65 protein-coding genes, 5 tRNA genes, 1 other RNA gene and 1 pseudogene are annotated in these 50,002 nt (G+C 41.2%); 12 read left to right on the top strand and 60 right to left on the bottom strand.

Going from position 1 to position 50,002, the window contains the following annotated elements; genetic code table 11:
- A partial coding sequence (locus F8M47_RS04475) for a type VI secretion system Vgr family protein (RefSeq protein WP_150538985.1) occupies positions 1-1,424 on the top strand: 1,424 nt, incomplete at its 5' end.
- 52 nt (positions 1,425-1,476) lie between these two features.
- Here the strand turns inward: F8M47_RS04475 and F8M47_RS04470 are convergent.
- From F8M47_RS04470 to F8M47_RS04360, 23 genes are all read right to left on the bottom strand, one after another.
- Complete coding sequence (locus F8M47_RS04470) at positions 1,477-2,238, bottom strand: DNA methyltransferase (protein WP_244298062.1); 762 nt, start codon at positions 2,236-2,238, stop codon at positions 1,477-1,479.
- Positions 2,239-2,301: 63 nt separating this feature from the next.
- Complete coding sequence (locus F8M47_RS12440) at positions 2,302-2,415, bottom strand: Com family DNA-binding transcriptional regulator (protein ID WP_150538984.1); 114 nt, start codon at positions 2,413-2,415, stop codon at positions 2,302-2,304.
- Positions 2,416-2,557: 142 nt separating this feature from the next.
- The gene (locus F8M47_RS04460) at positions 2,558-2,803 is read right to left on the bottom strand and encodes a DNA helicase UvrD (RefSeq protein WP_150538983.1); all 246 of its coding nucleotides are present in this window, start codon (positions 2,801-2,803) and stop codon (positions 2,558-2,560) included.
- A 1-nt stretch (position 2,804) separates the two neighbouring features.
- Positions 2,805-3,365, bottom strand: coding sequence for a DUF4376 domain-containing protein (locus F8M47_RS04455; protein WP_150538982.1), 561 nt, complete (start codon positions 3,363-3,365; stop codon positions 2,805-2,807).
- Positions 3,366-5,861, bottom strand: a complete 2,496-nt coding sequence (locus F8M47_RS04450; protein WP_150538981.1) for a hypothetical protein — start codon at positions 5,859-5,861, stop codon at positions 3,366-3,368.
- Entirely contained in the window at positions 5,861-6,427 is a 567-nt protein-coding gene (locus tag F8M47_RS04445) for a putative phage tail protein (protein WP_150538980.1), read from the bottom strand. Before F8M47_RS04445 ends, F8M47_RS04450 begins: the two co-directional genes overlap by 1 nt.
- Complete coding sequence (locus F8M47_RS04440; protein ID WP_150538979.1) at positions 6,418-7,485, bottom strand: baseplate J/gp47 family protein; 1,068 nt, start codon at positions 7,483-7,485, stop codon at positions 6,418-6,420. Before F8M47_RS04440 ends, F8M47_RS04445 begins: the two co-directional genes overlap by 10 nt.
- Entirely contained in the window at positions 7,485-7,895 is a 411-nt protein-coding gene (locus F8M47_RS04435; RefSeq protein ID WP_150538978.1) for a phage GP46 family protein, read from the bottom strand. Before F8M47_RS04435 ends, F8M47_RS04440 begins: the two co-directional genes overlap by 1 nt.
- A gap of 10 nt (positions 7,896-7,905) precedes the next feature.
- Positions 7,906-8,454 carry a phage baseplate assembly protein V gene (locus tag F8M47_RS04430; protein ID WP_150538977.1) on the bottom strand — a complete coding sequence of 183 codons (549 nt, stop codon included), beginning with the start codon at positions 8,452-8,454 and terminating at the stop codon, positions 7,906-7,908.
- Positions 8,455-8,481: 27 nt separating this feature from the next.
- The gene (locus F8M47_RS04425) at positions 8,482-8,967 is read right to left on the bottom strand and encodes a phage baseplate assembly protein (RefSeq protein ID WP_150538976.1); all 486 of its coding nucleotides are present in this window, start codon (positions 8,965-8,967) and stop codon (positions 8,482-8,484) included.
- The gene (locus F8M47_RS04420) at positions 8,968-9,732 is read right to left on the bottom strand and encodes a phage baseplate assembly protein (RefSeq protein ID WP_150538975.1); all 765 of its coding nucleotides are present in this window, start codon (positions 9,730-9,732) and stop codon (positions 8,968-8,970) included. It lies immediately after the preceding gene.
- Positions 9,729-11,093, bottom strand: coding sequence for a DNA circularization protein (locus tag F8M47_RS04415; protein ID WP_150538974.1), 1,365 nt, complete (start codon positions 11,091-11,093; stop codon positions 9,729-9,731). Before F8M47_RS04415 ends, F8M47_RS04420 begins: the two co-directional genes overlap by 4 nt.
- Positions 11,094-12,998, bottom strand: a complete 1,905-nt coding sequence (locus tag F8M47_RS04410) for a tape measure protein (protein WP_150538973.1) — start codon at positions 12,996-12,998, stop codon at positions 11,094-11,096.
- A gap of 89 nt (positions 12,999-13,087) precedes the next feature.
- The gene (locus F8M47_RS04405) at positions 13,088-13,471 is read right to left on the bottom strand and encodes a phage tail assembly protein (RefSeq protein WP_150538972.1); all 384 of its coding nucleotides are present in this window, start codon (positions 13,469-13,471) and stop codon (positions 13,088-13,090) included.
- A 2-nt stretch (positions 13,472-13,473) separates the two neighbouring features.
- A complete protein-coding gene (locus F8M47_RS04400) occupies positions 13,474-13,827 on the bottom strand; it encodes a phage tail tube protein (protein WP_150538971.1) in 354 nt (117 codons plus the stop codon).
- Between the two features lie 9 nt (positions 13,828-13,836).
- Positions 13,837-15,300: a phage tail sheath subtilisin-like domain-containing protein gene (locus tag F8M47_RS04395; RefSeq protein ID WP_150538970.1), complete on the bottom strand. Its 1,464-nt coding sequence runs from the start codon at positions 15,298-15,300 to the stop codon at positions 13,837-13,839.
- Positions 15,300-15,488 (bottom strand): DUF2635 domain-containing protein, encoded by a 189-nt coding sequence (locus F8M47_RS04390; protein WP_125134695.1) that lies wholly within the window; start codon positions 15,486-15,488, stop codon positions 15,300-15,302. Before F8M47_RS04390 ends, F8M47_RS04395 begins: the two co-directional genes overlap by 1 nt.
- A 2-nt stretch (positions 15,489-15,490) precedes the next feature.
- Positions 15,491-16,054 carry a DUF1834 family protein gene (locus F8M47_RS04385; RefSeq protein WP_150538969.1) on the bottom strand — a complete coding sequence of 188 codons (564 nt, stop codon included), beginning with the start codon at positions 16,052-16,054 and terminating at the stop codon, positions 15,491-15,493.
- Positions 16,054-16,473: a gp436 family protein gene (locus F8M47_RS04380; protein WP_167509597.1), complete on the bottom strand. Its 420-nt coding sequence runs from the start codon at positions 16,471-16,473 to the stop codon at positions 16,054-16,056. Before F8M47_RS04380 ends, F8M47_RS04385 begins: the two co-directional genes overlap by 1 nt.
- Positions 16,473-16,877: an HI1506-related protein gene (locus F8M47_RS04375; RefSeq protein WP_150538967.1), complete on the bottom strand. Its 405-nt coding sequence runs from the start codon at positions 16,875-16,877 to the stop codon at positions 16,473-16,475. Before F8M47_RS04375 ends, F8M47_RS04380 begins: the two co-directional genes overlap by 1 nt.
- An 88-nt stretch (positions 16,878-16,965) precedes the next feature.
- Positions 16,966-17,889 carry a Mu-like prophage major head subunit gpT family protein gene (locus F8M47_RS04370; protein ID WP_150538966.1) on the bottom strand — a complete coding sequence of 308 codons (924 nt, stop codon included), beginning with the start codon at positions 17,887-17,889 and terminating at the stop codon, positions 16,966-16,968.
- The gene (locus F8M47_RS04365) at positions 17,889-18,953 is read right to left on the bottom strand and encodes a phage protease (RefSeq protein WP_150538965.1); all 1,065 of its coding nucleotides are present in this window, start codon (positions 18,951-18,953) and stop codon (positions 17,889-17,891) included. Before F8M47_RS04365 ends, F8M47_RS04370 begins: the two co-directional genes overlap by 1 nt.
- Positions 18,954-19,181: 228 nt before the next feature.
- Positions 19,182-19,616 carry a phage virion morphogenesis protein gene (locus F8M47_RS04360; RefSeq protein WP_005752491.1) on the bottom strand — a complete coding sequence of 145 codons (435 nt, stop codon included), beginning with the start codon at positions 19,614-19,616 and terminating at the stop codon, positions 19,182-19,184.
- A gap of 63 nt (positions 19,617-19,679) precedes the next feature.
- On the opposite strand from F8M47_RS04360, the gene F8M47_RS04355 reads away from it, so the two are divergent.
- Positions 19,680-19,760 (top strand) — tRNA-OTHER (locus F8M47_RS04355).
- Here F8M47_RS04355 and F8M47_RS04350 read toward each other — a convergent pair.
- From F8M47_RS04350 to F8M47_RS04225, 26 genes and pseudogenes are all read right to left on the bottom strand, one after another.
- Positions 19,761-21,092: pseudogene (locus F8M47_RS04350) on the bottom strand (phage head morphogenesis protein).
- Positions 21,079-22,638, bottom strand: a complete 1,560-nt coding sequence (locus F8M47_RS04345; protein WP_150538964.1) for a DUF935 domain-containing protein — start codon at positions 22,636-22,638, stop codon at positions 21,079-21,081. Before F8M47_RS04345 ends, F8M47_RS04350 begins: the two are co-directional and overlap by 14 nt.
- A 3-nt stretch (positions 22,639-22,641) precedes the next feature.
- Complete coding sequence (locus tag F8M47_RS04340; RefSeq protein WP_150538963.1) at positions 22,642-24,219, bottom strand: terminase large subunit domain-containing protein; 1,578 nt, start codon at positions 24,217-24,219, stop codon at positions 22,642-22,644.
- Positions 24,216-24,788, bottom strand: a complete 573-nt coding sequence (locus F8M47_RS04335) for a DUF3486 family protein (RefSeq protein ID WP_150538962.1) — start codon at positions 24,786-24,788, stop codon at positions 24,216-24,218. The genes F8M47_RS04340 and F8M47_RS04335 overlap by 4 nt, the downstream gene beginning before the upstream one ends.
- A gap of 33 nt (positions 24,789-24,821) precedes the next feature.
- A complete protein-coding gene (locus F8M47_RS04330; protein WP_018652011.1) occupies positions 24,822-25,115 on the bottom strand; it encodes a VpaChn25_0724 family phage protein in 294 nt (97 codons plus the stop codon).
- Positions 25,116-25,120: 5 nt separating this feature from the next.
- The gene (locus F8M47_RS04325; protein ID WP_233432353.1) at positions 25,121-25,450 is read right to left on the bottom strand and encodes a DUF2730 domain-containing protein; all 330 of its coding nucleotides are present in this window, start codon (positions 25,448-25,450) and stop codon (positions 25,121-25,123) included.
- The gene (locus F8M47_RS04320; protein WP_117374148.1) at positions 25,447-25,674 is read right to left on the bottom strand and encodes a TraR/DksA family transcriptional regulator; all 228 of its coding nucleotides are present in this window, start codon (positions 25,672-25,674) and stop codon (positions 25,447-25,449) included. Before F8M47_RS04320 ends, F8M47_RS04325 begins: the two co-directional genes overlap by 4 nt.
- Positions 25,674-25,811, bottom strand: a complete 138-nt coding sequence (locus tag F8M47_RS04315; protein ID WP_205470244.1) for a hypothetical protein — start codon at positions 25,809-25,811, stop codon at positions 25,674-25,676. Before F8M47_RS04315 ends, F8M47_RS04320 begins: the two co-directional genes overlap by 1 nt.
- Positions 25,804-26,070 carry a DUF2681 domain-containing protein gene (locus tag F8M47_RS04310; RefSeq protein WP_018652007.1) on the bottom strand — a complete coding sequence of 89 codons (267 nt, stop codon included), beginning with the start codon at positions 26,068-26,070 and terminating at the stop codon, positions 25,804-25,806. Before F8M47_RS04310 ends, F8M47_RS04315 begins: the two co-directional genes overlap by 8 nt.
- Entirely contained in the window at positions 26,070-26,294 is a 225-nt protein-coding gene (locus F8M47_RS04305) for a DUF2644 domain-containing protein (RefSeq protein ID WP_117374146.1), read from the bottom strand. The genes F8M47_RS04310 and F8M47_RS04305 overlap by 1 nt, the downstream gene beginning before the upstream one ends.
- A 6-nt stretch (positions 26,295-26,300) precedes the next feature.
- Complete coding sequence (locus F8M47_RS04300; RefSeq protein ID WP_117374145.1) at positions 26,301-26,846, bottom strand: N-acetylmuramoyl-L-alanine amidase; 546 nt, start codon at positions 26,844-26,846, stop codon at positions 26,301-26,303.
- A gap of 88 nt (positions 26,847-26,934) precedes the next feature.
- Positions 26,935-27,357 (bottom strand): Mor transcription activator family protein, encoded by a 423-nt coding sequence (locus F8M47_RS04295; protein ID WP_117374144.1) that lies wholly within the window; start codon positions 27,355-27,357, stop codon positions 26,935-26,937.
- 144 nt (positions 27,358-27,501) lie between these two features.
- A complete protein-coding gene (locus F8M47_RS04290) occupies positions 27,502-28,056 on the bottom strand; it encodes a hypothetical protein (protein ID WP_117374143.1) in 555 nt (184 codons plus the stop codon).
- Complete coding sequence (locus F8M47_RS04285; protein ID WP_117374142.1) at positions 28,043-28,591, bottom strand: gp16 family protein; 549 nt, start codon at positions 28,589-28,591, stop codon at positions 28,043-28,045. The genes F8M47_RS04290 and F8M47_RS04285 overlap by 14 nt, the downstream gene beginning before the upstream one ends.
- Before the next feature lie 3 nt (positions 28,592-28,594).
- A complete protein-coding gene (locus F8M47_RS04280) occupies positions 28,595-28,903 on the bottom strand; it encodes a hypothetical protein (RefSeq protein ID WP_150538961.1) in 309 nt (102 codons plus the stop codon).
- A 129-nt stretch (positions 28,904-29,032) separates the two neighbouring features.
- Positions 29,033-29,227: a hypothetical protein gene (locus F8M47_RS04275; RefSeq protein ID WP_150538960.1), complete on the bottom strand. Its 195-nt coding sequence runs from the start codon at positions 29,225-29,227 to the stop codon at positions 29,033-29,035.
- A complete protein-coding gene (locus F8M47_RS04270) occupies positions 29,227-29,904 on the bottom strand; it encodes a DUF2786 domain-containing protein (protein WP_150538959.1) in 678 nt (225 codons plus the stop codon). The genes F8M47_RS04275 and F8M47_RS04270 overlap by 1 nt, the downstream gene beginning before the upstream one ends.
- A gap of 8 nt (positions 29,905-29,912) precedes the next feature.
- Positions 29,913-30,116: a hypothetical protein gene (locus tag F8M47_RS04265; protein WP_150538958.1), complete on the bottom strand. Its 204-nt coding sequence runs from the start codon at positions 30,114-30,116 to the stop codon at positions 29,913-29,915.
- A gap of 17 nt (positions 30,117-30,133) precedes the next feature.
- Positions 30,134-30,322 (bottom strand): ANR family transcriptional regulator, encoded by a 189-nt coding sequence (locus F8M47_RS04260; RefSeq protein WP_150538957.1) that lies wholly within the window; start codon positions 30,320-30,322, stop codon positions 30,134-30,136.
- A gap of 150 nt (positions 30,323-30,472) precedes the next feature.
- The gene (locus tag F8M47_RS04255; RefSeq protein ID WP_150538956.1) at positions 30,473-30,769 is read right to left on the bottom strand and encodes a hypothetical protein; all 297 of its coding nucleotides are present in this window, start codon (positions 30,767-30,769) and stop codon (positions 30,473-30,475) included.
- Positions 30,769-31,287, bottom strand: a complete 519-nt coding sequence (locus tag F8M47_RS04250; protein WP_150538955.1) for a host-nuclease inhibitor Gam family protein — start codon at positions 31,285-31,287, stop codon at positions 30,769-30,771. The genes F8M47_RS04255 and F8M47_RS04250 overlap by 1 nt, the downstream gene beginning before the upstream one ends.
- The gene (locus F8M47_RS04245; RefSeq protein WP_150538954.1) at positions 31,280-31,546 is read right to left on the bottom strand and encodes a hypothetical protein; all 267 of its coding nucleotides are present in this window, start codon (positions 31,544-31,546) and stop codon (positions 31,280-31,282) included. Before F8M47_RS04245 ends, F8M47_RS04250 begins: the two co-directional genes overlap by 8 nt.
- 20 nt (positions 31,547-31,566) lie before the next feature.
- The gene (locus tag F8M47_RS04240; protein WP_150538953.1) at positions 31,567-31,878 is read right to left on the bottom strand and encodes a hypothetical protein; all 312 of its coding nucleotides are present in this window, start codon (positions 31,876-31,878) and stop codon (positions 31,567-31,569) included.
- A 2-nt stretch (positions 31,879-31,880) separates the two neighbouring features.
- Positions 31,881-32,798, bottom strand: coding sequence for an AAA family ATPase (locus F8M47_RS04235; RefSeq protein ID WP_150538952.1), 918 nt, complete (start codon positions 32,796-32,798; stop codon positions 31,881-31,883).
- A gap of 59 nt (positions 32,799-32,857) precedes the next feature.
- The gene (locus tag F8M47_RS04230; protein ID WP_150538951.1) at positions 32,858-34,852 is read right to left on the bottom strand and encodes a transposase domain-containing protein; all 1,995 of its coding nucleotides are present in this window, start codon (positions 34,850-34,852) and stop codon (positions 32,858-32,860) included.
- A gap of 8 nt (positions 34,853-34,860) precedes the next feature.
- Complete coding sequence (locus tag F8M47_RS04225; protein WP_150538950.1) at positions 34,861-35,049, bottom strand: helix-turn-helix domain-containing protein; 189 nt, start codon at positions 35,047-35,049, stop codon at positions 34,861-34,863.
- Positions 35,050-35,187: 138 nt separating this feature from the next.
- On the opposite strand from F8M47_RS04225, the gene F8M47_RS04220 reads away from it, so the two are divergent.
- Positions 35,188-35,688: a helix-turn-helix domain-containing protein gene (locus F8M47_RS04220; protein WP_150538949.1), complete on the top strand. Its 501-nt coding sequence runs from the start codon at positions 35,188-35,190 to the stop codon at positions 35,686-35,688.
- A gap of 661 nt (positions 35,689-36,349) precedes the next feature.
- Here F8M47_RS04220 and ssrA read toward each other — a convergent pair.
- Positions 36,350-36,715, bottom strand: a transfer-messenger RNA (tmRNA) gene (gene ssrA / locus F8M47_RS04215).
- Between the two features lie 500 nt (positions 36,716-37,215).
- Between ssrA and rpoH the strand changes: the two genes are divergently transcribed.
- From rpoH to mglC, 4 genes are all read left to right on the top strand, one after another.
- The gene (gene rpoH, locus F8M47_RS04210; RefSeq protein ID WP_150538948.1) at positions 37,216-38,160 is read left to right on the top strand and encodes an RNA polymerase sigma factor RpoH; all 945 of its coding nucleotides are present in this window, start codon (positions 37,216-37,218) and stop codon (positions 38,158-38,160) included.
- 283 nt (positions 38,161-38,443) lie between these two features.
- Positions 38,444-39,436, top strand: a complete 993-nt coding sequence (mglB, locus tag F8M47_RS04205) for a galactose/glucose ABC transporter substrate-binding protein MglB (RefSeq protein ID WP_150538947.1) — start codon at positions 38,444-38,446, stop codon at positions 39,434-39,436.
- A 54-nt stretch (positions 39,437-39,490) separates the two neighbouring features.
- Positions 39,491-40,990: a galactose/methyl galactoside ABC transporter ATP-binding protein MglA gene (mglA, locus tag F8M47_RS04200; RefSeq protein WP_150538946.1), complete on the top strand. Its 1,500-nt coding sequence runs from the start codon at positions 39,491-39,493 to the stop codon at positions 40,988-40,990.
- Positions 40,991-41,006: 16 nt separating this feature from the next.
- A complete protein-coding gene (gene mglC / locus F8M47_RS04195; protein WP_150538945.1) occupies positions 41,007-42,017 on the top strand; it encodes a galactose/methyl galactoside ABC transporter permease MglC in 1,011 nt (336 codons plus the stop codon).
- 174 nt (positions 42,018-42,191) lie between these two features.
- On the opposite strand, the gene F8M47_RS04190 is transcribed toward mglC, so the two are convergent.
- The 10 genes from F8M47_RS04190 to coaA form a co-directional block, all read right to left on the bottom strand.
- A complete protein-coding gene (locus F8M47_RS04190; RefSeq protein ID WP_150538944.1) occupies positions 42,192-42,443 on the bottom strand; it encodes an FAD assembly factor SdhE in 252 nt (83 codons plus the stop codon).
- A complete protein-coding gene (ispH, locus tag F8M47_RS04185; RefSeq protein WP_150538943.1) occupies positions 42,443-43,387 on the bottom strand; it encodes a 4-hydroxy-3-methylbut-2-enyl diphosphate reductase in 945 nt (314 codons plus the stop codon). The genes F8M47_RS04190 and ispH overlap by 1 nt, the downstream gene beginning before the upstream one ends.
- Positions 43,388-43,873, bottom strand: coding sequence for a signal peptidase II (gene lspA, locus F8M47_RS04180; protein WP_150538942.1), 486 nt, complete (start codon positions 43,871-43,873; stop codon positions 43,388-43,390).
- 42 nt (positions 43,874-43,915) lie between these two features.
- Complete coding sequence (glnB, locus tag F8M47_RS04175; protein WP_150538941.1) at positions 43,916-44,254, bottom strand: nitrogen regulatory protein P-II; 339 nt, start codon at positions 44,252-44,254, stop codon at positions 43,916-43,918.
- Positions 44,255-44,339: 85 nt separating this feature from the next.
- Positions 44,340-44,924: a molybdopterin adenylyltransferase gene (gene mog, locus F8M47_RS04170; protein WP_150538940.1), complete on the bottom strand. Its 585-nt coding sequence runs from the start codon at positions 44,922-44,924 to the stop codon at positions 44,340-44,342.
- 62 nt (positions 44,925-44,986) lie between these two features.
- On the bottom strand, positions 44,987-45,901 hold the full coding sequence (gene ccmI, locus F8M47_RS04165; protein WP_150538939.1) for a c-type cytochrome biogenesis protein CcmI: 915 nt from the start codon (positions 45,899-45,901) through the stop codon (positions 44,987-44,989).
- A complete protein-coding gene (locus F8M47_RS04160; protein WP_150538938.1) occupies positions 45,901-46,368 on the bottom strand; it encodes a cytochrome c-type biogenesis protein in 468 nt (155 codons plus the stop codon). The genes ccmI and F8M47_RS04160 overlap by 1 nt, the downstream gene beginning before the upstream one ends.
- Positions 46,365-47,399: a hypothetical protein gene (locus F8M47_RS04155; RefSeq protein ID WP_150538937.1), complete on the bottom strand. Its 1,035-nt coding sequence runs from the start codon at positions 47,397-47,399 to the stop codon at positions 46,365-46,367. Before F8M47_RS04155 ends, F8M47_RS04160 begins: the two co-directional genes overlap by 4 nt.
- Before the next feature lie 12 nt (positions 47,400-47,411).
- Positions 47,412-47,951 (bottom strand): DsbE family thiol:disulfide interchange protein, encoded by a 540-nt coding sequence (locus tag F8M47_RS04150; protein WP_150538936.1) that lies wholly within the window; start codon positions 47,949-47,951, stop codon positions 47,412-47,414.
- Positions 47,952-48,104: 153 nt separating this feature from the next.
- Complete coding sequence (coaA, locus tag F8M47_RS04145) at positions 48,105-49,055, bottom strand: type I pantothenate kinase (protein WP_150538935.1); 951 nt, start codon at positions 49,053-49,055, stop codon at positions 48,105-48,107.
- 246 nt (positions 49,056-49,301) lie between these two features.
- On the opposite strand from coaA, the gene F8M47_RS04140 reads away from it, so the two are divergent.
- From F8M47_RS04140 to F8M47_RS04120, 5 genes are all read left to right on the top strand, one after another.
- Positions 49,302-49,377: transfer RNA gene (locus F8M47_RS04140), tRNA-Thr, on the top strand.
- A gap of 35 nt (positions 49,378-49,412) precedes the next feature.
- Positions 49,413-49,497: transfer RNA gene (locus F8M47_RS04135), tRNA-Tyr, on the top strand.
- 51 nt (positions 49,498-49,548) lie between these two features.
- A tRNA-Gly gene (locus F8M47_RS04130) sits at positions 49,549-49,623 on the top strand.
- A gap of 3 nt (positions 49,624-49,626) precedes the next feature.
- A tRNA-Thr gene (locus F8M47_RS04125) sits at positions 49,627-49,702 on the top strand.
- A gap of 116 nt (positions 49,703-49,818) precedes the next feature.
- The coding region (locus F8M47_RS04120; protein ID WP_244298061.1) for a GTP-binding protein at positions 49,819-50,002 on the top strand (184 nt) is incomplete at its 3' end.

Raw genomic sequence — 50,002 nt, 5'->3', positions numbered from 1 at the left:
CTGCGGGTGACCGTCCAGCGCCGGCATTATGGCATTGGGCTTATGAAATGAAATTGGGTACAACCCAACACACCTTACGCGATTACACCTTTACCCACCCTAATTATCATCAAGAGCACCAACGCAGTAGCCAACAAAGCAATGTATTAGGTGAAAACACGGTCAATCTTTATGAAAAATATGATTACCCAGGTCGTTATAAGCGTGATGCGCAAGGTGAACCATTTAACCAATACCGATTAGAATATGAACGCCGTGAATCGGAAGTGGCACTGGCCACCGGTGATGATTTACGCGTAATCCCGGGTTATCGTTTTAGCCTTACAGGACATCCAAGAGAACACTTTAACCAAAGTTGGTTGGTGGTTGAAGTTGAACACCGTGGTTGGCAGTACGGCGTGCTGGAAGAGGAAGCAGGCAACTCAGGCAATCGCTATGAAAACCATATCAAGCTTATCCCGTACGGCATACAATGGCGCCCGACGCCGAATCCGAAACCGAAACCGAAAGTGGACGGTCCGCAAATGGCTCATGTTGTCGGTCCTGCGGGCGAAGAAATCTATTGTGACGAATGGGGCAGAGTAAAAATTCAATTTCCTTGGGACAGACTTGGGCAAAACAACGAACACAGCTCTTGCTGGGTGCGTGTCAGTCAAGCGTGGGCAGGCGCCCAGTTTGGCAATGTCGCCATTCCGCGTATCGGGCATGAAGTGATAGTGGATTTTCTTGAAGGCGACCCGGACCAACCGATAATCACGGGGCGAACCTACCACAGCACCACCGAGCCGCCTTACAATCTGCCGGAGCATAAAACCCGCATGAGCATTAAATCCAAAACCCACAAGGGAAATGGATTTAACGAACTGCGTTTTGAAGATGAAAACGGACAAGAAGAAATCTTTATCCATGCCGAGCGCGACCAAAATAACGTCGTCAAGCATGATGAAACCACGCAAATCGGCAATGACCGCACGGAGCAGGTGGGGCACGATGAAACTATCAACATCGGCAATAATCGCACGGAAAGTGTGGGTTTAGATGAGTCGATTACCATTGGGCAAGACCAACAAAACAGCATTGGGCGTAATCGCATAACCAAAATCGAAAAAGATGATGTATTAAACATTGGTAATCATTTTAGCTTGGATGTGTATGCGGATAAGAAAGAAAAACAAGGACGAGACAGCACCGTGCAAACGGCGCAAAACACCAAAATAAAGGTGGGGAATAATGTCAATTTGCATAGTAAAAATATCAAAATGACAGGTTCAACCGAAGTCAAAATGCTCGGTAAAGCCGGCACAATGTTGATTAATGGTAGTGGCATTACCTTAAAAGGGCGCGTAACCATAAAAGGACATTTAATGATTATTGGCGGTTCGCCGGTGTTGCGAGCCAAAAAAATTGCGAAAACAAATCACTAAAATCACGAAAAGAAAAAAGCCATTTAATTTCGTAGTTTTAGTGATCTTTTGTTTAAAGGTCGTTTAAATATTCAATTACTTTATGATAAATATCCTCAACTAAATTGAGAGGAATATTAGACCTCTCATTGTATGATTTCAGGGCTTTTCTGAATAACATCCCACAATAATAATCTTCATACTTTAATCCTAAATCAATGTTACTTTTGAACTTTGTCGGCTTTTTGACTATGTAACCATAATTACCATAGTAAGTTGGATTATCAAATAGGATTGTGAATCCTAGAACATCGTTAATATATCGCCAAATTTGGCTATTCAAAGGATTCTCAATCACATAGACTTTAGGCTGATATCGTTTGATAATCTCTATCGTGTTGTATATACAAAGCTCACCATTGATACGATTGAGGAATGATTTATCATAGCGAAAATGTACACGAGAAACTTGTGGCACATCATAGTCTGAGCGGTTTCGGATCATAAATCGCCCACTCTTATCCTGATGGACCCACTTCCAACAAGCATTACCTGCCCACATAGCACTAGCAATACTAAAACTTTCACAGGGAGGGCTTGCTAAAATAACATCAGGTTTAGGTAAAGTATCTAATACTTCAAACAACCGATTTTTACCGAATAACTGGCTATAATCAGCAAGATTTAGCTTAATAAAGTGATGATTACGCTTTTCAATGTCTATCCCAATGGGATAGATGTCAATATTGGGAAAGGTTTGTGCTGCTTTTGTATAACAACCATTTCCGCTATCAAACAAAGCCCACACAATAATTTTTCTATTTGTATTTGCCATAACATTTCCTAAAAGTGTTATGGCGTTCCGGCATTCTTGGCGCTCAGACACTCAAATCAAAAATTAAAATTTATTAATTGTTTTACAGCGCACACACTTGATTTCAAGTGAGATTGCTATGCCAATAGCGAGTAATTTATTACAGCACTGACATCTGATTTCTTTTTTATTTTGCATTGTTACATTTCGCAGTTTTACTGATTTATGTTATTCTGCAATAGCCCTCGAACTAAGGGTATAGCAGCCGTTCAATGCAAGTCCAGATTGCTTTGAGCCGAGGTAAGTTATGTTGCAGCATAGCTTACCTCGCTATATTTTTTTAGATTTTGCCAAATCCCGCAGGATACTGACGGCGTTTGATTTCTGATTCAAATGCGGTTTTGCAATGTTGGGAATCAAAAAACAGCGCATTTACGATTTTTTCCGCAATAACCCACTTTTTCTTACCTTTCATCGCACCACGATAGCAACGACTTGAAATTGTTTCATCAGCAGCACCTGCGAAGATTGCGTTAGCAAGCTGATCTAATGCAATCAATAAGTGATATAAATATTTATTCTTCATACTAATTTCCGTCCTCTAAGTATTCTCTGTATGTTTTCGACCAGCCAATAGACCAGTCATAATCGGTTGGATTTTCGCTATTTTTTAATAGCAGTTTATGCATATAAGCGTTCTCATACATACTTGTTTTTAACTCTCTCACGGTATTCCAAACTGCGAGGAAGTCATCAAAATTGAGCTGATACACCGTATTATCCGCGCAAATTAAGCTAAATTGTTGTTCTTTGCCGTTCAAGTCAAAATCCGCTTTAATCTGCACTAAGTTATCTTGACCTGCTTTGTCAGTATCTACCCACTTATTGATTTGTTTGACATAGACGCCACCATTTACGCACTCGTTGCGTTTTGTATTAATGAGCTCGCTAATTTTTTCAATTAGTGCCACTTTTAATTCTGCCTGTGGAGTATCCACAAGAGAAAACTCTCCATTCACCACAACACCAATTTTGTTGTTTAACTCTGCTTCAGAGTCAATCTCGACTGCATAATAATCGTCAGCGTTGGTTGGTTTAGGAAAAATGACATATTGTTTTAAATCAGTTTTTTTAAAATAAACTAGCATTTAGCCTCCTAACACAACGACTTTTTTAATAAGAATATCATCTCGCTTTTTCTCTGGCGTGAGAGTAATGATGCTACTTGAGGTGGCTCTAGCAATATGTACATAGCTAGAATAATCTTTATCGGCATTTTCGCCACCAAATTCGCTCTGTCCAATGTATGTGTTATATCCTGCACCTATTGGCGCTGAAAACCAGATATCTTTTGCCCGAATGTTTACTAATACATACAAAGAACCTGTAATACCGCCAACATCAACACTAATTGGGTCTGAGCTAGAACCTGACCAAAGCAGGCGTTCTTTTTTAATTTGGGTATTTACCCATTTTGCATTCACCACTTCTTCACCCGTTGCATTACCATCTGGCGTTGCTGTAAATAGAGCACCTGCATTCTGACTAACAAACCACCCACTTGCACCATTTGCACTGGCTTTTCTAATAAAAACTTGATTGCTTGAGGTATCAAAATACTGGCTATTTGCTGGGGCAGTAACGATGCCATTAGGCGAGCCTGAAGCCGTCATAGATACAGCACCTGTATTAGGTGTGCCAGAAATGTGGCAACGCATTCCAGCCAGATAATTATCTTTGACGACGGTATAATGGTCAGCGTAATGTAATGACAAGCCCAAGTATGAATTATCATAAGTTATACCATCTGCACTATCGTCATACGTATTGTTTAAAACATTCATTTTGGTAGAACTACTATCAATAGCAATCATTGGAATATTTTTACTATTATCGCTACTGTTAATCGCTCTACGTTTAATCATATTGTTATCAATCGCAATACCATCAACTGCCTGCGCATGTATTGCACGACGGAAACCAATAAGTACATTGTTAGAAATTTTTAAATTTTCATTTCGTACTTGATATCCACTATCCTTATTATCTTCTGCGTAAATCCAAATACCTGTTTTCCCAGCGACAAGACTCTCAATGATATTGTTTGAAATAATTGCATTCTGAATCTCTATGGCATTAAGAAAGTCTGCACCGTAACAAGTATTACCAAGTATAGTAATATTTTTAACTCCGAATGCTCTAATGGCTGTTTTATTACTTTCGAATGTGTTATTACTAATGATGATATTTTGTGCAAATAAATTATCTTTGCTTTGGTCTGTGTTTTTTAAGTTACGTAAAAAACTTACACACGCATAACCTGTGTGGTTTAATACAACATTGTTACTAAAAATTAATTGTTCCGCTGCGCCACGATAGTCAGCCCAAGCATCTCTATTTGTACAAGCCAACGCTGCACCAGTTAGCCCTTTGAAAGTGCAATTTGTGACCTTCACATCTTTAAATGCACTAAATGTACGCACACCCGCGTATGACATCCCGTCAAATACGCAACTATCTACAATAGTAGTCATCGTGCTCGGCATCTTATCGTACCCTCCGTGGTTTCCCACACCACTAGCCCAAGCTGGCAAGTGTTCAGATGCGCCGAAGTAACAATTTTTTATCACTGCTCTCGAATTGATATAATTGCTACCCTCATCAGTTCCTTGTAACTGGATAGCCTCCGTGAAATGTCGAGAACCTACCGAAGTGTTATTATCAATAATTGCACCATAAAATTTGCAATTTTCAATTAGAACATCTTCATAATTTGAAAGATCCACGGCGTGTACATTTTTAATGTTATACACATTAATATTACGCATAGTCAGCTTTTTAATAGGCCCGATTGAAAATGCGTTACCTGATTGAATTTCCTCACTTGTTAAAGTGTGTCCATTCATTAACACATTGGCATTTTCAATAATAATATTTTTAGCGCTATCGTTATGTACAACATGGATTAGTCCAACTGCGTTAGAAGCTGTATCGGTGTAGAAGTCCTTATTTAACGTTGCACCGCAGAAATCGACATGTGTATTACCATTAATGTAAATAGTATTTTTTAAGTTATAGTAATTCGATTGCGCTTTTACAGTTTTTAAATGACCGTTGTTATGTTGGGCTGTATAAGCTAACGCAGCATTGATTGCAGGACTAGCGTTATCTGCCAATACGCCAAACCACTCAAAATAAACTGCTTCATCTGTCATAATACGAGACCAACGAGCACCATTTGCGGTAATAATTACAATGCTACCATCATCTTTAGCAGTTTTATTATTCAAATCCGCAATAAAATACCCACCACCGACATTACTACCAGCATAGTATCCTTTTACATAAGCAATTTGGCGATCTCGAACTGGCTCAAATTGGCGTAATGCTTCGATAGATTCAACTTGTCCTGATAATACTTTAAGGGCTTTTGCCAACTGTGTTGTATCCGCTTTCTCTGGCTCAATACCAGCTTCTTTCAATACGTTGAGTAATTCGGCTTGTACGATATTGAACCAATGAGCACCAGGATAACTAGGTGCATTGCCATCTCGTCCTTCGGTAAACCAAAGAGGTGTTTTACTAAACACTTCAGGGATTTCAGGCATTTTTTCAATGCCAGATTTATTGTCCAATGCGTACATTATTTGGTGTCCTTATAAATAAAAACCATTTCCACGTCTGCGTTACAGTAACGTTTTAAGATCTGTTGTAATTCTTCGTTTTTATCAACTTCATCAGCAGGGTTAATAGGTAGTTTTTCGGTATAAATGAAAATACGCCAAGCATTTTCATACTCATAAAGTGGATACATACAATCACGCAAACAGTGATGCGGGAAGTAGTTCACAATCTCAATTTGATATCCTGCTCGTTTAGCTGCTTCTTCTAAGTAAATTTTGCTACTTGAGCCGAGCTCTTCTTCTTTTTCTTTTACCTGTGCTTGGCGTTCTACAATACTTTTACCTGTAATCTGTCGTCCTGCTTCGGGAATCCCAAAGAAACTCTCCCATTCTTCAAGCAGTAACGTAGCTTGCCCTGGCATACGCTCTTTAATTAAGGCGTGGGCTTGCGTGTTTACGGTGACAAGCTGATCGCAACGCACTGCCAGCACTTTGGCAAGATTGCTATCTAACGCTCGCTTCCACGCCAAACCCATTGGCAAGAGTTTCACCGCAGCATCTAAATACTGCTCGTGCGTCATAGCCATGTAATTTCTCCCAGTGTTGGAATATTATCACTGAGTAACTGCACATCAGCAGTCGGGAAAACCACGCTGTTATCTACCTCGCCTGCGGTGTTTGAAACGGTGGCACGAATCTGTGAGAGATAAAGCAACGCACCCACTCCCGCATTTGAGAGATAAGCTTGCAAACTTTTCTTCACTGCTTGGCGAAGTGTTGCGGTATCAGGCGAAAGGCGAATAGAGAAATTGACCGTTTGGAACTGTGGAGCGAATACATAAAGTTCCACGTTTGCTGGCATCCCCTCATATTGCCCCGTGGCTTCGTTTTTATGCCCTGTGATGTATGATTTCACACGGGCAATATCTTCCGCTGTCGGTAAAATATCGTCTCGGTCATCACAGGCGAATGCGACACCAACAGAGCCACCACCTAAGTAACGTTCAAAGCACCACGCACGGGTTACGCCAGAGACTTCCGTTGCCCAACGCACATAATCGTGCGGAGCACCATTAGCGGGTGGATTTTGCACACGATAAATCAAGCGAGCCAACAAGCGAGAAAGCGATTCAATATCTGCACCGCCTGTCATTGATTTAATGGTAGCGGTCGATTGCACGCCTAAAATCGCCGAGGTGAGCGAAACAGATGTGCCAACGGTTAAATTACCGTCTGCTCCCTCAGTTTCACATTGCACACCGATGTCTGTTGTGCCTGCACTAACTACCGTGTCAGTGGTGGTGATAAAGGTTAAACCGCTTGCGCTATCTTCAAACACTGTACCGACTGGGATGGTTGTTTCAAAGCTTGCTGTTACCGTTATATAACCAGACGCTGTTGTCGCTTGTTTACGCACAATGCCTTTATACAAGCAGTACTCAATCAAATAATCTTCTTCAGCCGTGGTCGGAATAATCTGACGAGCAAGCCAATCTAAGTGCATATGTTCGCCTGCACTCAATGCTGCACAAATACGGTTAATTACCGTAATCACATTGTTACGCTTGAGCGTTGGGAAGCGATACTGAAATTGCTGTTCGCCTTGTTTAATTAAGGTTGATAAGGTTGGGGAAGAGTAAGCCATTACACACTCCAGCTTGCGTTAAAGGTTCGTTGCTCTGTGCTGCCATCTGGCATAGTCACAAGAATCTCTAACAGCAGAACTGAAGGCTTAGGGTTGGAAGCAATGACGGAATAAGCCAACACCACGCCATCATCAAGCAACCATTTGAGTGATTGCTCGGCATAAAGCTGGGCTTCTTCCAGAATGTCACTGAGTTGTTTAGAACGGCTCAAAGTCCACAACTTCGAGCCCATTTGATAATCATCGGAATTAAATGAATCACCCCACCAGCCACGTACGCCATCCACTCGTAAATCAGTGAATAAGCTAATCACAATGGCATTGGTCAGGGTATCATCTAACAAAAACGACTCGGCATTGAATACCAAGTCGCCTTCACCATCACGCCACTGTAGGGCTAAATCTGACATAACCTACTCCTTACGCAACAGGCTTGCCAACCCCTTTTTCGTGGTCGTGGTTTTTACCGCTAACGCCGCCTGACTTATGATCTTCTGCTGTTGATGTTCCCATAATAGTAACATCTCCGCTGAATGTGGTTTGCGGACTATCAAACGTGATTTGTTGAGCGGTACAGTCGAGGGTTTCTGTTTCGATGGTAAATTTAGTGCAGGAGAGGATTGCTTCACCATTTTCGGTTAAGCGGAGTTGATGACCGTCTAAATGATACAACACCGAATCGCCCGCAATCAAGCCTGCTGGCCGCACACTTTTATCATCAACCACCACAGCAACTAAGTGAGACCGTTTGCCTCCTACTGACACCACAATGGCTTCACCGGCCTTTGGCACAGAGTAATGCCCATAATTTTGAAACCGCTCCACATCATCCGCAACTTCATCCGATTGCAAACGCAGTTGCAGATTTTGCCGTGCGTAAGCATCATTCACTACAGAGACCACCGCACGGCTGACTAACAGTTGCAACCCCCGCTTAAGCGGGGCAATCATTCGATTTAAAGCCTGCATAAATTTCCTTTAAATAACGTTTAAAGCCTAATCAACAAAGCCAGTAAACTCTGCGACATTGTCTTTATCGGATTTTTTCGCTTTTTTCGATTTAGCTTTTTTCTTACTAGATTTTTGGGATTTCTTACCGCTTGTAGAATCCACATCATCCAATGTTTCATCTGCTGGTTCATCAAAAGCATCACGGTGCATTAAGGTCATCACCGTTAGCATACCACCGTCATCTAGCGTATAAGTGCAATCAATAATTAAGCGTTCCACTTTGTTAATGCCAAATAGCGGAGCATCTAGCACAATTAAATCATTCGGCTGCCATAGCGTGCCATCGGGTTTAAACCAACCTCTCACCTGTGCCGTTGCTTTTGAACCTTCGGCATTACGGCGTTTACGTTCCCAATCTGCACGCTGATAACCGCTCGTCCCTGTCATATTATCATCAGCGATAATTACCATCGGGCGATAACGTGTTACCGTGCTATCAGCCACTTCAACTTTTAAACCACTTGCACTCATTTAATTCACAAACCCCTTAAATTCACTCACATTGTCTTTATCCGATTTGCTATTTTTTGCCGATTTCTTACCGCTTGCTGCTTTGTTTTTGGTTTTAGTATCGCCTTTTTCACCGCCTTGCTCGGCATCACCAATGACACGATAAAGCGAGAAGCACTGGTGCCAGCTATCATTTTGCTCCAGTTCCAATAAATTCACACCTAAGGTTAATTCACCCACGTGGGTAGTACTCGGTTCGGTAAACAACAGATTGCCATTCACATCACTTGTCACTAATACGCCCTTATGACGAGCAATTTTGCTAAGGTTATCAAATGCTGTCTCCCCTGGTTCTACTTGCCACACAGGGATACGCTCATTCGCTTCAGCAGTGGTTACATTCCATACCACGTTAATACCAAAGGGCTTACAGATAGCTTCAGCAATCTGTTTTGCTGTTTGATTCTTAAATTGGTAACTATTGTGGATAATCGAACAGTCCACTAAATCACAAGTCTTATCTCGCCCACTGATCATAATCTGCTTACTGCTGCCAGAAATACTCTGTTTGAGTTCATCCAAGTAGCCTGTAATCACCGTTTGCCCGCCGAGTTTTAGCACCAATGATGCCCCCGCTGCTAATACGCTAACATCATCTTCAGGGCGTAGCGCAATACCCAAATCAAAACGCCCACTCATTGATTCTAGCGAGCGTTGTACATTAATACTTTTCCAGCCTGAAAAGATTTTACCGTTTAAATACAGCTCAATTTTCGTCTCTGTCATTGTAAAACCTCAATCGTTGAACCACCCAAGCAAAAGAGCGGGTGTGAAATGCCATTTCGTAAAGACAAACGCTTCCACGTGGTTGCATCGCCTGTGTATTGATATTCCAGCAATACGGCTGGGAATGTATCGTTGAGCGTGATTTCAAGGGCATTTGCCAAGCGCTCGCCACGGTTTTGTAAGTCTTTCATCAAGGTTAGGCGGAAATCTTCTAACGCCGTATAGCTTTCCCATTGTTCCGCATCGGCATTATCTAAAATCACGGTTTCCAACTGCTCATCTACCTCTGTGATATAACGTTGCACATCAGCCTTTGATTCAATCAAGCCTGCGGTAGTGCTTTCCGTTACAGTTTTCTGAGCGACCGATTCTGTTACCGCATCCGAAATCGCCTTGCCATATTCCACGGCAAGAGTAGAAAGCACCAAGCGTTTCAGCAAGAACGTGGTTTTATTCATCAACGCATCAAAGATTTCTTGCTCGTGTAAGTTGCTAAACTGACGACTTAAAATATCTGACTCACTCATATTGTTGGTTTTTGCGGTTACCATTTCATCTAGCGTACCTTTAGCGATCTCTGTCTTACTTGATGTCAGATCGCTCAATGCAGAGGAAATCGAATCAGTAATCACAATATGCTGCACAAATTGACGTTGCGAAGCCACCGCACTTTGCACATTTAGCTTGGTTAAATCTTGCAATTCTTGTGCTAATACTTTTGGCGTAAGCAGTAAACTGCTTAAACGGTTCTTAATGGATAACGCCTTATCTTTCATTGCGGTTAGCCCACTCACCGTGTTTGCCACACCTTCAAAGACGTTTTCGATAAAGTCCATTGTCGTATCAGCCAAACGGAAAATCGGGTTATCCACCATCGACTCAATAAAGCCTGAAACATCTTCCACCATATCTGCAAACTCTTCCGCTAGGCTGTCCAACGTCTCTTTATATTCCGTTAGCACCGAATAGGCTGTATCTTCCGCAATTTCGGGGGCGTTATTCTCTTGTGCGGGTAAAAAAGTAATATCAAAACGAGTTACTCGCTGATGTGCTGTAGAATGACGAGCTCGGTAATCATCCACCCGCACTTCAAGCGTGCCGAAATATGGATGTTTAAGAGTGCCAGAACCATCGGCTTCAAGTGCATCAACTAATGCTTCGGCTTGTGCAATATGGTCATCACCAATCACTAAACAACTGACAGAGTAATTACGCATACGCTTGCCTAAATCTTCCGTCAATCCGTCATTTCGCAACGGATATTCGTGGGTAACTATGCGTCGTCCGCCATTCTGCCCTTGCTCATCCTCAATTAAAAAGGGGACGCCTCGAAAGCTCCCTTTACCGGTTATCTTGCTCATCTACCACATCCCCACGCCCGGGCCAAGAGTGCCCATTTGTACGGCGATATTCATATTGTCCTGTTTCTGATTCGTCTGCACTTTGCTTGCCGTGGCCGTTGCAATTAAATGCTCCGAGGCTTTCACTGCCACTTGAATTGTGCCGTTAAGCTCATTTTTAATCGGCTCCGGATTAGAGAGATATTCGCCCACTTCCGAGCCTAACCACTCACCAAGCCAGCTTCCTACATAAGACCCAACTGCAGCCCCTACCACCGGAATTGGGATAAGTGCTTGTCCGACAATCGCCCCAGCCGTTGCACCGGCAATAGAGCCAATCGCTTCTGATTTGTCTTGTGTACTGGACTGATTATCCATGAGTACCATCGCACCTTCTACAGCCGTTGCTGCCACATTGAGATACGGCACGGCACGAGCAGCAGTACGGCTAACCGCAGCTGTTGCGGTATGTGCAGTAGTACTGATTGCCTGACTTGCAGATTTCACAGATGTTGAGACCGCTTGTGTAATCCCTTTATTCACCGTTGCCTGAGTCGCATTGGCAGCCACAGTCGTTGCTACCGCAACACCCGGCAATGCTTTCGGCGTTTTAGGTAGTTTTTTATTCGCTTTTTTATTTGGCTCCTGTCCGATGTGCCCACCACCCAAGCCGTTTGCCACCATTGGCATATTGGTGACATAGACAGGCGTCACACCGGCAACACCACCTAATAAGCCTACGGTCTCCATTGCAGCCCCAGCACCACCTTTAGGGTTGCTGCGGAATTTACTGCCGACCCATTTAGTCGCTCCCCAGCCTAATTTTGCTGTCGTTTTGGTAACGTCTAAATTCGCAATTTTATTGGCTACATAAAAGCCCCCAACAAACTTAGCGATATTGCCGTAACCACCGGCTTTTTCGGAGACCCATTCCATCACTGAGCCAATCTTTTCCAAAGTTGGCTGTACAGCAGTTGCCGTCTCTTTTAACTCTTGCAGGGCTTCCGTTAAAGTTTCGCTGACTGTTTTCGCAAATTCATCCAGCGTACCGTCATCAATCTTGCTGTTTAGCCATTCCAAGAAACTCCCTAGCTCAGCTTTTAGACTATCAAAAGCACCGTGCTCCATAAACTGAGCTTGCATCGAGACCCAAGTATCTTCAAGGTTTGAGACCAAGCCGTCCCAAGTTTTCATCTGTTCTTTGGCTGCACCTTTGGCGTTTTTACCCATCTGCTTCCAAAGTGCATCTAGGGCTGCACCTTGCATTTTCCCCTCTTGGATCATTTTCATAATCTGCTTTTCAGTGTACTTGCCACCTGTCGCTTCAGCCAGCATTTTGAGTACGGGGACATTACGTTCAAGAAGTGGCTGGATGTCTTCCCACGACATCTTGCCCTTGATTTTCATTTTGGCAAACGAGGAGATATATGCGTTCAGATTTTCCGTGCTTCCACCGACTTTGGCGTTCCAATCCACAAGAGCTTGCAGAGAGCCGTTCATTGGGTCAATACCGGCTGTCATCATCTGCATTGCAGCATCTTGCACATCACCGAATGCCATTGGCGTATCGGTTGCAAACTTTTTCAGCCACGCCATTGCCTCATCGCCACGCTTACCAAACGTCTGCTTCATTCGGATATTGGCCATCTCAAAATCGGCGGCAACACGGATCATCGACTTACTCACCATTGCAGCCCCGGCTCCGACACCAACACCGATGACCGGCAGTGCAACATTGCCAACATTATTGATTTTTTGTGAGAGCGAAGCTAAACCAGAGCCGACTTTTGTAATCGAACTGCTGAGCTTAGCCATATTAGATACGCCCTTATTTGCCATCGTAGATAACGAATTGCCAAACTTGGATGCTTGTGAGGAAACATTACCCGCTAAATTGACATAAAACGAAGTTGAATTATTTGCCATCTTCCCCTCCTGAATTTATGTACTTGATGTAGCGTGGCAAGTTTAAAATAGGTCTGGAAAGCAGCCACTCAGGGCTGCTCTGATAATGTTTAGCTAACAGCAGACAGGTCTTTTCCAGCTTCTCCACCTGCTGCATCCAATCGCCCCCGCTCGACCACCTGTTGGGCTTTGGTAGCCTCCCAAGTTTCAGCATAAACTGAAATAAGCTGTAAATCTTCCGAGGTCATCGACCGCAACATTTTCATCGAAATCGGCCCTTGAATTTTACCGATAGAGGCAATCTGACGGCGTAATAGCTCATAGCCAAAAAGTGCCGGTGATTTCACCAATACCGGCACACCGTCCGGCGACATTACCATTCGTTCTGCGGCCACTTCTGCATCTAGTAAATCACCTGTGGTTAATTCACGCAAAGTCACCACGGTTTGAGGTTCATCACCAAAGCGTAAACCTGTTTTTAACATCAGTTCCATTTTTACACCCGCTTACATTCAATTGCTGCCATTTTGACTTTAATTTTACCGTCTGCACTGAGTGTACCGGTCTCAACCGCCCACGCATTGGGTAAAAGATAGGTCTGGCCGACATCTGTCTCAAATTCAACGGTGGCATTCGTCATATTTTTGAGCTCCATCACATCGGTCTCTTCACAGTTAAATACCGTCACATCTACAGTGGCTTCCTTTGGTTTCTCAGAGAAACCATACACCTGAGAGCCTTTCACAGTTTCACGTTCTTTGCCACCGACATCCAGCGAACCATCGTTATCTGTTGGGTACTCCTTGCCATTAAAACGGATAGTTGCCGTTCCTTGGAATTTTGTTGCCATTGTTTGCTCCTATAAAACAAATTGAATTGCATGGGCGTAAATGCGGAACTGATTGACTAAGTTCTCGTTAGATAACACATTTACACGGCATGGATTGTTTGCATCGCGTTCAACCAGCAATGTTTGCTTAAACTGCTCGAAATCTTCGACCAAGCCTGCGGATTCAAGCTCAGTGAACAGTGCCAACAGTTCGTTGCGGATGATTTTCGGAGTGACAATCGCTTGTCCAGGTCCGATACGTGTGCCGTCATTTGCCAACTTGTGGCGCGGGTATTTTTGCGTAATGCGAGAACGGATGGCGTAGCGGATATAGCTGAGTGTGCCAATCGTCTCTACGTAGAGATAACTCTCATCGTTATCACCAAACGCATTTTTACGATACATCGTAATCGCCGCCTCAACTTGTGGCTGATTGTTGGCATTGACGATGTAAGTGCTGTTGCCGCTATACAGCAAGGTGTTGCGCTCCGGTAAGTCCCAACGGTCACTCATTGCCGGTGGCAATAAATCCATGGTTAATGTCTGCACAGGGCGAGCAGGGTCAATAGATAGCGAGCCAGCGACCACCGCCGCATAAGCAGATGCCCAAATATAGGCCGGCTGTGGTGCGTTATTGGTTGCTAACACACTAAATAGATAATCGTTGCGCTGTTCGGCAAAAGTAGTCGCTTCGGCATGCGTACCACGTTTGGCCATAAAGCAGATACCATCGATCTGTTTCATCGGCCCCCAGCGAGTCACCAATTCCGTGCGTAATAGATTAAGGCTTTCGGTATCTGTAAACGGGTTGATCAGATAATTCCACCATTCTGAGCCAAAGCCGGTAATGGCCTCTGCCATATTTGGATTGACTGACCCGCTTTGCATCGGCGTAATGTTTACCGAGATGCCAGCAGGCAACACTTCGCCGCTGTAATAGTTACAACGTACATCAATCTCATTACCTGTCTCGCCGTTAAAGCGACAAGTGAGTGTAATTGACTCACCAGAGACAGTTGCCGTCACTGGAACATCTTGGTCTGCAGCAATCAATTTTTGCAGTTTAGTTGCAAGGGTTGCCGCAGTATCGCCACTGGATACCGCTTGTTTGTAGTTTGTGCCGGCAATCATTACACTTAACGTACCGGCTTGTGTTGCTGTACCGGATAAAGTCAGAGTGCCTGTCGCTTTTGCACCACTTCCCGCTTCGTCTAGCGGTAAGCACCACAAATCCAACATATTGTTATGCGCCTTAAAGGACTTGACCATTTCAGCTAATTGCGAGCCACGTCCGAATAAGGTTTTAGCCTGTGAGTAAGCGGTAACACGCACTGCTTGACCGGCTACTGCTGTACCGCTGGCTAATTTTGTGCCGAGCATCAGCACTTTGTGCAGGACTGACGGTGTGCCGCTTACTGCTTTGCTATTGTCAAACTCAATGTATGCCAATGGCACACGAATAGCTGATGGGATATTGTTAAAAGAAATCGCCATTATGCTTTCTCCGGTTTGGTTTTTCGTTCGGTGGGTTTAGCTTCAACTAATTCCACATCGCCATTTTTAAGGTGTTTCAACCAATAGCCACTTTTGGGCTTTTCTTCACCTTTTTCACTCAATGGTTCAAAGGTATTTGGATCACGGATAATCAATCCGGCTTTCGGTTTAATTTTAAAGGTTGGCATTGCTATCCCTCTTGGTTATCGGATTGAGTCGGTAAAATCAGATGCAAACGTGTTTTACCGTCAATCGTATTTGGGTCTGTATCTTGGTTAAACGTATGGTCGTACACTTTAAAATCAGCAAATGAGCTTGCATCAATGCTATCTGCCAGAGGTTGTACAGCATTAAAGTACATCGCATAAACAGCGACACCCATACCACTTTGCGTATCGCTCCACAGGTTTTGTACCGATTGAAGCTCAAACACACCGGAAGGGCTAATTTGCTGCTTGTGTAGCCCGGCAGTCAGCATTTCGACAATTTGGTAAATCCCCACGCTGTTTTGGCGTTGCCCGTTTAGCACCTCAGCAACTACAAACAGCCCCCAACGAGCCGTCACCGTTCGGGCATTAGCATTAGCCGTTTGCCCCAACCACGCCACATACACCGCAGGCGGGTTACGCACAATACGCCGCACGCTGCTGTCGTCCCATTGACCGGGGTGAGTATCGACTTCTTTGAGATAATCACCACAGAGCGTTTGGATTCTGCCAATCAAGGCATCGCTGGTTGCAGCAATAACACTCATTACACGAACCCCCACGACTGTTTTCTATCCCAGACAGAGCCGGCACTTTCAATCATTGCCGCATTGTCAGTTTCCACCGGTTCCTCCATATCGGACAAACCGAGTGAAATAGCGCCACTAGCGACTTTTTCCAAAAATCGGATGCTATCTTCGTAGTCCAAGCGGGCTTGGTCTGTGGCTCGGTTTTTCTCCAAGAAATAACGAGCAATGTAGCAACAATGGCGTTCTAACACGGCTGGCACTGTTTGCAATGGTAAGCGATAACGACCAGCCAAGTAGCTATCAATGGTTTGCGACGCATCTTCTAACGCTTCTTGCACCTTGGTTTCGTCTAAGGTGCGATCAGCATTTCGAGCAATGCTAAGTAACACATCAAGGGTATAGCGTTTAATAAGACTTGCTTGGCTGGCATATAACATTATTCACCTTCTTTTGACGTAGTAGATGACATAGCCGTTTCAAGTAATGCCACTAAATCTGATTTTTTCGCGTCTTTAGTAAAGGCAATATTAAGCTCATTGAGCTTTGTTTTTAATTGCTCAACGGTTAAATCGGTTGGAACCAAGCCACCGTCCACAAGGTGTTGGGTTTTGTCATCCGAATCGTCTTGAGATAACCCTTTTGATAAGTCATCAACCGGTTCCGTCGGCATCGGGTCTTGAGAGCCAAATACCAAACGTGGGTCGGCTTTGAATTGCTCAATTTGTGCCGCCGTGACATCCATAAGCAAGTTAGTGCCTTTTTGTAAAGCGAAACCAGCACGGCGATAACCATCTTGCACTTTGCTGTGAACCACAACTTGATAGCGTTGCTCTTTTTCCATTTCATTTTTCCCCCATTAAAACCTCTTTAAACACCATTTAAACGGCGGTCGAATTTGCAAAAAATAGCTCAAATCCGACCGCTTGCAATTAGAGATAATCTGCAACGATAAGCTCTAAACGCCCTTTAAATTCGTTGTCTACGGTTGCCCCGTTTTCAACACGGAATTCACGTTCAAGTAATTGCGTAGCTTCTTTTTCAAGAGATGGAGGCACAACAATATGTGTTGGTTTAATCCCTAAACGCTTATCGCCATCACCACGCACCGCACGCATTGCTGAAATGGCTTTCCAAAGGTTCTCCGTAGTCAATGCACCTTTCACGGCATGAGCCTGTTGCCAAAAGCCATATCCCACATTTGAACGACTATCTACACCGTAGGTAAACGTATTTTTCATAAATACTTTTTCATCGTTTAAATCAGTAATTTGTGCTGGAGTAGGTGCTTTACGCTCTTGGAAAATAATCGGTTTTAGACTGCGAGAGCAATCTAACAAATACCAAGCCTTATCTGCAGTAACACTGGTGCCATCATCAGTAATGTTGCTAACGGAGACAGGACTTGTTCCATCCACATTTGCACCAACAGGGTGATCGGTGTCAAAGAAATACTGCCCGTCATAACAAACCGTGGTAAAACCTGCTTTTAATGCACCAAACACTAATTCATCAGGTTTTTCTGCTGCGGCACGCCCAAGTTCTTCAATCAATGGGCTATAAACACCAACATTGTCATCTTCAATGTCAGTTTTCTTAATCTCTACACCACTTGCCCAATCTTTGTTTACAATCGAATAACCATGAGACTGAATAGCGGTTAAAGTACGATCACCAATCCATTCGGTTAAACCAGGCATTTGACCTAACCACGCATAAGTATTTGATGCGGTGGTAGATTTCACTAAAGTCGCAATCTTGCTATATTGTGAAGGTGCTTTTGCCAAACCTTCTTTAAAGTTTTTACCAAAGCCAACAAACAGGGCTTTGACGAGTTCAGGGGTTACATTTGCCATTATTTAGCCTCCAGTTCTTTTGCGTAATCGGCTTCGCTAATACCGAGCAATTTCGCAGCTTCTTTATCTGCTGCACTTAACACGGCTTCGCCTTGGGTTTCTTTCGTCACTTTCGTGGTTTGCGTTTGCATTGCGGATAAGGCAGCAATTTGTGGGCGTTTTTCTAGCATTGCGGATAACGCTACCGCACCTTGTTGTTTGCCAAAATCTTTTAAGTAATCCACTTCGGACTCAATCGCTCGCCCCTCTTGACGGGCTTTCGCAATCGCATTATCAATTTCTACTTCATCGGTTTTAGCGGAAAGTGCTGCAACCTGTAATACCATTGCATCATAAGTGGCTTTTGGCACATAAGCGGTTAAATCAACCTCTTTTGCTGCCGCACTCAGTGCTACAACTTGACTATCTGCGTGGGCTTTATCTGCTTGCAAGGCTTCCAACGCATCTAGGGCGGTTTTCGCTTGTTCTTCGGTAAGCTCTGCACCTTCGGCGATTTCCACACCGAGTTTTGCGAGTAATTTACGCAACTGTTCTGGCATTTGATTTTTCTCCTGCTGGTCTGTCATTGCCGAAAGCACCGCTAACCGTTGCATACCTGTAATACCAGGGTCATTGGTTAAAGCTGCCATTCGGATTTCTAATGGTTCGCCTTTTTCGTTGTAAGGAAAAACGGCAGAAAGGAAAGCAAACTCACCCTCTTTAATTTGCTGATAAGCCTTAGGAGTCCAACGTGGCTTAATGTATAAACCTTGACGTTCGTCATCATCAAACCACTGAATTTCCTCATCGCTAAACCAGCCAGCTGCAACCACATTTCCCTCATCAAGGCCTTTTTTGGCTTTAAGCAGAGTAGCGTGGTCATAATCAACTAAGATGTCTTGCTTGAGTGTTTTAGCTTGTTGAATTAAGCGGTTAGCAATGGTTTCATCAATAAACCAATGCGGCACATCGGTCGGACGACCATCTCTTGCCCGAAATTCACCTTTGGGCAAAAGTTGTTGCCAACCATCAGGGCTTGTAAGCTGTGCCGTTAATACGGCTAAAGGGCATTTATTTACTTTCATAGCCCTATAATGACAGGAAAAAAGAAAAGGTTAGTTTGCGGTGTTTCAAATGAAAAAAGCCTCCGATTTCTCGAAGGCTATAAAAAGAATAGAAATGTAATAACGGAATACCGTTTAAATGCCGTTTAAATCGCTCTACAAGCGTTTAAATTATTTTGACCGAAAAAGAATACCACAAGCAATAAAATTCGCTTAGCGTGCCTCTGTGATGTTTTTAGCTATTTTACATCAAGCCTGAGCGACTTTCGATAATTCACGATTTAAAATAGCCGTAATTTCTTCCACACCATCATTACCCAAACCAAGAAACGGACGAGCAGGCATTTTCTCTGTACCCATTTGGTGAAATTGCCCATAAGGTTCTGAAGCACCGATCACCGCAAAACTATCGCCATAATCAATGTTAAGGCTTTTTACCAAATCACCAGATATTTGTAAAATATTGCCAGTGTAACCTCTATTATGCCGATATTTTTTATAACGTTCATCCAATTTTGCCCACGCTTCACCCTCAGGTGTTTGCTCTTTGTCAAAAGCTGTTTCCGCTTCTTGCATTAAAACACCAGCAATCTTGCGAGTAATATCACGTCCTTCTACTGTTTCAGTGAGCTTTTTAAATTTGTTTTGGATAGCACGAGTATCAAATTTAAATTCTAAATGCATAATGATTTCCGCTTAAAATTTGACTTTGTTATTATATAGGCGTAAATTAATCACAACAGTAAGTGCTATGTGGCGAAATGGTAACGCAGCATTCCCATTAAAAATGGCATATGTATATCGTGGGTTCGACCCCCACCATAGCACTTAAAGTTTACCTTTAATCACAATGTAATTCCCACCTGAAACTTGTCTTTTTACATTATCCATATTGACTTTATAAGCATTGATTATCGCATCAACCTTTTCTTTTGGCTTAATTGGGTGGCTATTTGGTACATCAACGATTACTTGAATAGTACGTTCTTGGTTGATATAAATTAAATTATTATGCCCTTCTAACGTATCCCAAAGAACTAAACTAGGATTAGCAACTATTCGTGATAGCTCTGAGTATTCTTCAACACTTAAACCAACTCCACCTTGATGGTGCTTATTACTATTAGAGTGTTCTAATCGTTTTTCTGCCATTACTAACACCAATTCAGGTTTCAGCTTGTTTTGAGTAATTTCAGCTACTTTTTCCGAAATTTCTGTTGAAACAAATCCTGCTGAAATATATCTCCAACTCGCCCCACGTTTACCAAGATGGGTAAAGACCCACTCTGCAAAGGCTTTATGCCGTGCTTCGCTGTTGTTAATTGCCTGAATAGTCTGTTGCCGTAACTCCCGATTTTTCACTTGTTGCAACTTACGCAACACAGCCACATCAGTACCAAATGCTGCAGACCCCACGTTATAATTCCATCCTGCACCGACTTTCATTTCACCTTGGTCGGTTTTAATTTTACTCACAGTGGTACGGATTTCCTCTCCCGTATCTTTATTTATGCCTGCAATAGCAGTTTCTGAGCTAATTTTGCCAGCACTTTCTGACACACTTAATCCTTGCTTTTTAAGAGCAAACTCACTCAAGGCTCGCACTCGACAACGACATCCCCAATCATTCGGCGGATACATCGTCTGCTAAATCGGATCATCCGCACGATAAACTTTACCATGCAAAGCCAAATGGCTGGCACGAGTACGGCTATCTTTGACAGCAACATACTGCCAGTAAGGTTGCTCATCAACATTCGCCATTTGGGAGGCATAGCGAGCGGCGTGGTAAGCCGTCGATTTATTCGTGCGTAAAATGGTTTTTAAACGGCGTGGGCTACCTAACTGCACTATGTTGCCGTTTTCGTCCACGGTTTTTCCCCACCAACCTAACTCTTTTAACATAGGCTCAAGGTTTTTAATATAATCACGTTCTGGCACACCGTCTGCAATCGCTTTTTCCGTTGCCCAGCGCAGCGTGTCCAACACTTCCGCACGTGTAGCTTTTGCAACTGTAAACGCACGTGCGTGGGCTTCTGCTAATTGCTCGTGCCAATCCCAAGTAATATTCACGCCCTTTGCCTTTAAATAGTCCACGGCTAATTCAGGCTCAAGGCGTAATACATACCCCATATCAAGTTCGTTATTATCGTTTGGCATTGGCTCGTCCTAACAAATCACTCACAAAAATGGCACGAGTAAGGATTTTCTCCAACTCACTATCGTCCATATCGGTATAAAGGCTGGCTAATTTTTCTTGGGCAAATTCATAACCGCCTTCGGCTAACGCATTCACCACTGGTTTTAGCATTGGGTCAATAATGGCTTGATAAGCTTCCGCCGTCGGCTCAAGTTCTTCAAGTAAATCATCAGGATCACGTTGCACAGATAATACAGCCATTTTACGCCCTGGCTTTGCGTTTAAGTAAGCGGTCGAATTCGGCAGATTTTTTGCAAGTACTTCTTCGTTCTCAGCAGCAATTGGCACTTGTAGTTTATCGTGTGCCCATTGCTTCGGAATCTTAAAGCCAATATCAACAAGCTTGTTTAGCCCGTCGGCGAAAGCGTTTAAATCTTCGCTTTCGGCAATATCAAATTCTAAGCGTGGAATACGGCGCGCATCGTTAAAGGACTTACAGTTCAACGCATAGAGCGGATACAAAATATCACGTGTCAGCGTCGCAGCAAGGCGTTTTAAGTCTGCATTACGCACTTCTAAACGCACATCATTATGCACATTGCCTAAAGCGTTAGTTGAAGTTGCGCCGTCAGCTTGGCTGGTTAGCGTACCACCTAAAATGGTTTTGCTCATCGACTTCTCAGCCCACTCAATCATCGCCATAAAAGTCGCTTCTGAGCCGTCTGCCGCTTTTTCGAATTCAATTTCCATTCCACGCGGAATAATACCGCCAGCATTATGTCCGATTGACATCACCGCACGCAGTAACGTTTGTTTCTCTTTCTCGCCAGACCCTTCGGGGTATTTCCCCAAACGCAACGGCAAGCCATAGATTTCTAAAAACTCAGCGAAATCACGTAATGAATAGTTCTTGAAAAGGAACGGCCATACCAACGTACGCACTAAGCCGATACGGCTTAAATAGCCTGTTTTAGCTTTAGCGATATGCTTCACCCAACCAAACTGTTGCAACTCGACACCGTAAGCGGAACCATCACGCAAGCGGAGAGTGTTACGTTCAAATTGTGGGGTCATAAACCACGCTGGGTCACGCCAATGCACATTTTTAATCAGTTTCAACCCACCCACGTTTTCCCATTCGATTTCTTGACAAGAGAAACCTTTGAGAATGGCATCTGTAGCATCGAAAATACAATCGTCAAACCACACGGCATCACGCAAGATTTCTTCAATCAGTTCCGCATCACGCTGTTCTTCAGGGGTAGCGTTCGCAGGTGGCACAATTTGCCAATCTACGTTTAAGATCGCCCCACGGCGTTTACCCAGTTCTGACTGCAAGTGTGCATCTTTCTCTTCCATATCCTCAGCGAGTTCAGCTTGCGCCACTAAATCGCCTTGTTCTGCTGAACGCAAAATACGAGCCGCTTTTGATGGCGTAAGCCCACTTGCGGGGTGATCGCTGTAATGATATTGAAGAGAAGCTACACGGCTTTCATTTTCAGTCTGCAAACTTTCTTCAAAACGAAATGGTTTACCGTGAATATCTAAAATTGTGCTGGTTTTCATTGTTTAATAATCCCATTCTGAGCGGAAAATGCTGTCATTATCCGAATCTGAATCTGTGTGTTTCGCAGGTAACGGAATAAAGTCAATTTCACCGCCTGTCATATAACTGGCACGTACCGCCATACAATATGCTACGGCTGAGTCGCCATGTCGTTTGCCCGATTTGTCTTTTGAGCGTGATTTATCAATTTTCGGCACACCGTTGATGACTTGAATATGCCCGTGGTCGAGAATAATCTCTTCATCTCTCGGAATCTCAATATAGCCCGATTCATACAATGCTTTGTATTTCGGCATCCATTCTCGATACCAGTTATCTGAGAGATTAACGCAATCAATCATCATCGCCCCATAGCGAATCAATGCCGCTTCAGCGAGATAGCCACCGTTACCGGTGGCATCGAATGCAGCACCAATTAGCCGTGGTGTGTTTTGCAACATAAACAGCATAATTTGCTTCTGTTGATTGTATGGGCAATTCTTAATTTCAAGCGTGATGTCGATATGCCGAGCCGTATCAGGTTGCACCGCACAAACGGCATACACACTCAAGTCAGCCGAGCGGGCAAAGTCCACACCGAAGCTATGACGGTGTTCAGTATTTAATGCTTGCAAGTGCGGTAAGAGTTGCGTTAAGCAAAATTCTGCCGTGGTGACTTCACGCTCTTCTTCCGTCCAGTCCATAAATTTTGCATCACACTCAAACCGCAGTTTCACCTTGCCTTCAACCGCCGCTCGCTCAATTAATGGACGAGGAATATATGCACCCGAGCTTGCTTTCGGTACGCAGTAGTATTCTTCCAGCGCGTCTTCTTCCGAAGCGGTATTTTTAAGCAAATCTGCTTTCCATTTATCTTCTTTTTCTTGTGACCACTCTTGTTTAGTTACTTGGCAAATTCGTTTATAGAGACCATCCGCACAAGCATCATCAATCGTAATCGTATGGACAGAATAGTCTTTTCTACCAGCTCGGCTATCAAGAATAAGTTGATTAAATAAATTATAGACCCCGTTATGTGTTGAGATAATTCTGACTTTTGAGCCCCACATAGTTAAAGCAAGAGCCGCTTTAATCAAAGCGGCTAAATCATCATGGAATGCTGCTTCATCAATTACCACAACCCCCTGCATACCACGTAAATTTGATGGGCGACTAGATAATGCTTTAATTTTAAAACCCGATGCAAAATGGATCACAAAAGTGAGAATATCTTTACCTTCTTTCTCGTCAGTTAAAACTTCTTCTTGTGTATCACTTGCAGCATAATTAAATGCTTTTGACCACATTGCAGCCGCATCAATGTATTCTCGCGCCATTTCTTTATTTGAGCCCACATAAAAAACATTATCGCCCCCATCTCTACGCATTGTACTAGAGACTAAAGCATTGTCAGCGGCTTCAGCCCACGTTAATCCACATCGCCGAGTTTTCTCAGCTATTTTTAGCGGACTATCATCCGCAATCCATTTTTTTTGATAAAAAAGTAATAATTCTTTCGGATCAAATAAATGAAGATTATCTAAAAAATCTTGGCATTCTTTCGATAATTCATTTAAAGGGCGTTCATTCATTAATGTCATAATGCAATGCCTAAAATTTGTTCCTTGATCGTTTTGACTGTTTCTGCCGATAACCCAGCTTGTACCACAACTTTCTCAGCTGTTTCGGCCGCCTGCTGGGCAACTTCTTTACGGACTTTGCGTTCGCGTTCTTCAGATATGCTTTGAGCTTGCTCAATACGATTCGCAATCAAGGCAAGCTGATTCAAAAATCTAGGGTCGCTCGCTACTTTTTCATCGGCAGTAATTGTTAAATCAAATGCCATGGTTTTAACAGCTTCCATTAGTAGCTTACCAATATCTGACTGCGGTGCTTCGCCGAGTTGCTTTGTCCATACTTCAGCGACTTCACGTGCTTGACGAATTTTTGCCCCCATTGTTTCCATACGGGAAGCGTAGCGGTTTAGTCCAGTTTTGCTTAGTTGCATTTCATCTGGTAAACCACAATCAATAATCAGATTATTGATTTCTTCTAATATTTCAGCCTGTGAGAATTGTTTGTCTCGTAGCATTGCTGCTAACTGTGTTTTGATGTTTGGGGGTAGCAAATCAACTTTGCTGGCACGTCCACGTGTTGTCTTATTGCTCATTTAAACGCTCCTTAAATTTTGTTTAAAAGTCGTTTAAATTTTTGGACGTGGGCGTTTTACACCGTCCACAAAAGCACGTCCCTGTGACACATCTAAACCACGTTGAGTAATGGTTGCGACCATATAGCCATCTTGTAAACGTTGCACTTTCACCAGACCTTGTTCTTCCAGCCAGTTCAAATGATTACGCACTAAATCACGACTAATGTCATGACCGTACAAGTCTAAGCAATCGCTAATAATTGATTCGTTTGCGTCATAACCTGCGTCTGCAAGAGAGCGCAAAATAACTAAACGTTGGTCTTGCGTTAATAAATCTTTCAACATTCTTACTATTCCTTTAATTTAGCCTCTAGTAAAAGTCCAAGCTGATGACTGACTGCATCCATCTGACGGCTTGTTGCTTTTGTGTCGCCCTTAACGTCTGTCACCAATGTTTTTAATCGTTCAACATCAACCGCCGTCGGCAGATTCTCAACTTTTGTTTCAAGCGTTGCCAAACGGCTATCGTGGCTGCGAGCAATATCGGCAAGTTGATTTAGGTCATTCTTTTTCGCATATTTGCTGTCAAGTTTGAGCCAAAAACCACCCGCAATAATTGCTACACCAGCAGAAATCACACCAAAATTGGCACGCACAAATTCAAATAAATCATTCATCATCGTCCTGCCTCCCAGTCTTCTTGGCAACTAATACAACGGTGAGCGGTAGGTTCTGCTCGTAAACGAGCCTCGGGAATCGGTAAACCGCATTCGCTACATTGACGCCCGGCTTGTGCGATAGCGTCAATTTCGTCATCTGATAACTCTGTCTCTAAATGCGGTGCGAGTTGCATTTCTAAAATCTGTTCTTCACGTTCAGAAATGCGATCTAATAAATCTGGCATTACTCATCCTTTTGTTCTGCGTCTTTACAGATTTCGCGATAGGTGGTGTTATGCACTAAAATTTGTGCTAACGTTTCGGTGGTATCTTTACGGCTTGCTTTAATAATTGAAAAGCCTGCACAAGACGTATTAGTCACGTAAGTCACCGTCGGTGTGCAAGCGGTCAATAACCCCATCACGGCTAGTGCTACTAATGTTTTCTTCATTTTGCTTTCTCACTTCAAAATTCTTTACTTTGGTTTCAGCTACCGCTTTAGCAGCTTTTAACTGTTCATTTTTCTGCAATAGCGCTTGATTTTTCTTTTTTTCTCTGCTGACTTGTACGCTTTTAAATACGCCCCAGCCTCCAAGTAACGCCACTGCAGATACAATAGCGGCAAGTTGAGTTGTAAACATTATTCTTCCTCCGTCGTGCGAGAGCGTTTAAATGCGCTCACTGCGCCTTTCGTTGCGGCTGTGCCAACACATGCAAATAAAAACGTGCTAAACAGCTCGGGAACATAAGGCTTATCCATATATACGCAATAAATCATGATGATCAGGCTTGCTAAAAAGCCGAAAAATTGGATTGTTGCAGTCGTTGATAAGCGACCATCTCCGTTTGAAATCAAATCTTTCATGCTGTTTTAATCCTTATATAAGTGTTCTAAATTCACGACTTGCTCAGAATCAAGCCAAGACCATACGTCAAAACACGGGCAGTCTTTTAGCCATTCGTTTTTAGTGATCTTGCCATCATTATTTAAGTCTGGAGATAAGTCACGATGACCATAGATTTTTGCTTTTGGATGCTTGGCTTCTAGTTCACGTAACAGCTTATGTAATGATTGCCACTGTGCTTCAGTGTATTCAGCGTGATTTTTACCACTTGCACTAATGCCACCGATTAAACAGATACCAACAGAATTGCTGTTATGACCTTTTACGTGAGCGCCGATTTCGCCGACTTGACGACCTGTTTCTACTGTGCCATCAATATCAATAATGAAGTGGTAGCCAATGTGTTTGAGATGAGCATTAAAATTTTTTACCGCAGTAGCTGAACGTTTATAGCCACGCTCTTTGTGCCATTTATCGATGACTTGAGCTGATGATTTATCTGTTGTTTTGAGAGACTTGCCATTGCGAGTTGCAGAGCAATGGATAACGATTTTGAGGATTGGTAGGGACATAAAAAAACTCCAACTGTCAATTTTTGGTTGATAGTTGGAGTTTAATCGGTTGTAAGATTATGTCGGTTTGCGACACATCAGTTTAAAGTTAGAATAAATCCATTTGATGTCGCTTCCGTTGCAGCGCGCGTTGTTGGCGTAAAATCGCATAAATTGTTGTTTGAGACAACCGGTATTTTCTAATCAGTTCCGGAATATTTTTACCGTCGAACTCTTGATAAACTTGTGCGTCTCGTAATGCTTCTTTGATTTTATCACCTGCCGGCAGATAAAACGACTTGCCGCCGAAGTAATGTGCTATTACACCGGCAAGTTTGCAAGCGGTCAATTTTGCATTATCTTCTGCAAATTTTTGGCGAATAAGTTCTGCTTGCATCACATCAATCACTTCAACTAACAACTGCGGCCAGCGATTCTGTACCTCACTTTCGGGGATATTATCTAAATTATCAAATAACGCCCCGATTTCCGCATGCTCTTCATCAAAAAGTTCTGCTTGTTCTTTTTGCATAAAAAAACGCCTCAAAATTCATCAACTCATGGAACAAATTATAGTGATTTGTTGTGTAATAGAGTGAAAAATTTTGAGGTGTTATCTATTTGCTAGTTTATATCCCATTGATAAAAAAGGGAAAATAGCCTTTTTATGTAAAATTTAACTGCTTATTATTTGAGCAGTTGATTTATTGCCATGTTTGAGCCAAATCTGATATTCAGGACTATTTTTTACAATATCTTCTCGCCCTAAATCAACATATCTTTGCACATATAGTACGGCGTTTCTAATTTGTTCTTGTTCGGCTTGTTGGGCTCTAACTTGTTCGGATTCATTTCTGCCAGATCTTACTACTGTAAAGTTTGGTTTCTGTGATTCATATACTTTTGAGAGATATTTATGATTCACCAACGGCTCAAGTTCCTTTCCTTGCTGCCGTTTTTTCCGAATACTTGCAACCGTTTCAGATAAACTATGCGCTAACAACAGAGAGCAGGGGTACATATCTAATACATCGGTCAATATCTTTAATGCACGAGCATTGTTTAAGTTATTTTTTTGTGGTTTAAATAAGCCCAGATAATTAACCATCGGTTGAGCCACACCATGCGTTAATTGACTGATTTTACAAAGTAACTCACGACCTGCTTCGTCTTCAATTAATGTCATTAAGTTAATATCGCTGTGGCAAATAGGGCATCTACATAATTTCATCATACATCCTCAACATTAAATCGTAGTTTTCTCCCACTACATCCCTACGTGTTTTCTCTTCTACCGCTTTTTTCATTACTCGAAAATGCCATTTTTTCAGAATTTCAAGCAGTTGGCTTGCGTCATTTACATCTAATGCACCGACGTTTAACACTAACACAGAGCGGTTTTTATTGATGATTTTACGCATATACGCATTTAATGCTTTTTCGCTGGCATCTCTTAAGAAACCGTGTTTACCCATTTGAATCCATACTGCTCGGATTTTATGAGTAATTTCACTTTTCACTGGTGTTTCGCCAGTGGCGGGACTGTAAGCTGTCGTTTTTTTCGCACTTTTTGCAAACCATTTCACCTTTGCGCCTTTCTTTTGCAGTTCGTGCAAAATCTTGTGTAATTCAACAATAGTGCATTTTGTTGAGCTGGTTTTATTTGTTAGTCGCTTAAGTATCTCACGATAGCTTAAATCATCTATATTTAGTTGCTGTTTAGCGATATGCACAAGCTGAATGAGTTTGGTTTTATCTGTTTTCATTCACTATTCCTCATCATCGAAATAGATTTCTTCAGTATCTACGTACAATCTATATTGAATTGTTGCTTTATGTAGTTCCCATTCTTCATCGCCGTATTTTCTTACAATAAGATATACGCTTTCGTCTTCGTCATACATCTCCCAATCGCTATATTTTTCTTCAAGTATTTCTTGTGCGACATACCCTAAAAGCATTTTCTGACATTTAAATAAGTCCCAGCTTCCTTCTGAGATGATTTTCAGAACATCATCTTTTGTCGGTTCATCATCAAACTCAAAAGCAGCTATATATTCATATAGATCCTTTTTCATATTTACTCCTTTCATTAAGAAAACATTGATAAAAGCATTTCTCTTATCAATACTCACTTAACAAACGCCACAGTGTTTTACGCAACAATTCTAATGATTGAAAACCGTGGCGTGTTGTATGCTAAGGTGTTACATAATTTCCTCCTTGGAAGTCCATTTTTTAACAGTTTGATGAATTTCGTTTCTCAGCTCACTACGTTGTACTTCAGTAAGTGTAAGCTGATTAATTTTTTCTAAATCAGATTCATAAAATAGTGTATGAATTGCTTTTAAGAAGCCTTCAAGTTGTTTACAGCGGGCTTTGTAATCGTATGTATTTTCCATTACATTGCACCTAACTTAAGTGATTCTTTACCATTTACACCATGATTAAGTTCGACTTTCTTGCCAGCTTGATAACCTTGCCAACGAGACACATCACCATTTCGCTCCCTTGTATCACCTGCTTCTCTTGCTGAATTTGTTCCCATGTTAAATTTCTGCTTTAAATGTTGGAAATGACGCTCTATCTTTCCTTTTTCCTCTGGAGTCATTGCAAAATCTTTAACGTTTCTATAAACCCCTTCAGTCCAACCTTCACAAAAAGCATCAGCTCGTGCAATTAATGTGCTACGCTTTAATCTTTTACTTTGTGTTGCAGTAAATGCTTTACGAGCAATGGCTAACTTTCTGTATAAGACATCAAAGCAGTAAGCTGCGATTTCTGGGCGTTCTTCTTGCCCGAAAAAAATGGCTTTTGCTTTATCTGTGCATAATAAATACGCTTCACATCCAAAAGCTCTTTTAATAATTGCCACTAGGTTATGTACATAAACTGGCGTACGTTTCGCAAAACTTACTTCAGTAGTGTTTTCACTAATCTCAACATCGTCACGACTAATTTTGTGTTTTTTCATCAGCTTTTGCGCCATTTCTAACGCACGTGTAGCCTCATGGATATTTGGTGATTTAGACAAAGCTAATAGTTTTTTAATTTTTTCGAGTAATTTTTGGTTATCCATTTTCACTCCTAAACTAAACCGTTCATCAAAATACTGATTTTTAATTCCACTCTCGGCATGATTTTTTTTGCTTTCATCAGTGCAGTGTGTGCAGACTTAAATTCACTATGGCGAAACCCTCTTTCAACTTCTCCGAGTAAATCGTAAATGCTACTAATTAGCTCTTCCGCTTCTGATACTTTTTCGCTGAATTCGTTTTTAAACGTTTTCATAATTTTCTCCCTCCCATTTAAAATGGCTTATCTCTCATTCGCTCGCAAAACGCTTGGCGCTGTTCTGTCCATTTAATATTTTTCCCTTTGGCTGAAAGATTTGCGACTTCCCATTTAAAGGCAGCCTCAGCCCAATTACCTTGTGCTTCTAACTTTGCAGCTTCTTCCGAATAGTGTTTGTATCGGTCAAATTTTTGTGTACTCATAATGTTCTCCGGTGGTTTAAAACTTATTATGAACGCCCCTTAAAATCAGGTTTAAAGAGCGTTTAAATGAGCTTTAATCTTGGTCAATAACCAGTAAGACGATAGTTAAAAACATCGCAATCACAAAACAGATAACAGGGATATTCATTACTATTGCTCCACACCATCAATAGTGACTTTGCAACCACGTTGTTTAAGTTTATAAACAACTCTTGCTAAGATTTCAGAACGTTTAACTAATGATGCGATAGCGTTTTTATGCCAGTCTTTTAAATTCATAACTTCTAAATAAACCAACACCATCAATAACAGCAGAGAATGATTCATTAATGCTTCCCCAGCTTCTTTATCAAGCCAAACAAAAATAAACCCTGCAATTACGGACGCAATGAATTGAACTCGCACAATGTTTAGAACAGTTAGCCATTTTGGGAGCTTGATTTTCATTAGCGAGTCTCCTGTTCAAATGGCTTAACCACAAATTCTTCAGTACCTGTTCTGATAGCGATGCCAGCTACAGTTTGTGCTGTTTCCGGTTCTAGCAAGATTGCATCTTTGTTGATCTCTTCTTTCGTTCTGATGAACTGAGTAAGACCGAGTAATTTCAAGTTTTCAATCACTTGTTCAGCTTTCGTTACTCGCACACTCGGCGGATTTTGTCGCCATTGCACTTCGCCTGTGTTGAAATAACCCGTTTTTTGCTTACCATTTTTTGTGAGCTCATCACGATGACTTTCACACCATGCTTGAATTGCTTTTTGACGACTTTCCACCGCTTCACGTAACTCTTGCAATGGCTGAGCATAGCGTTCAGTAATTGCACCGATTTCATCATTCTGCTGTGTGGTAACACGCTGTAATTCACGCTGTGCATCACCGAGTTCTTTAATTAACACTTCGGTTTCCTCACGGCTTTGCGCTCGGATTTCTAATGTTGCTGATTTCACTCTTGTCGGTTTACGCATTTTTACCTCCCAAATACTCTAATGCCTCAATAAACTCCCCAGCATCCACTGTGTTATCAAACACTCGTGCAGACTGTGCTAAAACAAAGTAATAGCGGTTTGATTTGTCGATTTTTTGCATTTTTACGCACCAGTCACCGGCATCTGTAGTATCAATAACTGCGTATTCTTTGCCGTCTTCAATTTCTTCCCAAAGTAGCGGTGGGACGACCGCATAACTGCCGACTAATACGCTTTCTCGTGTATCAATTTCGTTCATTTTGTTCTCCTAGTTGTTGGTTAATGACGATAATCTTGCGATTCCCAAATCACACGTACACCGTTTACTTCAGTGTGATTTAGATAAATGCGGCGACCGTTTTTCACTCTTGAACCGTAATTTTGAGCTTTGCCGCTTTTCATCAGCTGACGTGTTACGCTATTCTCTAAAACTACGAGGCGAGGGCGACGGTGATCAGAAAAATCAACATGGTCTACGTCAATTCCCATGTTATTAAGCTCAATTACAGCTAGTTCTAGCCCGACAACTTTGCCATATACAACTGCGTTGTTAGGCGTAAACGGACGGTCAATATCTATTGGTTTAGCCATTTTTATTCTCCTTTGCCGAGTAATTCTTGACGTGCTTTGATAATTAAGTCAGCAGTAATCAGCTTGTTTGAGCCTTTCGCAACCATGCCAGCCAAGCGTAGTGTTTGGGTTAAAATACGTAACCCTCCGCCGGTCTCAGTAATTGATTGCATAACTTTGAGTGCTTCGTTGTCATCAGCTAAGCCCCAAGCCTGCGCTACAGCTTTTGTGTCTGCTTGTTTTGTGCGTTGGATACTTGTATTTTTCGCTACACGTGACCACAATCTTGCGTATTCATGGCTTGGGCTAATGCCGCCTTTCATACGTGTGTACACTTTGTCATTTCCCACCAACACTAAGCCGATATTGGCTTCTTCTTGCATAATTCTCAGCTCTTCAAGTGCTTCATACGGTAGGTGGTCGGCTTCATCAATAATCAGTAAACCTTCTGTTCCGCTAATCTTGCGAGCGATTAAGCGAGAAAGCGTGCCTTTGCGGCGTGGTGCGTCTGAAATGCCTAACTCAAGGGCAATCTCGTACAAGATTTCGCTAAGACTTGAACGACTCGGGCTTGCGGTAACTAGCCAAACGTTGGCACGACTTTTTTTAAATTCTTGAATCGCTTTGGTTTTGCCTACGCCCGACATTCCGTAAACCGTTGCCATACAATTTGCGATTTGAGCAAACTCAAGCGTTTTAAAGATTTGGCGAGCGGTTGCGGTTTCGATAAAAGCTGGAGCTTCCACAAATTCACGAGCTTGTACTTCTTTTTTCTCAAAATAAGCGGTCAATTTCGCTTCTAAATTTGCAATATCGCCTTGATAGTTACCGTTGAGGTAGGCTGATAATGCGCCTGCATTAATCCCTGCTTCTTTTGCCAACTTTGCTTGGCTTGTATTGGTATCAGCAAGGTGCTTTTTGATTTTGTTAATTAATTCCATGTTTAAACTCCGTTTAAATGTTCGTTTAAATGTTTAAATACTGTTTAAAGCATTGTTGATTATTTGCTTTTCATCGCAACCGCTTTCATAAACGCTTGCTCAAATTCGCTAATATCTTCTTCCTCTTCTTCAACCACTTGTACCGTTTGCACTTTGCGCATTACGTTGCCGTCTTTGATTGCCATTTCGATGATATTCGGCTGAAGTTTTGGTTCTTCCTTCACTTCTGGCTGGAATTGAGCAACCTCATTGGCTTCCATCAATGCCATATCTTTTGCAATACGATTTGTATTTTTAACAATACGATCACGTAAGCGTTTTTGTGTGCGTGCGGCAGAGGTATCTCCAAAGGCTTTCGCTTCATTACATTGCGCTTCGGCTAAGAACACACCGTCTAAGCTGTACACATACACGGTTTCGTGTAGTTTCTCGGGGTCAAACCGTACAACCACTTCTTTGTGGTGTGTACCTCGCAGACTTTCTGCGAAATAGTTGTTGGTTCTGCCGTACAACTTGCCACCAGCGTTGAGCGTAAACTCACCATTTTTCGTTAAGCGTTGTTTTTCGCTGGTCAGCATTAACATTCTTAACTGCTCAGGGCTGGCTTTTCGCACTGTTGCTTGGGCGTAATCTCTCGCAAAAACTTGGTCAAAGCTGAAAATGCCTTGGCAAATTTCGGTGTTTCGCCCCTCTCTAGTGTTGAAAATTTCAATTCCTCTCGCCAGAGCTTGCATAAATACTTCGTAATCAACCCCATCTTTACCGCCGTTATAGTTGTCGGGCTTGTCATACACATTCGCACCGGCATAAAACCCTGCTAAAGCCGGGTCTTTATCTACCAACTCCCCGACACCGCCGTGACTAAATGCACGTTCAATCGGTTTTGCTTGTCCGTGACCTGTGCCGGCGATTACGCTCGTCCAGTGCAACTGAATACCGAGTAAGGGGATAATCCCTTTTGGGTCATCAGGCTTCACTTTGAAGCGGTAGCGGTTCGGCACACCGCCTGTCATCCATTTATTTGCTGCTGCTCGGGTGTTATCTATCGTGATATGGCGTGGTATGCCGTATTTGTAGATCACATCCATGAGTGCATAGCGTATGCTGTCGGTGTTTTCGCTAATATCGCAGCGGTAGCCCAATATTTTTCGGGTGCGAATGTCTTGCCAAAACCACGTCTTCGGTCGAACAATTTCGCCGTTTTTCCATCGCACAAATACGTTGTGCTGATAGCCGTCCCCGTTGATCCATTCCATTGCTTGAATATCTGCAACAGTTCGTTTCAAACTCGGCACTAATTGAGTAAGTGCATATTCGCCATCTCGTTTTAGCACTTGCACTTCATACGGCACATCGCTCTCTAATTTGCGTTGTACCGTTTGCTTGCTCGGGATTTTCCACCCCATTTCTTGCGCCGAACGCTTAAGACGTTCATAACAAGCGGCAAGAGTTGGTTTTTCTGGTCTGAGATAATCAGCCAAGAACACGTCCCAAGCCTCTAAATCAAACTCGGCTTTTAAGTTATCTTTTGCTGTTTTGCCACTGCGAGTTAGCAGAACTGCTAGCCAGTCTGATTGTTCAAAGTTGCGTACTTTGTAATACCAATTTTTTAAAGAACCGATTGAAACCGTTTGGGCTGTTGCCACAATTTCGAGAGCTTCCATTAATGGTGTTTTCTCTCTCACTAAGTTTTCCACTGCTACACAAGCATGGTATTTGGTTTCTGCTTTGCTTTTCTGTTTAGCGTTTGCTTTATCAAACGGTTGCCAGAGTGCTTCTTTTACATAGCGTTCAGCTTTGCCTTTTTCGGACTTATCCGCCACGCTGATTTCTGTTTTTAGGCTCTTCGCATATTGAATTTTGAGAGCCTGTTGGGTTTCAGGGGGAAGGCTTGAAAAGTGGTATTCAAGACCGCCTCCCTTTCCACATCTTTTTTGGGATACCCAATTTTCACGATTAGCTTTACTTAAAATTGCTTTTTTAGTAGTTGGTAAGCCCATTAAATTAAGTTCAACCAATTCTTGAGCGGAATAATATGACTTAAGTTCACTCATATGAACTCCTAATTATCAATCTGAATGCCAAGTTTTATTGCAATGTCTCGCTCTCTTCCATAATTAAGTTTAGATTTCCCATTTAATACTCGACTAATCTCATTTGAGTTGTAACCGTTCCGGCGCCCCCACTCCGCTTGAGTAATGTTTTGTTCTCTAAACCAAGCTTTTACTTCTTCTCTGGTTCTTTTTTGCATAAAACCTCCGTAACCTATGGACTTAAAACATTTTATGAACTAAGATCACTAATCTTGATTTAATACAAAATCATATAGTTCATTATTATTTACTGAGTTCATATTAAATATGAACTTTATGAATTGCAAGGTTTTTTTATGAAAAATTTCACAGATTGTCTTAATAGGTTAAAAACTGAACTATCTTTAACAATGGATAAAGATATTGCTGCTTTTTTAGGTTTATCGAAAAGTGCTTTTGCCGAAAGGAAGCGTAGAGGGGTATTTCCAGAAGAAGCGTTAAGATTAGCTGATTTGTCGAATCCTCATCTAAAATTAGATGTTGAATATATTCTGACAGGTAAGAAAGGGAATATTCATTCATTTTTAGCTAAACATTCAAATGAAGTAATAGAAACAGCTCCTGAAGATGTCATGACAGCGGAAGTTTTTATTACCCCTAAAGATGCTGATACTAATGTATTACTCAATTTTGAAGAGACTTTATTACTCAGTAACTATAGAAGAAGCGATAGCAAAGGGAAAAAAGCTATTTTTGATATGGCACAAATGAGCTGTGATTTATCAATTGCTCGAATGCGATTAAATGAATACACAGAAAAAGAGCTCCTCAGAGAGCATAACTTCACAGAAGATTAAATGGAAATCCTGTAAAAATTATATAAATATCAATATATTATGTTGTGTTTTTATATCTATGAAGTAACTACACAGAACAATTTTTTTCTATTCCCTAAACAATAGCCTAGACGAGGCGAAACTGATGGGCTTCTATTGACAGTGTGACGAGGCAAGGTAGGGCTTTGATTTTGCCGTTATCGGGCAAGTTGTGTATATCGGACTTGATTTAATTTAAACGGCATTTAAAGCCTTTTAAATGGCAGATGTGCATTTCGTTGTTTTAATGTGCAATTTCGCCATTTCAGCAAAAATTTTCGCAATTCATTATTTCTGCTTTTCTTTGAGTAAAATAAAGGGGCTTTCATCACGAAGCCCCTATTTTCAATGGTCCTGACCCGCAAAATTCCGTTTACTACAACAAAATTCCGCCCAAATCATTATTTCTTTGTTTTATTGGTTTTAGTCAAGGTGAGTTAAATATCTCAGATACGATTTGTGATAGCGGGGTAGTTTTCCGTGCCATATAGTTATATCCTAGTTTTAGTTATATTTTAGCGGTATAACTAAAAACATTGGATTTGATAATATCGCATTGGCTTCTGTTGGAAAATAAAAAAGCCCTGAAACGTTGATTTTCAAGGCTTTATCGGATTTGATTGTATCGGGTTGGATTGTGATTTGGTGGAGCTGGGGGGATTTGAACCCCCGTCCGAAATTACTCCATCTTCAGCACTACACGTTTAGTCTCGTCTTTAATTTCACTTACCTCCAGCGGACAGACACGCAAGAAATAAGCTAGTTTGATTCAATTTAGTGTTTCGATCCTCAAACGGCGGCGTCCACACGATCTCGTTTTGGGTGACTTATCGTTATCCTCGTCTTACGAGCGGAAGCTGAGGCGATAAGGCTATGAGCAGGTTATTAAGCTGCTAAAGCGTATTGTTCGTCGTTTGCGACTATTTTTTTGCGGTTTGTTTACGAGGCCTACCGCACCTCGACGTGCACCTTGGACTTCGCTAATCCCGTCGAATCCAGAATCAGCCCCAAAAGTCTCACCAGTTTAATAGAAAGCGGTCGATTTTGCAAAAAATTTTGCAATTTTGACCGCTTGCGAAAGTAAGTTTAGTGTAATTCAACGTTTTCACTTCTATTGGGACGAGAAATCCATTTAAGTGTGATTTGAATAAGCTTCTCTTTAGATTTATAAGGAATCAATTATAATTTCTAGTTATCAATAGAAATCCATCTGAAAAGTTATTGTTGCATGTCTTGATTATATTTGCGCACGTATTTTATATATATTAATTGCTAAATTAATCTTGAAAGATGATAGACCTATCGCGATGTTCGGCAGTTGGCTATTTAGTTTTGGCAAAATATGGAGAAAAAACGATTACCGCCTAAAGAGGCGCTAAAGCACAAGCGTATTTCTCAAGTGGGAACTCTGCTTTTTTATTATCGTCCAATGCTTTCGTAAGAAATCCGCCCCTGATACAGCTAACACTGTTATAATGGGTGAGTAATTGATAACCAACGAGAGATAAGATGAGAAAATTTGACGAACACGAGATTGAAGATGCTGAAATTATCGAACCAGATGAAGTAGAGGTGTTAGAGCATGAACCAACGGAAGCAATGCATCCCGCGTTAGTTTCTGCTTCAATGCCTGTACCACAAGGTAATCTCGACAGCTATATTCGTATGGCAAACCAATATCCAATCCTCACTGCTGAGCAAGAAAAAGAACTGGCAGAGCGTTATTATTACGATGAAGATTTAGAAGCGGCGAAACAGCTAATTCTTTCGCATATGCGGTTTGTAATTCATATTGCCCGTGGTTATTTGGGCTACGGTTTGCCACTGGCGGATTTAATTCAAGAAGGCAATATCGGCTTGATGAAAGCGGTAAAACGCTTTGATCCAAATGTAGGCGTTCGCCTTGTTTCTTTTGCGGTGCATTGGGTGAAAGCCGAAATTCATGAATATGTATTGAAAAACTGGCGCATCGTGAAAGTAGCAACCACCAAAGCGCAGCGCAAACTATTCTTTAACCTACGTAAAAATAAAAATCGTTTAGCGTGGTTTAATGAAGAAGAAATCAAAAAAGTGGCGGAAGATTTGGGCGTTTCAGTGGCTGAAGTGCGTGAAATGGAATCTCGTATGACAGGACAAGATTTAGGTTTTGATCTGCCTGCGGGAGAAGACGATGATGATGCTTATGCTCCTTCAATGTATATTGAAGATAATGGCTCAAATTTTGCAGATGAGCTGGAAGATGCAGAGCATACAGGTGAAGCTACTGCACAATTAGCTTATGCGTTGGCAACGTTGGATGAACGCAGCCAAGATATTATTAAAACCCGCTGGCTGGACGAAGACAAAGCGACTTTGCAGGATTTGGCTGATAAATACGGTATTTCTGCCGAGCGTGTACGCCAATTAGAAAATGCGGCACTGAAAAAAATCAAAGATGCTATTACCTTAGAATAATGCTTTTACAAGCGGTCGAATTTTCACTGAAATTTGCAACATAATTAACCACGGTGCTCACGCTATTTATTGTGTGCTCTGTGGTTTTTTTATTATGACATTTTCGCGTACGAAGAATAATGAAGTAAAATTCCATAATTGGATTATGGAATCGCTTTATTTACTTCATTTTTTTAGGATTTGTGAAAATGATCACAGTATTTTCTAATAAGATTCTGTATGCTTCGCATCGCTACAAACGTAGCAGCAAACCATCAGAATTCTTATAGAGAAGGGTGATTCTATGCAAAAAAACGTATTAAGCACATTAGCATTAGCGGTTGGATTAGCGGCGGGTATCAGCACCGCACAAGCGGAAACTCGTATCGGCGTAACAATCTATAAATATGACGATAACTTTATGGCATTAATGCGTAAAGAAATCGACAAAGAAGCTAATCAATTAAAAGATGTGAAGTTATTAATGAATGACTCACAAAATACCCAATCCATTCAAAATGACCAAGTGGATGTTTTACTTTCTAAAGGCGTGAAAGCGCTTGCAATCAACTTGGTGGACCCATCCGCTTCAAAAACGATTATTGATAAAGCAAAAGGTGAGGATTTACCTATTGTGTTCTTTAATAAAGACCCTGGCGCAAAAGCGATTGCAAGTTATGACAAAGCGTATTATGTGGGAACAGATCCGAAAGAGTCTGGTTTAATTCAGGGGGATTTGATTGCCAAACAATGGAAAGCCAACCCAGAATTAGATTTAAACAAAGACGGTAAAGTACAATATGCTTTATTAAAAGGCGAACCAGGTCACCCTGATGCGGAAGCTCGTACCAAATATGTGGTGGAAGGCTTAGCTGCACAAGGTATTCAAAGCGAACAAATCTTTATGGATGCAGCATTGTGGGATGCGGCACAAGCAAAAGATAAAGTGGATGCTTGGTTATCAAGCGGTAAAGCAAAAGATATTGAAGTGATTGTCTCTAATAACGACGGTATGGCGTTAGGTGCATTGGAAGCAACGAAAGCGCATGGACGTAAATTGCCAATCTTTGGTGTAGATGCGTTACCAGAAGCGTTACAGTTGATCAAAAAAGGCGAATTAGCTGGCACGGTACTTAATGACAGCGAGGGGCAAGGTAAAGCTGTAGTGCAATTAGCGGCAAATCTTGCCGAAGGTAAAGCAGCTGGGGAAGGCACAAGCTGGAAAATTGAAGAGCGTGTAGTACGTATTCCTTACGTTGGCGTTGATAAAGATAATTTAGATAAATTCTTAAAATAAGTAAAGGTTTAGGCACGAGTAGAGTACTCGTGCCTATTTTTTAGGGAGTGAGATATGAAAAATGAAGTACTGCTCACAATGACAAATGTTAGTAAGTCTTTTCCTGGCGTGAAAGCACTAGATAAAGCGAACTTAACCGTAAAATCCCATAGTGTTCACGCCTTAATGGGGGAGAACGGGGCAGGCAAATCCACCTTGCTTAAATGCTTATTTGGGATTTATGCAAAAGATGAAGGCGAGATTTTATTTTTAGGCAAGCCTGTTAATTTTAAAACCTCAAAAGAAGCGCTTGAGAATGGGATTTCTATGGTTCACCAAGAGCTGAACCTCGTAAAACAAGTGAGTGTTATGGATAATCTCTGGCTTGGGCGTTATCCACTTAAAGGTCTTTTTGTTGATCTTGATAAAATGTATCGGGATACCAAAGCGATTTTTGATGAGTTAGATATTGATGTTGATCCGCGTGAAAAAGTGGCGAGACTTTCTGTTTCGCAAATGCAGATGATTGAAATTGCTAAAGCGTTCTCATATAACGCTAAAATCGTCATTATGGATGAGCCAACTTCCTCGCTTTCCGAAAAAGAGGTTGAGCATTTATTTAAAATTATCCAGAAATTAAAAGATCGAGGCTGCGGTATTATTTATATTTCGCACAAAATGGATGAAATTTTCAAAATTTGTGACGAAATTACCATTTTGCGGGATGGTAAATGGGTCAATACGGTTGCAATCAAAGACACTTCAATGGAACAAATTGTTTCAATGATGGTTGGGCGTGAATTAACCCAACGTTTCCCAGAAAAAACCAATCAGCCGAAAGAAACGGTATTAGTAGTAGAGCATTTAACTGCTAAAAACCAACCTTCAATTCAAGACGTGAGCTTTGAATTACGTAAAGGTGAAGTGTTGGGCATTGCGGGCTTGGTGGGGGCGAAACGTACTGATATTGTGGAAACCATTTTCGGTGTGCGTGAGAAATCAAGCGGAACCATTACGTTAAACGGCAAAGCGGTCAATAATCGCAATGCATTTGAAGCAATTAATAATGGTTTTGCATTGGTCACAGAAGAACGCCGTTCAACGGGTATTTATGCAAACCTCAGTATCGAATTTAACTCTTTGATTTCAAATATGAAATCTTACCTAGGTAAATTAGGTTTACTCAGCAATAAGAAAATGAAAAGTGATACCCAATGGGTCATTGATGCGATGAATGTTAAAACGCCATCTCATCAAACTAGCATTGGCTCACTTTCTGGTGGTAACCAACAAAAAGTGATTATCGGGCGCTGGCTTTTAACCCAACCCGAAATTTTAATGTTGGATGAACCGACTCGAGGCATTGATATTGGTGCGAAATTTGAGATTTACCAATTAATTCTCAATTTAGCCAATAAAGATAAAGGTATTATTATGATCTCCTCTGAAATGCCTGAGTTATTAGGGGTAACCGACCGAATTTTAGTGATGAGTAACGGAAAAGTTGCGGGCATTGTTGAAACCGCCAAAACGTCTCAAGAAGAAATCCTGCAGCTTGCTGCAAAATATTTATAAAAGCAAGGAGTGATGTATGTCCGCTTTAAAACAAAATCGCACCCTCGATTTTTTTAAACAAAATGCGATTTATTTTGTGTTATTAATTTTGTTAATTGTAATTATTGTGCAAGACCCAAGTTTCTTGAGTTTGCGTAACTTTAGTAACATTCTTTCTCAATCTTCAGTGCGGTTAATTATTGCATTAGGGGTTGCAGGCTTAATTGTTACGCAAGGCACAGACTTATCTGCAGGTCGCCAAGTGGGCTTGGCGGCGGTAATTACCGCAACATTGTTGCAATCTATGGAAAATATGAATCGAGTTTTTCCTGATTTAGTAGAAATTCCGATTCCAGTTGTAATGTTAGTTGTATGTAGTATTGGTGCAGTGATTGGCTTGGTAAATGGTTTTGTGATTGCGTATTTAAATGTCACACCGTTTATCGCTACTATGGGCACAATGATTATCGTATATGGGATAAACTCTCTTTATTATGATGCAGTAGGTGGTTCACCAATCGCAGGTTTTAGCGATAACTTTTCAACCTTCACACAAGGTTTCTTTCGTTTTGGCGATTTTAAACTTTCTTACATTACCATTTATGCGGTGATAGCAACTCTGATTATGTGGACGTTATGGAATAAAACTCGTTTCGGTAAAAATATTTTTGCGATCGGAGGAAATCCAGAGGCGGCGCGCGTTTCAGGGGTAAATGTACCGCTAAATCTAATGGGGATTTATATGCTTTCTGGCGCATTTTATGCCTTTGGAGGTATGTTAGAAGCAGGACGTATCGGCTCTGCAACCAACAACCTCGGCTTTATGTATGAAATGGATGCGATTGCGGCTTGTGTAGTGGGGGGCGTATCATTCGCAGGCGGTGTTGGAACGATTATTGGCGTGGTGACAGGGGTGATTATTTTTACCGTGATTAACTACGGCTTAACCTATATCGGCGTAAACCCTTACTGGCAATACATCATCAAGGGGGGCATTATCGTACTTGCGGTAGCGATTGACTCCCTTAAATATGCGAAGAAAAAATAAGATTTGCTAAATGACAAGCGGTCGAATTTCCGCTGAAATTTGCAAGAGAATTAACCATGGCGCTTGGCGGAATTTCTTGTTAGTGCCGTGGTTTTTTATCACCCTATTCTCACGTCTTGTGAGCGTGATATTTGCAAAATATTGCGGAAATTCGACCGCTTGTCTTTCTTGAATCTAACCACGTTCAACTTTAGAACGGATTAATTCGATAAGATCAGTGATTTCTTGGGTTGGTGCAGGGGCTTGGTGCATAAACCAGCGAAATAACTCGGGATCACTGTATTTTAGCATGGCGACAAAAGCTTGCTGCTGCACTTCGCTTAACTCATCAAAATACGTTTTATAAAATGGCATAATCATTTTATCTAGTTCACGCATTCCTCGACGGCATTCCCACTCAATTCTGAAACGATTTAATTCAGCCATTATTTCACCTCATGAATACGCAGTTCTTTTGGTACTTCAAATACCATATTTTCTTCACAGCCTTCTAGGTTGCTCACATCTGTTACCCCTAAAGTTTTTAAGCGTTCTACCACCGATTGTACCAACACTTCTGGTGCAGAAGCACCTGCAGTAATACCAATCGTTTTTACGCCATCTAACCAGCTTGGGTCAATATCTTGCGGACCATCAATCAATTTAGACGGTACGCCCATACGAGAAGCAAGCTCTGCTAAGCGGTTTGAATTTGAAGAGTTTTTTGAACCTACTACCAACACAAGTTGTGATTGTTTTGCTAATTCTCGCACGGCTTGTTGGCGGTTGGTAGTTGCATAACAAATATCGTTTTTACGCGGACCTTGAATCGCAGGGTATTTCTGTTTTAGTGCTTCAATCACACCGCTGGTGTCATCAATCGACAAGGTAGTTTGGGTCATAAAGGTTAATTCGTCTTGATTGCTCACTGGCAATTTAGCAATATCTTCAACAGATTCAACCAAGAAAATACCCGCATCTTGGTTATCATATTGCCCCATTGTCCCGATCACTTCAGGGTGACCTTCATGCCCAATGAGAATCGCTTTGGTACCTTTTTTACTAGCACGAGCTACTTGCATATGCACTTTGGTTACGAGCGGACAAGTTGCATCAAATACTTTTAAACCACGGCGTTTGGCTTCTTGGCGAACCGCTTGCGATACACCATGCGCAGAGAAAATTACAATTGCATCGTCTGGTACTTCGTCCAGTTCTTCAACAAAGATAGCGCCTTTCGCTTTTAAACTATCCACCACAAAGCGGTTATGTACCACCTCATGGCGAACATAAATTGGTGCACCGTGAATTTCAAGAGCAAGTTCTACAATCGAAATCGCGCGATCAACACCTGCGCAAAAACCTCTTGGGTTAGCTAATAAAATATTCATTTAATCACTCTTTTTCTTTTTGTCGGAGAAGGCTTCTAAAATCAGCAACCCTGCTCCCACCACAATAGCAATATCCGCCACATTAAACACAGGATAATGATAGATATCCCAATAAAAATCAAAGAAATCAATCACATAACCATTATACGCACGGTCGATAGCATTACCGATAGCACCGCCGATAATCAGCGCATATGCAGTATTTTCTAGTTTTTTGACCGCTTGATTACGCCAAAGCATCACAGTTAAACCCAATGAAATCACAATCGCCAGCCCTAAGAAAAAGTATTTCTGCCAGCCACCATGATCAGCTAAAAAGCTAAACGCTGCGCCATAATTATGCACATAAGTTAAATTGAAAATTGGTAACACGTTGACACTTTCATAGAGTTCAAAACGTTGTACCACAAGGTATTTGGTAACAAGATCGACAATGATTGTGATCACACTTAACCAAAGCCAACGAATACCAGATGCAGTTTTCATAATATTCCTAATTGCAAAAAATTTTAAAAATTAGACCGCTTGTTAAATAGCGTCTTCGTTTTCTTCACCTGTGCGGATACGGATTACACGTTCAACATCGTAGATAAAGATTTTACCATCACCGATTTTGCCTGTCTGTGCGGTATCCATAATTGCTTCAATGCATTCTTCCACTTGATCATCCGCTACTACGATTTCTAGTTTGATTTTAGGTAAGAAATCAATCGCATATTCTGCGCCACGGTAAAGCTCAGTATGCCCTTTTTGGCGCCCAAAGCCTTTAGCTTCGGTAACCGTCATACCTGTAATGCCTGCATCCGTTAACGCTTCACGCACATCATCAAGTTTAAATGGCTTGATAATCGCTTCAATTTTTTTCATCTCAGATTCCTATTTTCAATGTCTTTATTTTGCCATGTAAAATTTTTGCGAAATTTGACCGCTTGTTTAATCTTACTGCCGTTGCTTATCGTCTTGCTGATTTTGGGCGGAAACTTTCGCAGATTTCTGGGCGAGTGTCGATATAAATTTCACTCAATAGCTGTAAGCAATACGGTACTGCACTAAAAATGCCTCGTACTAGCGTGTTGCCTTGAGCATCTTTCACGCCCTCTAAGGTTTCTTTAATCGCTTTGGGTTGTCCTGGTAAATTTAAAATCAAAGAATCGTGACGAATCACGCCCACCTGACGAGATAGGATCGCAGTTGGCACAAAATGCAAGCTTACTTGGCGCATTTGTTCGCCAAATCCTGGCATTTCACGGTGTGCGATTGCAAGAGTTGCATCTGGGGTTACGTCACGCTTAGCAGGACCTGTACCGCCTGTGGTTAGCACTAAATGACACTTGTGTGTATCAACTAATTCAATCAATGTTTGTTCAATCACCGCTTGTTCATCGGGAATTAAACGGGTTTCCAGCTCAAATGGCTCGGTTAATGCCGTATTCAGCCATGTTTGTAATTCTGGAATGCCTTGGTCTTGATATATTCCGCTAGAAGCTCGATCTGATACTGAAACCAAACCGATTTTTAGTTTTTCTTTGCTTAACATTTTTTATTCCTTGCAATTTTAAGGCGGATATAAATCCGCCTAAATTTCACGATTATTACCTGTTAGTTTTTCTCTGGTGTTGCTGGCGCTGGCTGATTTTCTTGTGCTTTCAGCATCGACATCGCCATATTAATACTTTTTTCTACTGTAGCACGGCGTGGCTCACCCTCTGGAATCAGTTTTAACATCATGCCCCAAGTCATTGCAGCCATTTTGTAGTCTTCTTCTTCAAACGAGCTGAAAGCAAGCAAGCTCAGCGCATCTAAATTAGTATGATCTTGGCGTAAAATTTCTTTTAACACCGCTTTGCCTTTGTCTTTATCAGTTTGATCTTGTGAGAACATTAGCACTTGCGCATAACTGCCTTTATATTGCAGATTTTGCGGGTCGAGTTTGCTGGCTTTTTCGTAACTTTCCAGCGCTAATTGACCGTCGTCTTTCGCCATACCGATTTGCCCTAACATAAACCAACCTTTAGCATCGTTTGGCTTTTCTTGTAACTCTACACGTAGTGCCATCGCAAATTGGTTTAGCTCTTGTTCAGACAAAGGGTTTGTGTCTTCGTCTTTGATTCGCTCATAAAAATACGCTAATTTTTTATGTGTCATATCAATCATGGTACCAGCCTGCCATGATCCAACACTCACATAAGCTGTTGTGCCGATAATGCCTACTGCTAGCAGTAACACGGCAAACCAAATTTTGCCAACGTGGCTTTGTGGGTTTACCGTGGTTTCTGCGTGTTCAGGAATATCGTCCAATAAACTTTGTTGAAGCTCTAATTTAGTTTTTTCAGGATCATCAATCACCCCTTCATTTGCTTCACGTTCTACTTCTTTTAAGCGCTCAAAATAGAAGGCTTTGTTTAAGCTATTACGCTTTACGCCCAGTGATTGTGTACGTTTGGTTAATAGCGGATAAAATGCAATTAAACAAATCACAATGGTCATCACCGAAACAATAATCCAAAAGTTCATTAGTTGTCCTTATCGTTAAGAATTTGATTTAAACGTGCTTGATCAAGTGTTGATTTCGCAGAATTTTGACTAAATTCGACCGCTTGTTTGGCTTTAGCTTTACGTCCCCAAATCAAGCCAAAACCAAATAGCAACAAGGCGATCGGCAATGCCCAAAGTAATACAGTTGCAGGTGTTACAGGCGGATTGTAAGTTATAAAATTGCCATAGCGTTCGATCATATAATCGACCACTTCATCTTTATTTTTACCTTGCTTTAATAACTCTAATGTTTTCGCCCGCATATCGGTGGCAATCGTTGCATTTGAATCGGCAATATTGTTGTTTTGACATTGCGGACAACGCAATTCTTGAATCAACGCTCGATAATCCGACTCCTGCTGAGCATTATCAAATTGGTTAAATTCAACTGGGGCGGCAGTGGCAATTGCACTTACCATTAAAAAAATTGGGAAGAGTTTTTTCATTTTATTAAATATCCTACGTTCCATAATGTAATTGATTTTTCACAAATAAGATTTTTAAATAACCCTTGATATAATTTTATATTGTTATCTGGTATTGTTAAGTTATTTTTAGTGTTTATTTCATTGCGAGGAAGAAAAACTTTATACTTACTATCTTCATATAATACTCTTCCACAATAAACTCTTTTTGTTGGGTTTAATTTGTTTATTGCAACGTTTATAAGATTCTTATGGTGATCTAATATATATTCCTCATGGTTGGTAATTATGTATGGTTTTTCGTTGTTATTATGGATTCCAAGAATAGTTAATAATATCTTTCCATTGGCAGACATAAATAGCATAATAATAAAAAATATAATTATATGCAGATTGATAATTGTTTTGATGCGTTTTACCTTTCCCATAAAGTAAAAAGAGTAACTTGTATGGAGTAAGGTTAATATAAATATGCTTATCCAGTAAACAGTTATGTTTTCATCGAAAAATATATATGCAAATACTGATATAAATAGAGAAGTAGTAATTGCTGCCAAAATATAAAATCCATATCCAAAATAGATATCTATATAATCAATTAATTCGTGATTTTCTTGTTCTTGATTATGTTTTAAGACTACTTTTATGGTTAATATTATGGCAATTGTTAAGCATAAGATTATATATATTAAGTATTCGTATAGATAATAAAATGTTATTGCTGATATAATGTTTAATAGAATAAAAATTATTATTTGTGTTTTTTTACTAATAAGATTATTGCTTTTTCTGGTTTTCCCGATTTTAAATGATATGGATGATATTCCATATGCCATAAAAAGTGTTGTAAAAAATATCGCTACCCCAGTTAAAGATAGAAATATCTCTTTTGAAGTGGAGAGAGAAAATAAATTTCTAACTCCAATTTCGTTTAAGTATATAAATGTAGTAAATGTTCCAAAGAGGAAAGAACAGAATGAAATTCTTGCAATTGTTATATAAGATAAATAATGCTGAATAATTCTTCTTTTCTTGTAATCTATGAAGCTCATATTATATTCACCCTACTTCAATCCTTCATAAATCGGCTTTAATACTTGATTCCAAACTTGAATATTAACATCACCTGCGTGGCGGTAGTGGATAACGCCATTGCCGTCGAGAATAAAAGTTTCGGGGGCGCCATAAACGCCAAGGTCTAAGCCCAATGAGCCTTTTGGATCATATATAATGGCTTTATATGGGTTGCCATATTGTGCAAGAAATTTCATTGCCTTAGCGCGTTCGTCTTTGTAGTCGATACCGACAATTTCTATACCTTGTTTGGCAAGTTGTGTAAGATATTCATGTTCAGCGTAGCAGGTTGGACACCAAGTCGCCCACACGTTTAATAAACGTGGTTTGCCTGTTTTCACCACATTCTGATCGATCAGTTGCTTTTCATCTAACACCGATTCTAATTGGAAATCGGAAATGGTTTTGCCGATTAATGCGGATTCTAATTTTTTCGGGTCATCACCCTGCGCATTACGTGAAAGTTGCACCATAAATGCAATGGTTAAACCTAAAAAAATGATTAAGGGGAGTAACAGTTTTTTATTCATAACAAGCGGTCTTTTTTATGTGAAATTTTACAATTAGCTTAACAAAAAATTATGGATTTATCGCCTACTAATTCACGCTATTTTGCCTTTTGTTTAAAGCGGTCAAATTTAGGCGAAATTTTGCAAATAAAAGCATCTGGTGGTGCTTTTGTTCTATTTCCTTAGTTTGACGGTTTGAATAGCATGATCTTCACCTTTCACTAAAATTAAGTTTGCACGCTCACGACTTGGCAGAATATTTTGCTTTAAGTTTAAGCCGTTAATTTCGTTCCAAATGGTGGTAGCAGTTTGAATCGCTTCTTGTTCGGATAATTTTGAATAATGATGAAAGTAGGCATTTGGATCAGAAAATGCGCTACGGCGGAATTTTAAGAAACGATGCACATACCATTCTTTCAGCAAATCTTCATCCGCATCGACATAAATTGAAAAATCGACAAAATCTGAAACAAACACATTATGTGGGCTAGAAGGGTAATTCATACCGCTTTGCAATACGTTCAATCCTTCCAAGATTACAATATCTGGCTGATCAACCACATTATATTGGTCTGGAATAATGTCATAGGTTAAATGTGAATAGATTGGTGCTTGCACGTGGCGTTTGCCTGATTTAATGTCAGACACAAAGCCGATTAAGCGGTGAATATCATAAGATTCAGGAAAACCTTTTTTCTTCAGTAAATTCTTTTCTTCTAACGTTTTTAATGGATAGAGAAAGCCATCAGTTGTGATTAAATCCACTTTGCGTTCTTCAGGCCATTGCGAAAGTAGCGCTTGTAAAATACGAGCTGAGGTACTTTTTCCAACAGAAACGCTCCCTGCAATGCTAATAATATAAGGCACTTTGGGTGCTTCAACCCCTAAAAAGCGCTGCATTACAGTTTGGCGTTTGAGATTTTCTTCTATGTAGTAGTTGATCAGACGTGCCAAAGGTAAATAGATAGTGCTAACTTCTTCTAAAGAGAGAGCTTCATTAAAACCAAGTAACGGTTTTAAATCTTGTTCGGTTAGCTTTAATGGCACTGATTTGCGTAATTCAGCCCATTTTTGGCGATCAAAAGTTAAAAAAGGAGTAATTTTGTTTGATTTTTGCAGGCTCATTGCCAAATTCTCTAGTTTTCAAGTAGTGCAGTTTGCATTTTCAACGGAATGCGCGGCCACAAATATACAATATAAATGCAAAAATAGGGCGTTTTATCTAGCTAAAATAGATGAAAACATACAAAAAACAGGCGTTTTGAATATTAAACAAGCGAAAAAACAACTTTTTTAGATTTTTTTGAAAAAACGCTTGCACACTTTTAAAATTTCCCTATAATGCACCTCACTTGCTTACGACAACGCAACGCCGACTTAGCTCAGTAGGTAGAGCAACTGACTTGTAATCAGTAGGTCACCAGTTCGATTCCGGTAGTCGGCACCATTATTGCAAATCGTAGTTAAGTATTCAATTATCGTGGAGGGATTCCCGAGCGGCCAAAGGGGGCAGACTGTAAATCTGTTGGCTCAGCCTTCGAAGGTTCGAATCCTTCTCCCTCCACCATTTCCTGTTTAATTGAATCGCATATGACATCGGACAGACGAATTTAGAACAGCGGGCATCGTATAATGGCTATTACCTTAGCCTTCCAAGCTAATGATGCGGGTTCGATTCCCGCTGCCCGCTCCAAGCGCTGATATAGCTCAGTTGGTAGAGCGCACCCTTGGTAAGGGTGAGGTCGGCGGTTCAAATCCGCCTATCAGCACCACTTATCTCTTCTAAATTTCATCTTTTCAATGTTTTAAATCTTAGTAACAATTTCTACATTTGGTTAATGTGGTTATGTACCATTTGTAACCGTGTTTGTTTAAGAGGCTTTTAAAAATGTCTAAAGAAAAATTTGAACGTACAAAACCGCACGTTAACGTGGGTACAATCGGCCACGTTGACCATGGTAAAACAACTTTAACAGCAGCGATCACAACTGTATTAGCGAAACACTTCGGTGGTGCAGCTCGTGCATTCGACCAAATCGATAACGCGCCAGAAGAAAAAGCGCGTGGTATCA

Source organism: Actinobacillus vicugnae (assembly GCF_901687125.1).
Taxonomy (GTDB): Bacteria; Pseudomonadota; Gammaproteobacteria; order Enterobacterales; family Pasteurellaceae; genus Actinobacillus; species Actinobacillus vicugnae.
Note: the sequence above shows the minus strand (reverse complement) of the source record. Positions and strands in the feature narration are given on the sequence as shown.

What these genes read in the sequence shown, in the direction of transcription:
- F8M47_RS04470 (WP_244298062.1), bottom strand. Translation starts at nt 2,238, where the DNA reads ATGGCAAATACAAATAGAAAAATTATTGTGTGGGCTTTGTTTGATAGC.
- F8M47_RS12440 (WP_150538984.1), bottom strand. Translation starts at nt 2,415, where the DNA reads ATGCAAAATAAAAAAGAAATCAGATGTCAGTGCTGTAATAAATTACTC.
- F8M47_RS04460 (WP_150538983.1), bottom strand. Translation starts at nt 2,803, where the DNA reads ATGAAGAATAAATATTTATATCACTTATTGATTGCATTAGATCAGCTT.
- F8M47_RS04455 (WP_150538982.1), bottom strand. Translation starts at nt 3,365, where the DNA reads ATGCTAGTTTATTTTAAAAAAACTGATTTAAAACAATATGTCATTTTT.
- F8M47_RS04450 (WP_150538981.1), bottom strand. Translation starts at nt 5,861, where the DNA reads ATGTACGCATTGGACAATAAATCTGGCATTGAAAAAATGCCTGAAATC.
- F8M47_RS04445 (WP_150538980.1), bottom strand. Translation starts at nt 6,427, where the DNA reads ATGGCTATGACGCACGAGCAGTATTTAGATGCTGCGGTGAAACTCTTG.
- F8M47_RS04440 (WP_150538979.1), bottom strand. Translation starts at nt 7,485, where the DNA reads ATGGCTTACTCTTCCCCAACCTTATCAACCTTAATTAAACAAGGCGAA.
- F8M47_RS04435 (WP_150538978.1), bottom strand. Translation starts at nt 7,895, where the DNA reads ATGTCAGATTTAGCCCTACAGTGGCGTGATGGTGAAGGCGACTTGGTA.
- F8M47_RS04430 (WP_150538977.1), bottom strand. Translation starts at nt 8,454, where the DNA reads ATGCAGGCTTTAAATCGAATGATTGCCCCGCTTAAGCGGGGGTTGCAA.
- F8M47_RS04425 (WP_150538976.1), bottom strand. Translation starts at nt 8,967, where the DNA reads ATGAGTGCAAGTGGTTTAAAAGTTGAAGTGGCTGATAGCACGGTAACA.
- F8M47_RS04420 (WP_150538975.1), bottom strand. Translation starts at nt 9,732, where the DNA reads ATGACAGAGACGAAAATTGAGCTGTATTTAAACGGTAAAATCTTTTCA.
- F8M47_RS04415 (WP_150538974.1), bottom strand. Translation starts at nt 11,093, where the DNA reads ATGAGCAAGATAACCGGTAAAGGGAGCTTTCGAGGCGTCCCCTTTTTA.
- F8M47_RS04410 (WP_150538973.1), bottom strand. Translation starts at nt 12,998, where the DNA reads ATGGCAAATAATTCAACTTCGTTTTATGTCAATTTAGCGGGTAATGTT.
- F8M47_RS04405 (WP_150538972.1), bottom strand. Translation starts at nt 13,471, where the DNA reads ATGGAACTGATGTTAAAAACAGGTTTACGCTTTGGTGATGAACCTCAA.
- F8M47_RS04400 (WP_150538971.1), bottom strand. Translation starts at nt 13,827, where the DNA reads ATGGCAACAAAATTCCAAGGAACGGCAACTATCCGTTTTAATGGCAAG.
- F8M47_RS04395 (WP_150538970.1), bottom strand. Translation starts at nt 15,300, where the DNA reads ATGGCGATTTCTTTTAACAATATCCCATCAGCTATTCGTGTGCCATTG.
- F8M47_RS04390 (WP_125134695.1), bottom strand. Translation starts at nt 15,488, where the DNA reads ATGCCAACCTTTAAAATTAAACCGAAAGCCGGATTGATTATCCGTGAT.
- F8M47_RS04385 (WP_150538969.1), bottom strand. Translation starts at nt 16,054, where the DNA reads ATGAGTGTTATTGCTGCAACCAGCGATGCCTTGATTGGCAGAATCCAA.
- F8M47_RS04380 (WP_167509597.1), bottom strand. Translation starts at nt 16,473, where the DNA reads ATGTTATATGCCAGCCAAGCAAGTCTTATTAAACGCTATACCCTTGAT.
- F8M47_RS04375 (WP_150538967.1), bottom strand. Translation starts at nt 16,877, where the DNA reads ATGGAAAAAGAGCAACGCTATCAAGTTGTGGTTCACAGCAAAGTGCAA.
- F8M47_RS04370 (WP_150538966.1), bottom strand. Translation starts at nt 17,889, where the DNA reads ATGGCAAATGTAACCCCTGAACTCGTCAAAGCCCTGTTTGTTGGCTTT.
- F8M47_RS04365 (WP_150538965.1), bottom strand. Translation starts at nt 18,953, where the DNA reads ATGAAAGTAAATAAATGCCCTTTAGCCGTATTAACGGCACAGCTTACA.
- F8M47_RS04360 (WP_005752491.1), bottom strand. Translation starts at nt 19,616, where the DNA reads ATGCATTTAGAATTTAAATTTGATACTCGTGCTATCCAAAACAAATTT.
- F8M47_RS04345 (WP_150538964.1), bottom strand. Translation starts at nt 22,638, where the DNA reads ATGAAAACCAGCACAATTTTAGATATTCACGGTAAACCATTTCGTTTT.
- F8M47_RS04340 (WP_150538963.1), bottom strand. Translation starts at nt 24,219, where the DNA reads ATGACATTAATGAATGAACGCCCTTTAAATGAATTATCGAAAGAATGC.
- F8M47_RS04335 (WP_150538962.1), bottom strand. Translation starts at nt 24,788, where the DNA reads ATGAGCAATAAGACAACACGTGGACGTGCCAGCAAAGTTGATTTGCTA.
- F8M47_RS04330 (WP_018652011.1), bottom strand. Translation starts at nt 25,115, where the DNA reads ATGTTGAAAGATTTATTAACGCAAGACCAACGTTTAGTTATTTTGCGC.
- F8M47_RS04325 (WP_233432353.1), bottom strand. Translation starts at nt 25,450, where the DNA reads ATGATGAATGATTTATTTGAATTTGTGCGTGCCAATTTTGGTGTGATT.
- F8M47_RS04320 (WP_117374148.1), bottom strand. Translation starts at nt 25,674, where the DNA reads ATGCCAGATTTATTAGATCGCATTTCTGAACGTGAAGAACAGATTTTA.
- F8M47_RS04310 (WP_018652007.1), bottom strand. Translation starts at nt 26,070, where the DNA reads ATGTTTACAACTCAACTTGCCGCTATTGTATCTGCAGTGGCGTTACTT.
- F8M47_RS04305 (WP_117374146.1), bottom strand. Translation starts at nt 26,294, where the DNA reads ATGAAAGATTTGATTTCAAACGGAGATGGTCGCTTATCAACGACTGCA.
- F8M47_RS04300 (WP_117374145.1), bottom strand. Translation starts at nt 26,846, where the DNA reads ATGTCCCTACCAATCCTCAAAATCGTTATCCATTGCTCTGCAACTCGC.
- F8M47_RS04295 (WP_117374144.1), bottom strand. Translation starts at nt 27,357, where the DNA reads ATGCAAAAAGAACAAGCAGAACTTTTTGATGAAGAGCATGCGGAAATC.
- F8M47_RS04290 (WP_117374143.1), bottom strand. Translation starts at nt 28,056, where the DNA reads ATGAAATTATGTAGATGCCCTATTTGCCACAGCGATATTAACTTAATG.
- F8M47_RS04285 (WP_117374142.1), bottom strand. Translation starts at nt 28,591, where the DNA reads ATGAAAACAGATAAAACCAAACTCATTCAGCTTGTGCATATCGCTAAA.
- F8M47_RS04280 (WP_150538961.1), bottom strand. Translation starts at nt 28,903, where the DNA reads ATGAAAAAGGATCTATATGAATATATAGCTGCTTTTGAGTTTGATGAT.
- F8M47_RS04275 (WP_150538960.1), bottom strand. Translation starts at nt 29,227, where the DNA reads ATGGAAAATACATACGATTACAAAGCCCGCTGTAAACAACTTGAAGGC.
- F8M47_RS04270 (WP_150538959.1), bottom strand. Translation starts at nt 29,904, where the DNA reads ATGGATAACCAAAAATTACTCGAAAAAATTAAAAAACTATTAGCTTTG.
- F8M47_RS04265 (WP_150538958.1), bottom strand. Translation starts at nt 30,116, where the DNA reads ATGAAAACGTTTAAAAACGAATTCAGCGAAAAAGTATCAGAAGCGGAA.
- F8M47_RS04260 (WP_150538957.1), bottom strand. Translation starts at nt 30,322, where the DNA reads ATGAGTACACAAAAATTTGACCGATACAAACACTATTCGGAAGAAGCT.
- F8M47_RS04255 (WP_150538956.1), bottom strand. Translation starts at nt 30,769, where the DNA reads ATGAAAATCAAGCTCCCAAAATGGCTAACTGTTCTAAACATTGTGCGA.
- F8M47_RS04250 (WP_150538955.1), bottom strand. Translation starts at nt 31,287, where the DNA reads ATGCGTAAACCGACAAGAGTGAAATCAGCAACATTAGAAATCCGAGCG.
- F8M47_RS04245 (WP_150538954.1), bottom strand. Translation starts at nt 31,546, where the DNA reads ATGAACGAAATTGATACACGAGAAAGCGTATTAGTCGGCAGTTATGCG.
- F8M47_RS04240 (WP_150538953.1), bottom strand. Translation starts at nt 31,878, where the DNA reads ATGGCTAAACCAATAGATATTGACCGTCCGTTTACGCCTAACAACGCA.
- F8M47_RS04235 (WP_150538952.1), bottom strand. Translation starts at nt 32,798, where the DNA reads ATGGAATTAATTAACAAAATCAAAAAGCACCTTGCTGATACCAATACA.
- F8M47_RS04230 (WP_150538951.1), bottom strand. Translation starts at nt 34,852, where the DNA reads ATGAGTGAACTTAAGTCATATTATTCCGCTCAAGAATTGGTTGAACTT.
- F8M47_RS04225 (WP_150538950.1), bottom strand. Translation starts at nt 35,049, where the DNA reads ATGCAAAAAAGAACCAGAGAAGAAGTAAAAGCTTGGTTTAGAGAACAA.
- F8M47_RS04220 (WP_150538949.1), top strand. Translation starts at nt 35,188, where the DNA reads ATGAAAAATTTCACAGATTGTCTTAATAGGTTAAAAACTGAACTATCT.
- rpoH (WP_150538948.1), top strand. Translation starts at nt 37,216, where the DNA reads ATGAGAAAATTTGACGAACACGAGATTGAAGATGCTGAAATTATCGAA.
- mglB (WP_150538947.1), top strand. Translation starts at nt 38,444, where the DNA reads ATGCAAAAAAACGTATTAAGCACATTAGCATTAGCGGTTGGATTAGCG.
- mglA (WP_150538946.1), top strand. Translation starts at nt 39,491, where the DNA reads ATGAAAAATGAAGTACTGCTCACAATGACAAATGTTAGTAAGTCTTTT.
- mglC (WP_150538945.1), top strand. Translation starts at nt 41,007, where the DNA reads ATGTCCGCTTTAAAACAAAATCGCACCCTCGATTTTTTTAAACAAAAT.
- F8M47_RS04190 (WP_150538944.1), bottom strand. Translation starts at nt 42,443, where the DNA reads ATGGCTGAATTAAATCGTTTCAGAATTGAGTGGGAATGCCGTCGAGGA.
- ispH (WP_150538943.1), bottom strand. Translation starts at nt 43,387, where the DNA reads ATGAATATTTTATTAGCTAACCCAAGAGGTTTTTGCGCAGGTGTTGAT.
- lspA (WP_150538942.1), bottom strand. Translation starts at nt 43,873, where the DNA reads ATGAAAACTGCATCTGGTATTCGTTGGCTTTGGTTAAGTGTGATCACA.
- glnB (WP_150538941.1), bottom strand. Translation starts at nt 44,254, where the DNA reads ATGAAAAAAATTGAAGCGATTATCAAGCCATTTAAACTTGATGATGTG.
- mog (WP_150538940.1), bottom strand. Translation starts at nt 44,924, where the DNA reads ATGTTAAGCAAAGAAAAACTAAAAATCGGTTTGGTTTCAGTATCAGAT.
- ccmI (WP_150538939.1), bottom strand. Translation starts at nt 45,901, where the DNA reads ATGAACTTTTGGATTATTGTTTCGGTGATGACCATTGTGATTTGTTTA.
- F8M47_RS04160 (WP_150538938.1), bottom strand. Translation starts at nt 46,368, where the DNA reads ATGAAAAAACTCTTCCCAATTTTTTTAATGGTAAGTGCAATTGCCACT.
- F8M47_RS04155 (WP_150538937.1), bottom strand. Translation starts at nt 47,399, where the DNA reads ATGAGCTTCATAGATTACAAGAAAAGAAGAATTATTCAGCATTATTTA.
- F8M47_RS04150 (WP_150538936.1), bottom strand. Translation starts at nt 47,951, where the DNA reads ATGAATAAAAAACTGTTACTCCCCTTAATCATTTTTTTAGGTTTAACC.
- coaA (WP_150538935.1), bottom strand. Translation starts at nt 49,055, where the DNA reads ATGAGCCTGCAAAAATCAAACAAAATTACTCCTTTTTTAACTTTTGAT.